Raw genomic sequence first — 40,584 nt, 5'->3', positions numbered from 1 at the left:
GGGTCGACGTCGTCGCCTTCGACGTCGACTTCACCGAGGTCGATGGCCCCCCAGGCGATCACCCCGCCGATGTCGATCTGCAGTTTGCGCAGGGCGTCGTCCATCGTCTCGACCAGCTCGGAGAGCGAGGGCCCGGCGGCCACCTCGCCGTCCTCGGTCAGCGTGGCGACGCGGCGGCGCCGGCCGGTCACGGCCAGCTCGACCCGGTAGCCGTCCTCGCCGGACGCGGCGCCGCGGGCGATGATCCGGCGCTCGGCGAAGAAGTCTTCGATCTGTTCGACGGAGGCGAGTGTGGGATCGAGCCGGGTGATCGATCCGCTTACCGGACGCCAGATGGCCATGGGAACTCCTAACTCCTGTCGTCTGCGGCCACGCGTGGCTCGACCGCAGGTGCCTGGCCGGCCGCGCGCGGTTCGGCGGCCGCGCGCAGGCGGTCGATCTGGTAGAGGGCGATGCCGGTCGCGACGGCGGCGTTGAGCGACTCCAGGTCGGCGTCGATCGGGATGGAGGCGATCACGTCGCAGGTCTGGCGGGTCAGGCGCGCCAAGCCCTTGCCCTCCGAGCCGGTGACCAGGACGAGGGGCGCGTCGGCGAAGCCCAGGCCGTCGATGCGCGCCTGGCCGCCGGCGTCGAGGCCGACCGCGAAGTATCCGGCCTTCTTCAGTGCGCCGAGGGCGTTGACGAGATTGGGCACCCGCGCCACCGGGACGCGCGCGGCCGCGCCCGCCGAGACCTTCCACACCGCGGCGGTCACGCCCGCCGAGCGGCGTTCGGGGACGACCACTCCGTCCGCCCCGAAAGCGCTCGCCGAGCGCAGGACCGCGCCCAGGTTGTGCGGGTCGGTCACCGAGTCGAGGGCGACGATCAGCCCCGCGCGCCCGGCTCGAGGGCCCGCCCCCGCTCGTTCGACGAGGTCGTCGAGACCGGCGTACTCGTGAGGGGGCACGTCGATGGCCACCCCCTGATGGACCGCGCCGTCGGTCATGCGGTCGAGTTCGGCGCGCGAGACCTCCACGAGAGGGGCCCCCAGCGCGGTCGCGGTGCGAACGACCTCGCCCAGGCGCTCGTCGCCGGCGAGCGCCCCGGACATGAAGACCCGGGTGAGGGGGATGCCGCTGCGGACCGCCTCGACCACCGGGTTGCGCCCGACTATGAGCTCATGCCCCCGGTCGAGCTGGAGCGCGGCGCGCAGAGCCGTCCTGTGCCGCGCCTCCTCCGCCCGACGCCGTTCGGACTCGGCCTGCAGCTTGCGTTTGTGGGCGGGATGGTAGACGCGGTCCTCGGCTTTGGGGGTGGGCCCTTTGCCTTCGAGCCTGCGGCGCCCCATGCCGCCCGAGCCTCCGGCCGGGCCCTTCTTCCCCCGGGGGCGGCGGGTCATCCGGTTTCCCGACATCAGCGTCCTTCCACGTGCCAGCGAACGCCCTGGGGCGAGTCTTCGACGGCTATGCCCGCGCCGGCCAGGGCGTCGCGGACGGCGTCGGCGGTCGCCCAGTCCTTGGCCGCGCGCGCCTGGGAGCGCCGTTCGAGCATCCCCTCCACGAGGGAGGTCAAGGCCGCGTGCTCGGCGGTCGAACCGCCCGGAGCGCGCCACTGCTCGCAGAGCGGGTCCAGGCCCAGCACGTCGAGCATGGAGCGGACTTCCAGCTGGGAGCGGCGGGCGGCGTCGGCGTCGCGGGAGGCCAGGGCCGTGTTCCCGCGGGTCACGGCCTCGTGGACGACGGCCAGGGCCCCCGAGACGTTGACGTCGTCGTCCATGGCGGAGACGAATCCGGGCGGGAGCTCCTCGACGGGCAGGTGCGCGACGTCCTCGAGCGGGACCTCGCCGACCATGTCGGCGGAGCGGGTCGCGAAGCCGGAGAGCCGCTCCCAGACGGCCGCGGCTTCGGCGAGCGTCGCCGGGGAGTAGGCGACGGTCGAACGGTAGTGGACCGTGCCGAGGGCCAGGCGCAGGACGACGGGCGGGACCTCGCGCGCCACGGCCCGGACGGTGAGCGAGTTCCCGAGCGATTTGCTCATCTTCTCGCCTTCGATGGTCACCCAGGCGTTGTGCATCCAGTAGCGGGCGAAGCCGCGCCCGGCGGCGTGGGACTGGGCCTGTTCGTTCTCATGATGCGGGAAGCGCAGGTCGATGCCCCCGCCGTGGACGTCGAAGACGTCGCCGAGGTAGCGGCCGGCCATCGCCGAGCACTCCAGGTGCCAGCCGGGCCGCCCGCGGCCCCAGGGCGAGTCCCATGAGGCGGTGGCCGGTTCGCCCGGTTTCGGGGCCTTCCACAGGGCGAAGTCGTGGGGGCCGCGCTTGTCGGGCTCGGCCTCCGATTCGTCGACGGACATGTTGGCCAGCTCCTGACGGGTCAGCGAGCCGTAGTCCGGCAGGGAGGCGACGTCGAAGTACACGTTGCCCGGGTCGCCGGCGTAGGCGTGCCCGGCCTCGACGATCCGGGCGATGAGCTCGATCATGTCGGTGACGTGGCCGGTGGCGCGCGGCTCGTAGGTGGGGGGCAGGATGCCGAGCGTCCGGTAGGCCTCGGAGAACTCGTTCTCGTGCCGGTAGGCCCACGCCCACCACGGCCACCCCGCTCGCGCGGATTTGTCGAGGATTTTGTCGTCGATGTCGGTGACGTTGCGGACCGTGCGCACCTCGTAGCCCGAGCGTCGCAGCCAGCGGGCGAAGACGTCGAAGGCGAGGGCGGAGCGCATGTGCCCGATGTGGGGCGAGCCCTGGACCGTCGCGCCGCACAGGTATATCCCCACCTGGCCGGCGACGAGGGGTTGGAAGTCGCGCAGGGAGCGGGTCGCGGAATCGTAGATCTTCAAGCTCACGCCAGTAAGCCTATCGAATGCGGGCCGGCCCGAGTCCAGGGCGCTCCACAGGGCAGGACGCAACCTCATCGATACGGCTTCGCACCCCGGCTTCGCACCCCGGCGCCCTGCGAGGCGGATAGGGGCGCTGGTGCCGGGGACGGATCGGCCAAGGCCCGCGAGACGGAACGCTCCTGCCCTCCTTGCGCCCGGATCGGGAGGCGACTCGAACCGGAGGAGGCCGCCCTCCGCGGCGTTCTCGCGATGCGGAGGGTTTCGCCCGGGCAGCTACGGAGCCGTAAGGTATGTGGCATGTCTACCCAGAATGCTTCGGACGCCGCGGTCGCCGGCGACCGCCACGGCGACCCGCGCCCTGACGAGGCGTCGCCCTCCCGCGCCGGGTCGACGCCCGCCGGCCGGCAGGGCTTCCTCACGAAGAGGGTGATGGCCTGGGCTGCGTGGGACGTGGGCTCGTCCAGCTTCGACGCGGTCGTCGTGACCTTCGTCTTCTCGGTGTACCTGACCAAGCCGGAGATCTTCGGGCCGTCGGCCAACGCCGACCTCGGCTGGACGACGGCCGTGGCCGGCCTCCTCGTGGCGTTGGTCGCCCCGGCCGTCGGGCAGTGGACGGACCGCACCGGCAAATCCCGGACCGTGCTGGCCGTCTCGACCGTCGGCGTCATCGCCGCGATGGCCGCCCTGTTCTTCGTCGAACCGGGCGAGGGCTATCTGTGGCTCGGGCTCACCCTTCTGGCTCTGGGCAATTTCATCTTCGAGACGGGAACCGTCGTGTACAACTCGATGGTCAACGACATCGCCACGCCGTCGACCGTGGGCCGGGTCTCCGGCTTCGGCTGGGGCATGGGGTATCTCGGGAGCATCGTGCTGCTGGCCGTTCTCCTGGTGTGCTTCATCAATCCGGACCCCGGGCTGTTCGGGGTCACCCACGAGGACGCCCTGCACATCCGCGTGTCGATGGTGGTGTGCGCTGCGTGGATGCTCGTGTTCACGCTGCCGATCCTGGTGCTGTCGCGCAACCGCGCCCCGACGGGCGCCCCGTCCCGCGGCGTGTTCGGCGCCTACGCCGACCTCGTCCGCTCGGTCAGGCGGCTGTGGGCGACCGATCGCTCCGTCGTGTGGTTCCTGGTCTCCTCGGCGGTCTTCCGCGACGGACTGGCCGGGATCTTCGCCTTCGGCGGCGTGCTGGCCGGCGTCGCCTTCGGCTTCTCCGAGTCCATGGTCCTGGCCTTCGGAGTGGCGGCGAACCTCGTGGCGGGCCTGGCCACGGTGGCCTTCGGCCAGGTCGATGACAGGGTCGGCTCGCGCAAAGTGATCGTCGGCTCCCTTGTGGCCATGTGCTCGCTCGGGCTCGTCGTGTTCCTCGGCAAGCCCCTCGGGCCGGCGACGTTCTGGATCTTCGGCCTGGCGCTGTGCGTCTTCGTCGGTCCGGTGCAGGCGGCGTCGCGCAGCTATCTGGCCCGCATCACGCCGAGGGGATCCGAGGGGGAGATGTTCGGTCTGTACGCCACGACGGGCCGCGCCGTCTCCTTCCTGGCGCCCTTCATGTACTCCTCGGCGATCACACTCGCCCACGCGGTCAGCGGCAAGCCGAAGGACGACGTGGCGATCTTCGGCATCCTCGGCCTCGTCGCGGTCCTGCTGGCGGGCCTCTTCGCCTTCCTGCCCGTCAAGGCGCAGGCGGCCCAGGCGCGCGACGACGGCGATCGGGCCCGCTGACGGATCGAGCCCGCTGACGGGTGGCTCTCTCGATCCCAAGCGGATCGAGCCCGCTGACGGGGGCTCGCGAGCCTGACGGTCGGGGACCGTCGCGATGACGCTCAGCCGCGGCGGATCAGGGCCGTCGCGATGGCGGCGATCCCTTCGCCGCGGCCGGTGAACCCCAGGCGGTCGGTTGTCGTGGCGCTCACCGCCACGGGCGCTCCGACGGCGGCGCTCATCGCCGCTTCCGCCTCAATCCTGCGCGGGGCGAAGCGCGGGCGCTGGCCGATGATTTGAACGGACACGTTCGCAACGTCCCAGCCAGCGGCGCGCACGAGCCTGACGGACTCGGCGAGGAGCGCCGCGCCCGAGGCGCCGGCCCATTCGGGCCGCTCGGTGCCGAAGGCCGTGCCCAGGTCGCCGGCGCCCGCCGGGATGAGTATGGCGTCGCAGGCGGCGTGTGCGGCGACGTCGGCGTCCGAGTGTCCCTCCAGCCCTCGCTCCCTCGGCCATCGGAGGCAGGCCAGGTGGAGGGGGCGGCCGGCCTCGGTGCTGTAGGCGTGCACGTCCACGCCGGTTCCGACACGAAAGTCCATGATGCAAGCCTAGCTTCGGGTTCGGCCGCATTCGCCCGAACCCGACCGGCCGGCAGTCCGATCGCCTGCCAGCCCGGCGGATCCGGGTGGATCCGGCGGGCGGGGCCGCTTGCGCAGCACCGATGGGTGCGGGTAGATCGGAGAGCGTAGCCGGGGCGTACCGGGGAGCGTAGCAGCCACGGCGGGGTGTAGCCAGAGCGTGCGCATCGCGCCGACGCCTGCGGGGCGTAGCGGCGCCGCGCCTGGGTTCGGCCGCCGGGGTTGGGCGGTGGCGTTCCCGACGGGCTAACAGAGGGCCGGGTCGGCCAGCAGCAGCTCGGCGATGCGCAGGTCGAACGGCCGGGTTATCTTCATGGCGCGCTCGCTGCCGCGGACCAGGACGACCGGGATCCCCGCGGCTTCGGCGAGTGCGGCGTCGTCGGGGGCGGCGTTCAGCTCGCTTGCGGCGCGGTCGGCGAACGCCGAGTGGGCCCGTCTGATCGCCTCGAGGGCGAAGCCCTGCGGGGTCTGCATGGCGCGCAGGGCAGAGCGGTTCAGGGTGGTCTCGACGCGTTCGATCCGGAAGTCCGAGGGGCCGTCCGGGAGGCTTGCGGGTTCGCCGAGTCCCTCGGCCGCTTCGGCTGCCGCGACCGCGGCCTGCGCATCGGAGGCCGTGATCCGCTTGATCGTGTCCGTGACGGGAAGAGCGGGGACCACCGCGGGATGCCCTCGGCGCAGCGCGGAGACGACTCGGCGGACGATCTGGGAGGGCACGAGCGGGCGGGCGGCGTCGTGGATCAGCACGTGATCCGCCGTTCCAGCGGCGTTGAGCCCTGCCGCCACGGAGGCCTGCCGCGTGATCCCTCCGGCGACGACGGCCGCCTGGATTCCGGCCGCCGTCAGAATGCCGTCGAAAAGGCGGACGTGGGCGGACGGCGCCGTCACGACGATCGAATCGACCGCCCCCGAGCCGCGTATCGCCCGGGCGGCGTGCACGAGCAGCGGCTCACCGGCCAGGTCGACCAGGGCCTTCGGGCCGCCGGTGCCCAGCCGCGTGCCCTGGCCGGCCGCGGCGATGATCGCAACGACGCTCACGGATGCGTTAGGCCACCGACTCGGCAAGGATCTCGTCGAGGAGCTCCAAGGCGTCGTCCTCGGAGACCTGGCGCGCGAGCGCGACCTCCGAGCCGAGGACCTGGCGTGCCTGGGACAGCATGCGCTTCTCCCCGGCGGACAGATGGCGGTCGGCGTCGCGGCGGGTCAGGTCGCGAACGACCTCCGCCACCTTCACGACGTCGCCCGAGGCCAGCTTCTCGGAATTCGCCTTGTAGCGGCGCGACCAGTTCGCGGGTTCCTCGATCTGCTCGGCGCGCAGCACGGTGAAGACGTGTTCGAGCTGCTGATCGTCGGACACATCCCTGACGCCGACGTCCTCGAGCATGTCGGCGGGAACCTGGATCTCAAGATCGCCTTGCATGACGCGGAGCTTGAAGTAGGTTTTCTCCACTCCGCGGATTTTGCGTGTATAGATATCCTCAATGCGTGCGGCACCGTGGTGCGGATAGACGACAGTCTCCCCAATCGTGTAACTCATGCTGGCACAATCCCCTTCAATCCGGCTACGTCCACTGGACATTCTACCATGATCGGTATACGCTCGACTCTTTTGCTAGAGTAATCACACTCGACAATCGGGGCCTCGACGGGGCGGCCCGCGCAGTACGCGAATTTCCCAGTGAATCGCATGAAAAGGCTTGAGACATTCATGAAGGCTTCGAATTCGCCGGTTCGACCTCACAGTCCCCGACTCGACCTCGCAGACGATCGGAAATGCAGGAAAGCGGTGGGGCGTCGCATTCGCGCCCCACCGCACATTCATTTCCGACCTTCAGGAAGCTCGGAATACCATCGGAATGTCACTTGCCCTGATTGGCCACCGCGGCGATCTTCGCCTCGGCCTCGGGATCGAGGTAGGTGCCGCCCTTCTTGACGGGTTTGAGGGTCTTCTCGTCGAGCTCGTAGACGAGCGGGATCCCCGTGGGGATGTTGACGCCGGCGATGTCCGCGTCGGAGATGTCGTCCAGATGCTTGACGATGGCGCGCAGCGAATTCCCGTGGGCGGCGATCAGAACCGTCTTGCCGGTCTTGACCTCCGGGACGATCGTGGACTGCCAGTACGGCAGCAGGCGCTCTAGGACGTCCTTGAGGCATTCGGTCCTGGGGATCGGCTCGCCCGCGTAGCGCGGGTCGGAGTCCTGGGAGAATTCGGAGCCGAGTTCGATCTCCGGCGGCGGCACGTCGTAGGAGCGGCGCCAGAGCATGAACTGCTCCTCGCCGTACTCGTCGCGGATCTCCTTCTTGTTCTTGCCCTGGAGCGCCCCGTAGTGGCGTTCGTTGAGGCGCCAATGCCGTTCGACGGGGATCCAGTGGCGGTCTGCGGCGTCGAGCGCCAGATTGGCCGTCATAATGGCGCGTCGCAGCATCGACGTGAAGAGCTTTTCGGGAAGCACTCCCGCTTCCTTGAGGAGCTCGCCGCCGTGGGTTGCCTCTGCGCGACCCTTTTCCGACAGCGGCACGTCGACCCATCCGGTGAAGAGGTTCTTTGCATTCCATTCGCTCTCGCCATGGCGGAGCAGTACGAGGGTGTAAGGCATAGTGCGATTTTCCCACGCCACACCGAGAAACCGCCAGCCCGTTCGTCCCATGGGCGCCCGCCGGGAAGCTTCGAGCGGCAGAGCGGGCGGCGCCTGCGACCGGCCCCGTCGGACGGCTTCGGGCCCGAGTGCCGGTTCCCTCCCGGGTCCACCCGCGCCGCGCACCGCCCCGCGTAAGCCGCCCGCGCCGCCTAATCGTCCGGCATCATCCCGATCGACGCGTTGCGACCCGCGCCGCGCACCGCCCGCCGGGTTGCCGACGAACCGCCTGGCGCGGCTACCGTATATGGAACGTACCGAAAGCCGAGCTCCCAGGCAGGCGAGGCTCCGCATGCCCAGCTCCAGAGGCGCAGGGCGCCCGCCTGGCCGGCGGGGATGAGACAGGGCGGATGCCCACGACAGGAGGACCGATGGAGGAGATGAAGGACGCGCCTTCTCCGGCGTCGCCCGCGGCGACGCACGACAGGGGCGACGCCGGATACGACAAGGGGCTCAAGCCCCGCCACATCCAGATGATCGCCATCGGGGGATCCATCGGAACGGGGCTGTTCCTCGGCGCGGGCGGGCGGCTGGCCGAGGGCGGGCCCGGCCTGGTCATCGCCTACGGAATATGCGGAGTCTTCGCCTTCCTCATGGTCCGCGCGCTCGGAGAGCTGGCGATCCGCCGCCCCTCCTCGGGGGCCTTCGTCTCCTACGCCCGCGAGTTCACGGGCGAGAAGGGCGCCTACGTCGCGGGCTGGATGTTCTTCCTCGACTGGGCGGTGACCGTCATGGCGGACATCACGGCCGTCGCCGTGTACATGCATTATTGGACGGCGTTCCAAGGCATCCCCCAGTGGATCATCGCGCTCGTCGCCCTGGCCCTGGTCTTCATCCTCAACATGCTCAGCGTCAAGATGTTCGGCGAGGCGGAATTCTGGTTCGCCGCGATCAAGGTGGCCACGATCCTCGGATTCATGGCGATCGCCATCTGGGCGATCGCCGCGGGGCACACAGTCGCCGACCACGCGCCGGGATTCCACAACATCTCCGAGCACGGCGGCCTCTTCCCCGAGGGCCTCCTCCCGGCGCTGGCGCTGATCCTCGGCGTCGTCTTCGCCTTCGGCGGCACCGAGATGGTCGGAGTGGCCGCGGGCGAGGCGAAGGAGGCGGAGAGGGTCCTGCCGAAGGCCATCAACTCGATGATCGTCCGCATCTTCGTCTTCTACGTGGGCGCCGTGGCGCTCATGACGCTGGTCCTGCCCTACACCGCGTACTCGAAGAGCGAATCCCCCTTCGTCACCTTCTTCGAGGGCATCGGCGTCGCACATGCGGGCGACGTCATCCAAGTCGTGGTCCTCACCGCGGCGCTCTCCTCCCTCAACGCCGGGCTCTACGCAACGGGCCGCACCCTGCGATCCCTGGCCGTGGCCGGCTCCGGCCCGCGCTTCGCCGTCTGCATGAACCGGCACCACGTGCCCTACGGGGCGATCATCATCACCTCGGCCCTCGGCCTCATCGGCGTGCTCCTCAACGCCGTCCTGGGAAAGGAGGCCTTCGACGTCGTCATGAACCTCGCGGGCATCGGCATCGCGGGAACGTGGGCCTCGATTCTGGTGACCCATCTCGTCTTTCTCAAACGGGTGGACGAGGGGAAGGAGACCCGCCCCGCCTACCGGATGCCGGGCGCGCCGGTGACGAACTATCTGGCCCTGGCCTTCTTCGCCGTGGTGGTCGCCTCGAACCTCACGAGCGTCCAGGGCCGGTGGACCCTCGCCCTGTTCGTCCCCGTGGTGGCGATGATGGTGGGCGGCTGGTACTACGTCCGCGGACGGGTCGACGGCACCCTCATGGACGGCGTGCTCGACGAGGCCGGCGACGGCGCCCGCGGAACCGACCACGCGCCCGAACCCGAGAACGGGGCGACGGACTGACGGGAGCCGGCGCCGTCCCGCGGCAGAGCCGGGCGACGGCGGGCATCCCGGCGGCCCCGGGGAAGGACGACATGCGCATACACGTCACGTACACGGGCGGAACCATCGGCATGGTGGACTCCCCCAACGGGCTCGTGCCCGGCGCCGACCTCAAGGGGTGGCTCCGCGCCCTGGTCGCGGGGACCGAGCTCGACGGGAAGGTGAGCCTGACGGAGCTCGATCCGCTCATCGACTCCTCGAACGCCACGCCCGAATCGTGGCAGGCGATCGTCGACGACCTGCGCGCCCACGCCGAGCGGGCGGACGCCTTCGTCGTGCTCCACGGAACCGACACCATGAGCTACTCGAGCGCGGCGCTCTCCTACGCCATGGCCGGCTTCGGCAAGCCCGTGGTCTTCACGGGCTCGCAATACCCTCTGGGCGACGTCGGCTCCGACGCGACCGCGAACGTGACGGGCGCCCTGCGGGCTGCCGCCTCCGGGCGCGCTCAGGGCGTGAGCCTCTTCTTCGGCCACCACTTGCTGGCGGGCAACCGCGTGACGAAGACCAGCTCGTGGGCCTTCGAGGGCTTCGCCTCGCCGTCGGTCCCTCCGCTCGCGCGCACGGGCGCGCCCTGGCGGTGGTATGCGCCCGCCGACCGAGCCCAGCCGGCTCTCCGGGCAGAGGCCGCCGGAGGCTTTCCGCCGGCGGACGCCGCGACGGCCGAACCCGGACCGGCCGCGGCGGTCGGGCATGCGATCGACGGCGACGCCTCCTCGAGCTCCGCCGCCCCGGGATCCGATGCGCGCGCCCCGCGCGGGGCGGCGCTCCCGGGCGGCCGCAGCAGCCAAGGCCCCCGCGTTCCCGCGCCGTATGCGCGGCACGACGTCGTCGTGCTGGACCTCGCCCCCGGCATCTCGGCCTCCCGTCTCCAGGCCCTTCTCACGCCTCGCCCGGAGGCGGTCCTGCTGCGCGCCTACGGCGTGGGCAACGTCCCGTCGGCCGAACCCGGGCTGGCCGCGGTGATCGAGCGTGCGATCGGCGACGGCGTCCCGGTGGTCGTCGCCTCCCAGTGCCACCAGGCGCAGGTCCTCCTGGGCCACTATGAGGCGGGCGACGCCGTCGCCCGGGCCGGGGCGGTCGGCGCCTGCGACATGACCCTCGAGGCCGTCTACGCCAAGATCGTCTTCCTCCTCTGCCAGGGCCTGCGCGGCGCCGACCTGGCCGCGTGGGTCGAGCGGCCGATAGCCGGCGAGCTCACGCCGCCGGCGCCGTGAAGGCCGCGGCGAGCGCCGGGCGGAGCCGAGGCTGATGCAGGCGGCGGCATGCGTCCCGGAGCCGAGCAGCGAGAGGCGGGCCTAGCGGGGTCGCCGCAGCGAGCAGCAGGAGGAGCCGAGGCTCCCGGCGAGTCGCCGGTCAGCTCGGCACGACCGCCACTTTCAGGCCCGCGCGCTGGCGCACGGCCGCGATCGCGGCGTCGATCTCGGCCAGCGGGAACCGGTGGGTCACCAGGCTCGCCACGTCGAGGGCCCCGCTGGAGAGCAGCTCCACCGCCCGGCGCACGTCGGCTCTGCGCGCGTTCGACCCGCCGGTCACCTGGAGCTCGCGGTAGTGGATGACGTTCGGCTCCATGAGGGCCGTCGATCCCTTGGGGAAACCCGCGAAGTAGTTGACCCTTCCGCCGATGGCCGCGATCTGGAGCGCCTGGTCGGCCAGGGCGGGGTCGCCCACGGCGACGACGGCCACGTCGGCCCCGCCTCCCGTCAGGCGGAGGACCTCGCGGGTCAGATCCTCGCCCTGCGCCGAAAGCGCGTGCGTCGCGCCGAGCTCGACGGCGGGGTCGAGGCGGCCCGGGCGTCCGACGGCTACGATCCGCGTGGCTCCCGCGAGCTTCGCGAGTGCGACGTGGAGCAGCCCGATCGGCCCCGTCCCCAGGACGGCGACGGAATCGCCCGGGCGCACGCGGAACTGCCGAGCTCCGTTGAGGCAGCAGCTGACGGGTTCGGCCAGCGCCAGCGTCGTGGGTTCGAGCTCGCGGGGCGCCAGCACGAGGTTTCCGCGTTCCATCGCCTCCCGCGGCACGAGGAGGTACTCGGCCATTCCGCCGTCGATCTCGTATCCGAAGAGCCGGAGGCTCTCGCACAGGTGCTCGCGGCCGGCCAGGCATCGGGCGCAGCGGCCGCAGGAGAGGACGATCGAGCACGTCGCCTGCACGCCGACGTCCACTCCCTCGACGCCATCGCCGACGGCGGCGACCCTTCCGGCGAATTCGTGGCCCATGATCACGCCGGGGCGGACCCCCGCGGTTTTGGCGCCCGAGATGATCCGCAGGTCGGTGCCGCAGATCGTGTTCGCCTCGACTTTGAGGAGGACCTCGCCCGGCCCGGGCTCAGGGCGCGGCACACGCCGCAGCGAGAGGTCGCCGACTCCGCGGAGGACGGCCGCTGTCATATCCATGGGCCAAGCCTACGGCAGCGCGAGCCCTGCAGCGCAACCGGATTGTCCCGCAGGGACGGCAACCTCCGACCTCAGGGCCGCCGAGGGCGCGGGGATCGAGGGCGCGGGCACCGAATCTGCGTCCGGGCGGGGCGGCGGAGCATGAACCCTCCGGAGATTCCGGAGGGTTCATCGGACCTGCGCCCGCGCGGGGCGGCGCCTCACGGACGATCCGAGCGTGATCGGCCGGGCATAGCCGACGTCCGGGTGGAGTTCGACTTCTCCGATCCGCGGGAGGTCGGCCGGCGCCGCGGTATCGCCCGGTCTTCGCCTCGCCGTCGTCTCCGCCACGGCGAGGGCCCGCTTGTTGTGCCGATCCCGTTTCCCTGCCTAGGATCGTAGGACCGCGGCGGTCCACCGTCACGCCTGGGCCGCCTCCATTCTGTTCCGAAAGGTACGCAATGACGCGACTAGTCAACAATCCTGCCGATTTCCCCGCAGAGTCCCTGCGAGGATTCGTCTTAGCCAACAAAAGGTACGTCAAACCCGTCTACGGAGGCGTCGTGCGCTCCACCGCCACGCCGGACGGCAAGGTCGCCGTGGTCTACGGCGGCGGGTCCGGCCACTATCCGGCCTTCGCGGGCTGGGTCGGCGTGGGCGTCGCCGACGGAGCCGTGTGCGGCAACATCTTCTCCTCCCCCTCCGGGGCGCAGGCCTACTCCGTGATGAAGGCGGCCGAGCGCGGCGCGGGGGTCCTCATGGGCTTCGGCAACTACGCCGGCGACGTCCTGCACTTCGGGCAGGCCATCGAGCGCCTGCGCTCCGAGGGGATCCAGGCGGACACCCTGGTGGTCACCGACGACATCGCCTCGGGGGCCAAGGACGAACTCGACAAGCGCCGCGGGATCGCGGGGGACTTCCCCATCTTCAAGATCGCGGGCGCCGCCGCCGAGGCGGGCAAGGACTTCGAGGAGGTCAAGCGCGTCTTCGCCAAGGCCAACGCCGCCACGAGGTCCTTCGGCGTAGCCTTCTCCGGCTGCACGCTCCCCGGCGCCGACGGCCCGCTCTTCACCGTGCCCGAAGGCAAGATGGGCATCGGCTTGGGCATCCACGGCGAGCCGGGAGTCGACGAAGCCCGCCTGGGCACCGCCGACGAGGTCGCCCGGACCCTCGTCGAGGGCCTGCTCGAGGACCGTCCCGCCGATGCGGGCGGTCGCGTGATCGCGATCGTCAACGGCCTGGGGGCCACGAAGTACGAGGAGCTCTTCGTCGTGGTCGGCAGCGTCGTCGACCGACTGGAGGCCGCGGGGGTCGAATGCGTCGACGTCGAATCCGGCGAGTTCGTCACGAGCCTGGACATGGCGGGGATCTCCCTGACGCTCGTGTGGGTGGACGACGAGCTCCTCTCCTACTGGGACGCCCCCTGCGACACCCCGGCCTACCGCAAGGGCTCGGTCGGCGACGTCCAGCGCGACGAGACCGCGTTGAACACCGAGGCGACGGCCGTGACCGTCGCGGCCAAGGGCTCGGCCGCCTCCCAGGCGGCGGCCGGAACGATCGCCGGTCTCCTCGAGGCCGTCGCCGACATGCTCGAAGCCGAGAAGGACGAGCTCGGCAAGCTCGACTCCGTCGCGGGCGACGGCGACCACGGCATCGGCATGGCCAACGGCTCGCGGGCCGCGGCCGCCGCGGCGAAGAGGCTGGTGGGCGAGGGCGCCGGAGCGAGCACGACTCTCGCCGCCGCAGGCGACGCGTGGTCGGATCGCGCCGGGGGCACGTCGGGGGCCCTGTGGGGCTCGCTGCTCACGGCGATCGGCTCGCGGCTCGGCGATCAAGACGCACCGGACGAAAAGGCCGTCGGCGAGGCCCTGGCGGCCGCGCGTGACGCCGTGCAGCGGCTCGGCGGCGCCCAGGTCGGCGACAAGACCCTCGTCGACGCCCTCGTGCCGCTCGTCGACGCCTTCCTCGCCGCCGACGGCGATCTCAAGGCCAAGGGCGAGGCCGCCGTCGCGGCCGGCGACGCCGGAGCCCGGTCCACTCGGGATCTCGTGGCCAAGCTCGGCCGGGCGCGTCCGCTCGGCCAGAAGTCCGTGGGGACTCCCGATCCCGGGGCCGTCTCCCTGGTCAAGGTCGCCGCGGTGGTCGTCGAGAGGATCTGAGGGTCCGCGTGAGAGGGTGCCCGCGGCGGACTGTCGCCGCCGTCCGCCGCGGGCCGCTCTCCCATCCCCCTCGTCGCTCCGCTCCCAGCAGCAGCCAGGCCAGGTAGACCCCTCCCAGCACCCCGGTCACCAAGCCCACCGGAATCTGGAAGGGGCTCAGCAGCCGCTGGGCCAGGAAGTCGCTGCACATGAGCAGCACGGCGCCGGTCGCCATGGCGGGCAGGATCGCGATTCCCGGCGAGCGCGCCAGGCGCCGCGAGAGTTGCGGGGCGACGAGGGCCACGAAGCCGATCGGGCCGGCTGTCGCCACGGCTACGGCGGCCAGGAAGACGCCCATGCACATGGCGAGGGTGCGCGCACGGCCGATCGAGACGCCCACTCCGGCGGCGGCTTCCTCGCCCAACTCTAGGAAGCGCAGGTCCCGCGAGCAGGCCAGCGCGGCCGGGACGAGCACCGCGGCGGCGACGGCCAGTGGAACGACGGCCTGCCAGGAGACGGCGTTGAGGCTGCCGTGCTGCCATGCCTTCACCTTTTCCGCGGCCTCGATCTCGGCCCGGCTGATGAGGTAGTCGTTCGTCGAGGAGAGCATGGCGGCCACGGCGATTCCGCCGACGATGAGCCGCTGACCCGTCCCCGCGCCCGCGCGTCCGATGAGCATGACGGCCGTGGCCGCCGCGAATCCGCCGAAGAACGTGCCCGCGACGAGTGCGGACTGCGACCCTTCGCCGGCCAGGAGGATGATGAGGATCCCGCCGGTGGCCGCGCCGGTCGTGAAGCCGATGAGGTCGGGGCTGCCCAGCGGGTTGCGCGACGTGGTCTGGAAGATCGCGCCCGAGGCCGCCAAGCAGGCTCCCACGGCCGCCGCGGCGACGACCCGGGGAAGGCGCTGCTCGAGCAGGAGGTAGGCCTCGGTGCCGGTGCGGTCTCCGGCGAGGATGCGGGCGATGCGGCCCGGGGAGATCTTATATGGGCCCGTCGTCAAAGTGGCGATGGCGACGAGGAAGGCGACCCCCAGCAGCCCGACGGCCACCGCGAGGGAGCCGCGGTGCACGAGCAGCGAGCGTCCGCCGGGCAGCGCGATCCTGCCGTATCCGGCGGGCCGGGCGCGCACGGGCGTCTGTCCCGGCCATTCCGGCTCAGTGCATTCCGACTCCGCGCGCTCCGGCTCCGCAGGCTCGTCTCCGGTTGACGCAGGCGACCCGTCCGGCGCATCCTCGTGACAGCGGGGAGTTCCCTCGCCTCCGGCTGGCAGGGGCAGCCCGGGCCGGGCGCTCATGCCGCCGCCCCGCACAGGGTTCCCGTTCCATCCCCACGCGGGGTTCGCATGGCAGTCCCGAGCGGGGGTTCCGTCGCCGCCTCGCACGGTGCCGTCATGTCGCGGCCTTTCTCACGAGAATGGCGATGAGGACGGGGGCTCCGAGGAAGGCCGTGACGATCCCGACCTCCAGCTCCCCGGATACGGCGACCCGGCCGATGACGTCAGCGGCCAGCATGAAGCAGGGCCCCGCGATGAGGGCCAACCCGAGGATCGTCCGCTGGTCGACGCCGACGAGGAGCCGGAGGATGTGCGGGATCGCCAGGCCCACGAAGCCGATGGGGCCCGACGCGGCGGTCGCCGCCCCGCACAGCAGGGTGACGGCCAGCAGGACGACGGCCCGGACTAGCCCCAGCCGTACGCCGAGCGCCTGGGCCTGTTCCTCGCCGAGCATCATCGCGTTGAGCGACGGTCCGGCGAGCAGGGCGAGCAGGCAGCCGGCGGCGAAGAAGGGCAGGAGCGGGGCGAGGATGCCGTAGCCGCGGTCCGCCAGGGAGCCGATGACCCAGAAGCGGTAGGAGTCGAAGGCCTCTTTGTCGAACATCGTGATGATCCCGGTGCACGAGCCCAGAGCCGCGCTGACGGCGGCCCCGACGAGGACGAGGTGGGCATCGCCGCTCGTCCGGCCCCGCCGCGCGCTCACGACGTAGATGAAACTCGCTGCCAGGGCCGAGCCCGCGAAGGCGAACCACACATAGTCGTCGACGTTCGTCGCCCCGAAGGCCGAGATGGCGAGGGCGACGGCGAAGGCCGCTCCCGAGTTCACCCCCAGCAGCCCGGGCTCGGCCAGCGGGTTGCGCGTCAGCGCCTGCATGGCGACTCCCGCGAGGGCGAGGCTCGCCCCGACGACGACGGTCAGCGCCGTGCGCGGCATGCGCGTCTGCCAGACGATGACGGCCTCGGGGATCTCCTGCCTGTCCCGGCCGGTGGCGGTCAGTCCGCTCCACACTTCGCCGATCGTGAGCGGTTTGGCCCCGATGGCGATGCCGACCACGGCCAGCCCGGCGAGCACGGCCAGGCCTGCGACCCCGGTGGCGATGGCGCACCTGCGCCGACGGGCGCGGTCGCGTCCCAGGGAGGCCTCGTCCACCGGCGCTTCGTCCGGCCGGGCCGACGCGTGCGCCGACCCGCCGGGCGGGAGCGGGGATACACCCTTCCCCTCGCCGGGCGGCCCGCCCCCATCGGGAGATCCCTCTTCGCCGTCGCGGGACGGTCCGTTTTCGCCGGGTGATCCGCCCCTGCCGGAAGGCGCGCCGTCGCGAGGCGGCCCGCCGACGGCGGAAGCGCGGCGGCGCACGCCGCTCGGGTGAGAAAAGGCATATCGCACCCGTACACCCTATCGGCCTCCGTTTTGATTTGGGTAGCCTTCCCTTATGAGAATACGCCTCGCACACACATTCCTCCTCGCCGGCGGCCTCGCCCTCGCCCTGTCGGGCGTGACGGCCTGCGGAAAGGACGATTCGTCGTCCTCGCCCTCCTCGACGGCCTCCACCTCGGCCAAGGGGGACGCAGTGCGCGCCGCGCCCCGGACGATCGCCGCCGGTAAGGGAAGCGGCAAGGCGGACGGCCAGTTCCCCCGGACCGTCAAGCACTTCAAGGGCGAGACGACCGTCAGCGCCCAGCCGCAGCGAGTCGTGGCCGTCTCCACGGGCCAGTCCGACGCCCTTCTGACGCTCGGGATCGCTCCGGTAGGGGTCGGTTCGCCGGACGGGACCGAGACGGTCCCCCAGTACCTCAAGGACGCCTTCCCCGACCAGGCCTCCGAGCTCCAGAAGACCGTCAGCATCGGGAGCCGCACCGAGCCGTCCGTCGAGGAGATCGCCAAGCTCAAGCCCGACCTCATCCTCGTCAACAAGGCGGGCAAGGGGGACTCCGCCGCCCTCTACAAGTCCCTGTCGGCCATCGCGCCCACCGTCGTCACCGAGGGGACCGGCGTCAACTGGAAGTCCGACTTCCTCCTTCTGGCCGATGCACTCGGCAAGCGCGACGCCGCCCAGCAGAGGCTCGACGCCTTCCACGCCTCGGCCAAGGCCTTGGCCGGGAAGGTCACGCCCAAGCAGACCGTCTCCTTCCTCAATCAGAGCGGCCAGCGCACGCGCGTCTACGGGGTGTCCTCGTTCGCCGGATCGATCGCCGAGGACGCGGGAGTCGCCCGGCCCGCGGCGCAGAGCTTCAAGGGCAAGACCTCGCGCGACATCAGCTCCGAGGAACTGGACAAGGCCGACGCCGCCTGGATCTTCTACGGCGTCAAAGGCGGGAAGAACTCCAAGCTCGAATCCCTGCCTCTGTGGAAGACGCTCACGGCTGTGAAGAACGAGCACGCCGTCGCCGTCGACAACGATCCGTTCTACCTCAACGCGGGGCCGACGGCCGCGAACCACGTCCTTTCCACGTTGAGCAAGCGCCTTGTCGGCTGACATCGCGGGCCCGGCCGTCGCGTCTGCGCCTGCGTCCGGCCCGCTCCAGGCGCAGGACGTGCGCCTGGCCTATCCGCGCTCGCAGACCGAGGTGCTGCACGGCGTCTCCGTCTCCATCGAACCGGAGGCGATGACGGCGATCATCGGCCCCAACGCGTGCGGGAAGTCCACGCTGCTCAAAACGTTCGGCAGGATCCTCCAGGCGCACGAGGGGCACACGACGCTCGGCGGCAGGCCGGTGCGCGAATACGGCGCCAAGGAATTCGCGCGGCTGGTGGGGATGCTCCCCCAGTCGGCGACGGCTCCCGCCGGCATCACCGTCGCGGATCTCGTCTCCCGCGGCCGCTACCCGCATCAAGGGCTCATGCGGCAGTGGAGCGGGCGGGACGAAGCCGCGGTGGCCGAGGCGATGGAGCGCACCGGCACGCGGGAGATCGCCGGCCGCCCGGTCGCGTCGCTGTCCGGCGGGCAGCGCCAGCGCGTCTGGATCGCGATGGTCCTCGCCCAGCAGACCGAAATCCTCCTGCTCGACGAGCCGACGACCTTCCTCGATCTGACCCATCAGATCGACGTCCTCGAACTCTGCCGGGAACTCGTCGACGGCTACGGGACGACGATCGTCGCCGTGCTGCACGACCTCAACCAGGCCGGCCGCTACGCCGATCGCATCGTCGCCATGCGCGACGGTCAGCTGGTGGCCTCGGGCACGCCCGCGGAGGTCATCACGGCGGAGACCGTGAAGGCCGTGTTCGACCTCGACTGCCGGATCATCCCCGACCCCGAGGCCGGGACTCCGCTGGTCGTCCCCAAGGCCGGAGCGCACTCGGGGCCGGTCGATCGCACGGCGGCGCCCTGAGCCCAGCCGGCCTATCCGTTCGCCGATCCTCGCCTAGCCGGCGGCTGCCCCGCCTCGCCCTCCCCGCGCCGACGGGTCACTGGGCGAAGAAGTTCTGCAAGCCGTTGTACAGGTAGACGTAGGTGTTGGAGACGGAGTGCCGGTTTCCGTCCACCACATAGTAGGTCAGGTTGCCCTCGGCGAAGCTCTTCTCCGTATAGCTGAAGGCCGAGGTCTGCCTGCGCATCTGTTGGATCTGCGAGGTCAGGCCCGCGTACAGGTCGTCCTTGGTGCCGGTGGCGGCGAAGATGAAGTAGTCGCGTTGGCTCAGCCCCGAGTCTTTGGCGATCTTGGCGAGGGTCTGGGCCCTTTCCTCGGCCGACGGCCTCCTGGCGCGCCTGCCGTCCCAGAACTCGCCGCTCATGGGGAGGAAGAACTCGAAGGAGGCGAGGTCGTGCTGGAAGACCGACCATGTCGCTCCCCCGCCGAGGGAGAAGCCGCCGAAGGCTCTGTGGCTGCGTGACGCCGCGAAGCCCTGGGGGGTCGTGTTCTCGGCATACGTGCGGTACTTCCCCTCGACCAGGGGCATGATGGCCTTCTCCAGTTCGGTGTGGAAGGCCGGGAAGGTCGAAGTGAAGCGGTCCTTTCCGCGGTCGATCTTCGGCATGACGACGATCGTCGGCTCGATGCGCCCGTCCTGGATCATGTGGTCGACCATGTGCTTGAACCCGGTGGGTTTGGACTGCGTGCCCATCCAGGTCCGCTCCGATCCGGCAGCCCCGTGCATGAGGTAGAAGACGTTGTAGCGCTGGGATGGGTTCGCGCCGTACCCGTGGGGGAGGTAGACGACGGCGCGCTTGGTGACCGTGGACCCTTCGTTCTCCGGGTCGTCCGTCCGGTACTCGACTTCTTCGAGCCGTCCCTGCCGGCTCGCCTTCTTGTAGTAGGCCTCCGGTACCTTCGTGAAAGCGAAGGCTTTGAACGACCCCTTGCCCGACAACGGAGGGGACTCCGATCCCGCGGGAAGAGACGTCGCGGCCCCCGGGCCGCCAGTGGATCCCGATCCGCTGCTCGACGCGACCCCCGAGCATCCGGCCATGGCCAGACTCACGAGCCCAGCCACCATCGCAGTGCCGATGCGTCTCATCGTGCGCTCCTCTCGCTCGTCCAGCGCGTAACCCCCGTCGCGCCGCGGCTTTCGCCCGCTCCGCGAGAGCGGACCCTCTACCCGGCGGGCGGCTCTTTCGGCGAAAGCACGCGGCGCGAAGCGCATGCTGTGGAATTTCCGGCTCATCTTGTCACGGCTCGCCGTCGCCCGTTGCGCGTTTTCGCGGAAGGGGGAAGTCGCCGCGTCGATCCACGGCCTTGACAACCGCGCTCGAGCGTGGAACCATTGTGGGCGGTTAATTGTGCCCGCCAAGGCCCCGGCAGGGGATGTCTTGGCGGGCACAGTGCTGTCCGGGCGCTGTCGCGCGATCGGCCTCACCCCGCCGCGGACCTCCCCGCCAGAGCACACCGCGCCTCCCGCACGCTCCTCTTGCCGCCAAGCTCCACCGCCGGCTCCGGCCACCCGGTTCCACCGCCGAAATCCCATCCTTCGGGCGCGCCGCGCCTCTTGCGCGCCGGCTTGCCGTCGCCTTTCGACCGAGCGCGACTGCGGCAACACCACGCCCACCGCCGGGCTAACCGTGCGACGGCCCGCCGTCATCCCGTTGCGCGTCCGACCTCCCCGGCCACCGGCGAGAGGGCGGACGAGCGTCGGAAACGCCGTCGACCGAATCCTCGCCGATCTCACCGCCAACCCGCCACCTCGAAAATCCACAGAGCGAATACGGCGCACGGGGATCCCCCGCATATTCATGCGAGGGATCCCCGTGCGCTCGGCATGGCGTCGAACACCCCGCCTCCATGCCGAAGAATGCGACATTCACGTCGCAGGCCGGCCACGCACCCAGACGTGGCCGGCCTTTCCTCACCTCTCTGGGCATTTCGACAGACGAAAGGGAACACCATGAGATTCGGAAACGACGCCATCGCGTGGGCGAGAAACCGTCTCGGCTCGCACGCCTATGACGGACTGTGCGAACGATTCGTGCGCTCAGCCTACGGCTTCGGCCCCGACTACGGAAGCGCGAAGCAGGCGTGGAACGCCGCCGGCGCCAAGCACGCCGGTGAGACGAGTCCTCCGCCGGCCGTGCCCGTGTTCTGGAATCTGACCGGACCGAACTCCGCCTACGGGCACGTGGCTCTCTCGATCGGCGGCGGGCGCGCCATCTCCACGTCGAACGAGCGCGGGTACCCGGGCGTGTGCATCATTTCGATCGCGGGGTTCACGGATCGCAGCGCGCCCTTCTTGGGCTGGGCCGAGATATACCACGGCACGCGCGTCTACACCGCATCCAAGACGACCGCCGCCTGGTACGACCGCGCCATCGACGGAGAATTCGGGGCGGCGTCGGTCACGGGACTGCAGAGGTTCCTGGCGCACCACGGCTTCTACCGGGGAGCCGTCGACGGGACCTGGGGGCCCATGACATGGGCCGCGCTTCAGCGTTGGCTGGCATCGGGCCGTTATTACACACGCGCGATCGACGGTGCAGGCGGCCCCTATACGATCCGTGCGCTACAGAATTTCCTCAAACAGACCCGGGACTATCCGGCCGACCGCCTAGTCGACGGGGTCTTCGGCGTCGAGACCAAGAAGGCCCTTCAGCGGTACCTCGCCAAAGGCGAGTGATCGCTGGGTCCGCTGGCCGGGCGCGCTAGCGGACGCCTCGCCCGCGTGGGCCGTCGGCCGGATCGCCGACGGGCGGAGAGGGACCGGCGCGCATACCCCATCCGCGTTCGGTCCCTCTGCGCCACGCTTCGACCATCCGCTGCGTCACTCCCAGTTCCGCGGCCAATGCCGCGGGGCGAGAGCCGTAGACCCGTTCCGCCAATGCGTACTCGATCGGTGAAATCAGGAGTTTCGCGGCCAGTTCGTCCACCAGATCCTCGACGTGGGACGGTTGGGGGCCGCTGTCGCCCCTGCGGGCGTGGATCGTCTCGTGAGCCAGGGCGGCCAGCTGCCCGGCCCTGGTCTGGCGGGAGTCGATCACGATGAGGCCCTCGTCGTGCCAGTAGGCCCCGGCGAGCCGATAGGGCAGGTAGACGACGTGGACGCCCATGCCGGCGAGTTCTTGGATGAGATCGTTCTCGGTCACACGACAAGGCTAGGTGTGGGCTCCGACACGGTTCAGTCGGCAGGCTCGTACGGGTCGCCGTCGCGTGGGCTCGCCGCCGGAGCGTAGTCCCGAGCCGTGACCTCGTCCAATTTGGCGAATGCCGCCTCCGCGTAGGCGGCGGGTGAGGCGGGCGTCTCCGCCCCGCCGGCGGGCTCCGCCCCTCGTGCGCTCGGCGCCTCCGCCCGCCGCACCACACGCCAAGCCGTCAACTCCAGTGCGCCGCAGAATGCGGTCAATTCGTCCACATTCAAGGGGCGCTCGCCCACCAGGGTGCCGTGCGTGCGCGTGCGCGGAATGCCCGACCGCTCCGCGAGCTGCCGGACCGACCACCCTCGCGCGCCGAGCTCCTCGCGGAGGATCGCCACGAGAGCGGCGTTCAATCGGCCGGGCTCGATCCTTCTCATCCCCATACCCGAATAGTCGCATTTCCGGACACACGACCGCAAGCGCCTTGACTTCGTCCCGAAATGCGAACACAATGGAGCTCCTCGCACGTTCGTAATTTCGGACAGCATGGCTGAAGGGGGATCGATGAGCGTCACCATGGCATCCGAGCCGAAGTAGGGCGCCCGCCCGCCGAGACGGCGGCCGCATGGCTCACCCGGCGCCGCCCGCTCCTCACTTCGTCGCGACGGATCCACCGCCGGTCGTCGATGCGGCGGAAAACCCGGGACCGGAAACCAGGCGGTGCGCATCGCGCCGTCATCCCGCCTATGAAGCACTCACCCCCATTCGCAAAGGAATCACATTGGCTGTCTCCCCAATCGTCGTGCGTTCCGCCCTCGACGAGGTCATCCGCCTCACCGCGACGCTGCCCGACCCGCACGAGTCCCTCCTCTACGTCAAAGCCGTCCCCGTCGACGCGATGCAGCGGGCCGGAGGGTCGCGGCCGCTCGACGGGCTGCCCTTCCGCCTGGAGGCCGTCCTCGACGACTGGGACGGCGGCACACCGCGGACGAGGGCCTCCATCGCCTCGTGGGCCGCGACGTGGGCCGCCTCCTGGTGCCGCTGGCGCCACGAGGACCCAGGCGTCCGCCCCGACGGCGACGCTTTAGCGTGGCTGGCCGACAACCTCGAGTGGGCCCAGGAGAACTGGCCCGCCATGGACGAGTTCGCCGAGGAACTCGGCGAAGTCCGCAGACGGCTGCGCGAAGCGCACGGGCTGGATCCCATCTCCTCCGGGCGTCCCTGCCCCGTCTGCGACGGCACACTCGTCCACGAAGTCACCGACGACGGCGTCCGCCCCGATTACGTCTGCCCTCGTTGCGGCGGCGTGCACACGGAACAAGGCCTCGCCAAGCTCGCCAGGCTCCGGCTCTGCTCGGCCGACGCGAATCTCACGCGGCGCGACGTCGCCCGCATCCTCAACGTCAGCGCCGCACGAATTCGCAAGTGGATCCATCGCGGGCAGATCGTGGAGGCCGACGGCAGGATCAGCCTGGCCGAAGCCAGGAGGCTCCGCGACGCATCCTCCTCGGCCCACCGGCCTTGACGCATCCCATGACCCACCCGGCGGCCTTGACGCGTCCGGTGCCCGGCCGGGGCGAGGCGACGTCGCGATATCCGCGGGAAGCCCGCCGGATTCGACGGAAGTGCGCGCAGCCTGTGCGCGGCGAACGGGCTACGCGACCCTGAGCCTCATCAGCAGATCGGTTTGGTCGTCGTCGCCGACTGTGAACACGTGCGATCCGAATACCGCGAAGCCCATGTGCTCGTAGAATGCCAGCGCCTGTCGGTTGTGCTCCCAGACGCCGAGCCAGACGGTGCCCAGTCCGCGGGTTCTCGCCTCGTCGATGGCTTTCTCGATCATCGCCCGCCCTATGCCCAAGCTTTTGAACTTACGCAGGATGTAAACGCGCTCGACCTCCAGCGCATCCGGGCCCATGGCCTCGTTCTGCGCCTCCTCCGTGTTCACCTTGAGGTATCCGGCCGTTTCGTCGCCGACGCGGGCGAAGAAAAAATGTGATTTCGGATTGGCCAGTTCTCCCGCGAGCACGTCCGGGGTGAATGCCCGCCGTATGTAGGAGTCGAGGTTCTCCGCACTGTTGTACTCAGCATGGGTCTCCGTGAAAGTCGCGGCGCCTATGGCGTTCAGCTCTTCGACGTCGTCGATCGTGCAGGGAATCAGGTCAACGGCCACCGCGGCGTCCTCCGGCTGCGGTGCCGGCACTCGCGCGGCGTCGTTCGAACGCATGGCGTCACCGTATCAGAAGCGCTCAGCCCGGACTCGTCTCGGTTCGATGTCCGGTCGAAGGCGAATGGGAATTGTGGCGTAGACTATACCCATGAAAACAGAATCCTCACCTCGCCCTGTTTACCGCCGCTGGTGGTTCATTCTCATTGTCGCCATTATCGCCATCGTCGTCGTCAATAAAATAATGGATGACAATAAAAACAAGGTTTCAACTCCCGCTTCGGGAAAGGAGACGTCTGAGGCGAATCCAGCACCTTCCGTCGATGTCGACGCAGCGACGCTGATTAAAGCCTACAAAGAGAATGAACTAGGGGCCGATAAACAGTACAAAGGAAAATCACTCAAAATATCCGGAACATTCGATCACACATCTGATGTTCTCAACCACAAAGTGGTGTGGATAAGCGACGGATCAGAGTTTCCCGTCACGCAAATAGCCTGTACTATTAGCGATTCCCAGGTAGACAAAGCTGCAGCCCTCAAAAAGGGCCAGCCGATCACCGTAACCGGAAAGGGCGGAGGCTTCGACGGGTTGTCCGTTGACGTCAAAAACTGCGCGCTCAACTGAGCGCAACGCTGACCGACTCTGATATCGCATCGTTCAGCCCCGGGTTTCCTCCCGGGGTTGAACGCTTCACAGCGGCACGGTCAACGCCTAGCCATCGGCCGGACAGATCGGCACAAGCGGATGACCAAGATCAGCGACTACGAGGATCACCTTATTGCCTCACTACTGCCCGAACAAGAGGCGATCGCCGCCTAAACTGGTGGCCGAAGTCAAAACTGGAGATCGTCCTGGGCACTGCCTCAACGGCGATCCGGGTGATGAGTTCGGATCATGAACACGAATTTCAGCGCGGCGGGCGTTGACCGATCCACCATGATCTGTGACCTGCGTCATGTGGCGCACGAATGCGTCACTGCGTTAAGCTGACACTACGACGAGCCACCGTTGTGGGGCGTTGTCTGCCGGGGCCCTGAGGGGCCCCGAGCTTCTTCAGGGAATCCATTTTCTCTCATGGTAAAGCGGGCCGAAGTCGCGGAGGATGGCCGACGCTGCTCGGGCAGCCCGTGGTGAGTTGCCAGGCTGTGGTTCTTTGACTCGGCGGTATATGTAAGCAAGAAGGTCTGCGGCTTGAATCCCGCGATTGTCCTGCGAATCATTCCAGGCAATCGGTTGGCTTATCCGCTCCAAACGACTCGATCGGTAACCCGGGGTTCCTACTCGCGTATACCCCCCGATCGCCTCCTGAAAATCACGATGTCGGTCAATCAAATCGGCGGTGATGCTACATGACTCTCTCCTTGACTGACACGTTAGATTGTCGATTCTTTCCAGAAGATGTCTCAATGTGATCTCGTAAGGCGAATCAGGATATTTGTACCGTCGATTCAGCCGAACCACGTCCAAGCCTTCCACCAGAAGATAGGCACCGCACTTTCTGATCGCACGAGCCGCGGCACGATACAAAGCAACCGCTTCGTGGACCTGCCCGCGGAAGCACTCCCATGGGGCAAGCCCGTGCATCATCCTATGAGCATGCAATTCCGTTGTGATGGGAATATTGAACTTTTCATGTGCATGTGCAACAACGGATTCTAAATTTCTCACCAAAATATTGTATCGTTGATCGTCAAGAACTATAGCAGCCATATAGTAATCGTTTTTCCCATAACTTTCATCGAGGAATGCGTGAAAACGATTTTTTATCATGGATCTATGGTACCACGCAGAGAAAGTTCTCTATGTGCGCAAAAAATCTTCTCGAGGAATAAATATTTTTAACGAACCACGCTATCGGCTTGACAGTTGCCCAGTATCTTTCCGTCACGGGTGAGACTCGGGCGGAGCTCGGCGAGCTTTTGGGTATTGCCGGGGCGAATGTTTCCAGTCGTCTTCATGGGAAGGCGAGGTGGACGGCGGAGGATTTGTTCCGGATTGCCGATCATTTCGGCGTGTGCGTCGATGATGTGAGGCCGGCCGCGAATGGTGATGGGACGTGGGTGCCGGCGCCGTTCCGGCTGGGGGTAGGTCGGTCTGGTGCGGCGGGTGTGGGGGTGTCGAGCCACCTGAGAGAATCGAACTCTCGACCTATTCATTACGAGTGAATCGCTCTGCCGACTGAGCTAAGGTGGCGCGTCGCTCTCGCGACCTCGGATATCCTATCGAGGCAGCCGCTCGCCCGCAAACCTGGAGCAGCGGGGCTGAAGCCGGGCATCGCGGCAGCCGGCGGACTAGGCTGGGCAGGTCAGGCCGTCTTTGGGGGCTCTGCCCGTCAGCAGATACCGGTCGAGCGGTTTTTGAATGCACGCTCCGGCCCGCGAATAGGCGGTGTGCCCTTCGCCCTCCCACGTCACGAGGACCGAGTTCTCCAGGTCTCTGTGAAGGGCATTGGCCCAGGCGTACGGCGTGGCCGGGTCGTTGCGGGTTCCCACCACGACGATCGACGCCGAGCCCTTCGCCTTGTACGGCCCGACGGCCTTCTTCGGGCGATAGGGCCACAGGGAGCACAGGTCCGTCCCCTCGGTGAGCGACGAACCGAACACGGGGGCATTCGCCTTCGCCTGCTCGGACAGCTTCTTGTACTCGTCCGGCGAGCTGGCGGGATAGTCGGCGCAGTTGATGGCCCGGTTCGCCTCGGAGGAGTTGTCGGAGAAGGAGCCGTCCGGTTCGCGGCTGTTGTACAGGTCCGCAACCCGCTGGAACACTGCGCCGTTGTCCCTCTGTATCACCTGTTCGAAGGCCTGGGTCAGAGTCGGCCACGTGGCGTTGCTGTAGAGCATGCCGATGATCCCCGTGAAGAGCATCGAGTCGTTGAGGGGGCGTGCGGGATCCGTCGTCTTGAACGGGGTTTTCTTGGCGGTCTCCAAAAGCGAGCGGACTTTCTGGCGGGCCTGGTCGACGGTCGAGCCGAGCACGCATCTGCCCGAATCGACGCAGGATTTGGCGTAGCGCTTGAGGACGGTCTCGAAGCCGAGGGTCTGGTCATAGGCGTGCTGCGCTCCGGAGCGTGTGACGTCGACCGCGCCGTCGAGGATCATACGGCCGACATTCTTGGGGAAGAGCTCGGCGTACTGGCCGCCGAGGGAGGTGCCGTAGGAGAAGCCCACGTAGTTGAATTTGGGATCGCCGACGAGCTGGCGCATGACGTCCATGTCGCGCGCCGCCGACTCCGTGCCGACGAAGGGCAGGAGTTCGCCGGATTTCTCCTCGCAGGCCTTGGCGAACGCCTTGAGCGCGACCTGTTCCTTCTTGGCCTGCTCGGGGTCGGACAGGTCGAAGGAGGAGTCGAGGAACTTGCCGAGGTCGTCGTCGTCATAGCACTGTACCGCGGTGGACTCGCCGACCCCTCGGGGGTCGAACCCCACGATGTCGTACTTCTCCCGGATGCCATCGCTGAAATAGGTGTTGGCCCGGCCGGCCATGTCTATTCCGGAGGCGCCGGGCCCTCCGGGGTTGACGAAGAGCGTCCCCATCGGCTTCTTGCCCGTGGCGGGCATCTTCGCCATCGCGATGGTGATCGTCTTGCCCTTCGGCTTCGTGTAGTCGAGGGGGACCTTGACCTGTGCGCATCGCAAGTCGCCGTTCTTGCCCTTCTTGCACGATTTCCAGGTCACCTTCTGCTTGTAGAAGGCATCGAGGCCCTTCGGGATCGCCGGCCCTCCGGAGGCCCAGTCCTCATTCGACGAGGACGACGACAGCGAGCAGCCCGACACGACGAGAGCCGTCACAGCCACAAGGGCTGTGCATGGTTTGAAGAATCTCACCCTCTAAAACTAGCCGAAGCGTCTGCTCCGCGCACGACGAGGCGGCGTCCGGCGTCGCTACGTCGACATCGACCGGAGGCGGTCCGCTCCGGGCACAACGCGGCGGCGTGTTCTCGAACCGATGGCTGCCATAGCGTGCCGGACCGGCCTGCTCCGCGGGGCGGCCGGCGCGGGCCCCGGGGCGAGGGATTCCTCACGTCGCCGCGGTCGAGGGGAGGGGCGAACGCCCCTATGGCGATGGCCCGACTGGCCTGACTCGCGCGCTCCCCGCAACGAACGCCCCCTATCCCTGGGGGCGAAGGGCGACCATCATCGCCTCGAGCACGAGCAGGGGGGCGACGTTTCCGCCCAGGCGCGTGCGCGCCTGGGCTATGGCGTCCATCCGCCGCACGGACTGCCCCGGGTCCGATTCGGCGGCGACGGCGCGGATCCCCTCGTCGAAATCCTGGTTGACGAGGTCGACGCCCGCGCCGAGCTGGACCGTGAGGACGTCGCGGTAGAGGGAGAGGAGATCGATCATCGCCCGGTCGAGTTCGTCTCGCTGGGCGCGAGTGGTGCGCCTTTTCTGGTTCTCCGCCAGCTCTCGCAGCTGAGCGCGGGCGGCGGGCGGGATCCTCGCGCCCTCGCCGATGCCGAGGGTCCGTTTGAGCTCGGCCTCCTCGCGTTCGAAGCGATCCCCCGTCGCCTTCTTCGCCGCTGCGACGGCTTGGGCGTGCACGCGGTGAGCGGCGAGGACGGCGTCCGCGGTCCCCCGGATCGCGAGCGCCTCGCCGATGAGCAGATCCCGTTCCCGGCGCACGGCCGAGTCGGTGGCCAACGCGCGGGCCCGGCCGACGTGGGACTGAGCGGCTCGGGCGGCGCGCAGGGCCTCCTCGGGTGCGACGCCGTCGCGGCGGACCAGCAGCGCGGCGACGTCGGAGGCGGGCGGCACGGCCAGCGCGACGCCCCTGCACCGGGAGCGGATCGTCGTCATGACGTCTTCGGGAGAGGGCGTGCACAGCATCCACACGGTGAACGGCGGCGGCTCTTCGATGGCTTTCAGGAGGACGTTGGTCGTGCGTTCGGCCATGCGATCGGCGTCCTCGACGATGACGACCCGCCAAGCGCCCGATCCGGGCGAGACGAACGACCGGCCGACGAGGTCGCGGGTCTGGTCGACCGTGATGACGACGCCCTCGGTGGCCACGTGTTCGACGTCGGGGTGCTTGCCTTCCATCACGGTGCGGCAGGCTCGGCACCGCCCGCACCCGGGTGCGGGACCGGTGCACTGGAGCGCGGCGGCGAAGGCCCGAGCTACCAGCGAACGCCCCGAGCCCGGGGGGCCGGTGATGAGCCAGGCCTGGCTCATGGCCGAGTCGCGGTCCGCTTCGCCGTCCGTCGTTCGTTCGGCGAGGTCGCGCGCCGCGATAGCCGCGCGTTCGAGCTGTGCGCGGACGGCCGCCTGGCCGACGAGATCGTCGAAGACGCTCATCACGGCGCCCTCCGCCCTCCGGCCGCTTCGCCGCCGAGCAGCCGGGCGGCCACGCGCTCGCGGACGATCCCGGCGATCTCGTCGATGCCCTTCCGAGCGTCGACGACGAGCCACCGTTCGGGTTCGGCCTCGGCGAAGGCTCGGTATTCGCGGCGGACGGCCTCGTGGAACTCCGGCCCGGCGGCCTCGATCCGGTCGGCGGTGCCCCCCAGGCGCCCGGCGATGTCCCCGGTGGGCAGGTCGAGGAAGACGGTCAGGTCCGGGATCAGGGATTCGGTCGCCCACATCGACAGTTCGCGCACTTCGTCCTTCCCGAGCGAGCGAGCGGCCCCCTGGTAGGCGACCGAGGAGTCGACGTACCTGTCCGCGACTACGACGTCGCCGCGGTCGAGGGCCGGGCGGATGACCGTGGCCACGTCGTGGGCGCGGTCGGCGGCGTACAGGAGCGCTTCGGCTCTGGGTGACACTTCGCCTCCGTGCAGCAGCAGGCGGCGGATGTGGCGTCCGAGCTCGGTGCCGCCGGGCTCGCGCGTCTCCACGACGCCGTGGCCTCGCTCGCGCAGCCACTCGGCGAGGAGCCGCACCTGGGTCGTCTTGCCGGCGCCGTCGCCGCCCTCGAAGGTCACGAAGAGGCCCATGTCAGGCATCCGCATCCGAGCCGGGCCCGGCCTCAGGCGCCGCCGGAGAAGAGGAGCCCGAAGAAGACGGGCTCGAAGGGGTCGAGGCCTTCTTCGCCTGGGACGACGCCGCCGATGGCTTCTTTTTGGCGGACTTCTTCTTGGCGGGCTGCTTCTCGGCCGCTTCCCCCGCAGTCGCAGAGGCGGCTTTAGAGGAGGCGGCCTTGGATGCCTCGGAACCTGTCTTCGCCGAGGAGGCGGAACCGCCGGATTTCCCCTCCCCCGCCTTCTTCGCGGACGCCTTCTTCGCGGAGGCTTTCTTCGTGGAGGCTTTCTTGGCTGCGGTCTTCCTCTTCTTCGCCGGCCCCTTGGCGCGACGATCGGCCAGGAGCTCGAAGGCGCGCTCGGGGGTGATCGTGAGCGGGTCGTCGTCCCGGCGCAACGAGGCGTTGGTCGTCCCGTCGGTCACATACGGGCCGAAGCGGCCGTCTTTGAGCAGGACGGTGACCCCTGTGACCGGATCGGCGCCCAGCTCGCGCAGGGGCTCCTTCTGGGCGGCGCCGCGCCGCCGCTTCGGCTGGGCGAACAGCTCTTGCGCCTCCTGGAGGGTGACGGTGAAGATCTGCGCCTCGCTCTCCAGCGACCGCGAATCCTTGCCGCGCTTGAGGTAGGGACCGTAGCGGCCGTTGTTCGCCAGGACCGGCTCATCGCCGTCGTAGCCGACCGTGCGCGGCAGGGACAGGAGCTTGAGCGCGTCGTCGAGCGTCACGGTCTCAAGGCTCATGGACGACAGCAGTGAGGCGGTCCGCGGTTTGGGCGGCCTCTTCGACGGGCGGCCCGTCGGGGTCAACGCCACCTCGCCCTCCCGGACGACGTCGGTGACGTAGGGCCCGAAACGGCCGGCCTTCGCCAGAACCCTGCGCCCGGTCTCGGGGTCGACGCCGAGCTCGCGGCCGTCGAAGCTGCTGGCTGCCAGAAGCTCCCTCGCCCTGTCGGGCGTCAGCTCGTCGGGGGCCAGGGAGTCGGGAACCGAGGCGTTGCGCGGTTCGCCGTCGCCGGACGCCTGGAGGTACGGTCCGTAGCGGCCGACCCGCAGGACGATCCCCTCCCCCAGGTCGATCGAGTTGACGGCTTTGGCGTCGATGTCCTCCAGGCTGCCGACCTGGCCCTCCAGCCCCATCCGCTGCCCGTCTCCCCGCCAGAATCGGGACAGGTAGTCGACCCTGTCCTCCCGGCCGGAGGCGATGCGGTCCAGTTCGGTCTCCATGGCGGCGGTGAAGTCGAAGTCGACGAGCTCGGGCAGATTCTCCTCCAGCAGGCGCACCACGGAGAACGCCGTCCACGTCGGCACGAGCGCCTGGCCGCGATGGTCGACGTAGCCGCGGTCGCCGATCGTGGCGATCGTCGTGGCGTAGGTCGAGGGGCGGCCGATGCCCAGGTCCTCCATCTTCTTCACGAGCGAGGCCTCCGTGTACCGCGGCGGGGGCTGGGTCTCGTGGCCGTCGGCGTCCGCCTGGGAGACTCCGAGGCCTTCGTCGCGCTCGAGGTCGGGGAGGCGGGCGTCCTGGGAGCCGTCCTCGTAGCGCTTGGCGTCGCGGGATTCCTGGTAGGCGGCCATGAAGCCGGGGAAGGTGATGATCGTCCCGGAGGCGGCGAACTGGACGGCCGCCGCCCCGGCCGCCCCGCCGACGGGGACGTCCACCCGCACGGAGGCCGTCCGGCCGCGGGCGTCGGCCATCTGCGAGGCGACGGTCCGCTTCCAGATGAGCTCGTACAGGGCGAATTGGCGGTCGTTGAGCGAGGACTTGACAGTGGCGGGCGTGCGGAAGTGATCGCCCGCGGGCCGGATCGCCTCGTGGGCCTCCTGCGCGCCCTTCGAGGTGGTCGAGTACAGCCGGGGCTTGGCCGGAAGGTAGTCTTCGCCGAATATCTCGCCGATCTGGGTGCGCGCCGCCTCGACCGCCTGGTCGGACAGGTTCGTCGAGTCCGTCCGCATGTACGTGATGTAGCCGTTCTCGTAGAGCGCCTGGGCCGTGCGCATCGCGTCGCGGGCGCCCATCCGCAGCTTGCGCGACGCCTCCTGCTGGAGGGTGGACGTCGTGAACGGCGGGGCCGGCCGGCGCGTGTACGGTTTGGACTCGACGGAGGCGACCGTGGCCGCGGCGTCCGCGACCGCGCCGGCGATCGCCTCGGCCTCGGCCTGGCCGAGGGCCCGCGCGTCCTTCTTGACCAGGGCGCCGCGGTCGTCGAAGTCCTTCCCCGTGGCGATGCGGGTCCCGTCCACGGACACGAGCTTGGCGTCGAAGCCCTCCGCGCCCTTGACGAACGTGGCCGTCACATCCCAGTAGGAAGCCGCCTGGAAGGCCATGCGCTCGCGCTCGCGCTGGACGACGAGGCGGGTGGCCACGGACTGGACTCGGCCCGCCGACAGGCCCGGTGCCACCTTGCGCCACAGGAGCGGGGAGACTTCATAGCCGACGAGACGGTCGAGGATGCGCCGCGACTCTTGCGCGTCGACCAGCTTCATGTCGATCTGGCGCGGATTGTCCAGGGCGCGGGCTATGGCTTCGGGAGTGATCTCATGGAAGGCCATTCGCTTGACCGGGACCTTGGGCTTGAGCACCTCGTACAGGTGCCAGGCGATCGCCTCCCCCTCGCGGTCCTCGTCGGTGGCCAGGAGGAGCTCGTCGGAGGACTTCAGGAGTCTGCGCAGCTCGGCGACGATCTTCTTCTTGTCCGAATCGACGACGTAGTAGGGCTCGAAGCCGTTGTCCACGTCCACCGAGAACTTGCCGAACGGGCCCTTCTTCATGTCGGCGGGCAGCTCGGAGGGCTGCGGCAGATCCCGGATATGACCGATCGAGGCCTCGACGGCATAGCCCGCCCCGAGATAGCCGCCGATCGTGCGCGCCTTGGCAGGGGATTCGACAATCACGAGTTTGGTCACGCTGGGTCCTTAACTACTGTGAGGGTTCGGGGTCACCATACGCCGTGGAAAGGTTCCGTGCCATTTTCGTGCTCACAGTGTCCACGGCGATGCCCGGCCCGCGAACCCGCCTCCGGCTCCTGCCGGGCTGCGCCACCGGCGACACGGCGGCGGCGGGCTGGTGCGCCCGCCCGTTTGTGAGGTTGGGCCGAGCGTGCATTAAGGTTGGGTGCGGCATAGCGACATCGTCATATCCGCAGGGGAGCAATGACCGATTTATCAGGGCAAACGGACGCGACACGCGAAGGCGTAGTCCTCGTGGCACTCGGCAGTCCGGTTGCCCCGACCGAGGAGGCCATCGGCGACTTCCTCTCGGAGTTCCTCTCCGACCCACGCGTCGTGGACCTTCCGCGGGCGTTGTGGCTGCCCATCCTGAACGGCCCGGTCCTCAGGAGACGCCCCGCCAGGGTCCTCGGGCAGTACGAGGGAATCTGGACGGAGGAGGGCTCTCCGCTGCGCGTCCACACGCGGGCCCAGGGCGAGGCTCTGGCCCGCCTGCTGCCCGGACGCGACGTGCGCGTCGCCTACCAGTACGGGTCGCCGAACGTGGCCGACGTCTTCCTGGACCTCGCGCGCAGCTGCGACGTCGTCACCGTCCTGCCCGCCTACCCGCATTTCGCTCCGGCGACGGTGGGGTCCATCGCCGACCGCGTCCGCGAGTGCGCCGGCCTGGCCGCCGCCGAGGGGCACAGGCCGCGCATCAGGGCCGCCCGCTCCTGGCCGAGTCTGGCCGGCTACGTCGACTGGCACGCCGGGCGGATCCTCGAGGAGGTCTCCCGGGAGGGCGTCGACCTCGTCGTCTTCTCATGGCACGGCGTCCCCCTGCGCAAGGCCCACGGGGCCGCTCGGTACCGAGCGGAGTGCCACGCCACGGCCTCGGCAGTCATGGAACGGGTCGAGGCGCAGGGGTGCACGGTGGCCTGGGAGGAGACCTTCCAGTCGAAGTTCGGCCCCGGACGCTGGCTGGCCCCCGCGACGATCGACACGATGGCTGCGCTCCCAGGGCGGGGCGTGCGCAGCGTCCTCGTGACCAATCCGGGATTCCTGGCCGACTGCCTGGAGACGGTCTACGAGATGGACGTCTTGAACGCCGGCGTCTTCCGACAGGCCGGCGGAGTGTCCTTCCGCCGCATCGCGCCGCCCGACGCCGAGTCCGCAGCCCGCTTCCTCGCCCAGGTGCGCGGCGCTCTCACGCCCGCCTCAGGACGCCCAGCCCGATGAGCTCCCGGAGGGCCGGGAAGACCTCGTCGCGCACCGACGAGGGATCCTGCTCGAGGAGGTCGGCGACCGTGTCGATGAGGATGCCGACGCTCAGCTCCCCGTCGCACGCCCCCACGACGGCGGCGACCGCGCTGGTGACCTGGAGCTCGGAGGCGAAACCGCCCGTCTGGGCGAGCTTGAGCATGAACGGGCTGTCCTTGCCCGGCGTGTGGAGGCGGTGCTCGATCCCCCTGGCCACGAGGTGCTTGCGCGCGAGCTCGGCGTCAGAGCACATCATCAGCTCGCGATTGGCCCACACCAGTTCGGCGAACGCGTTGAGGTTGGCGGGGGCCGGTCCGGTGACTTCCTCGAAGCGCCGCCACGGACCCCGCGGCAGGCCGTCGTCGTTGCCGACGCACATGTAGCCGAGCCCGACGCCGGTCACCCCGCGCCTGGCGAAGTCGGCCAGCCAGGCCTCGTAGACGGGCTCGTAGACGACGTCGCGGGCCAGGATGCCGCCGTCGCGCAGCCACATCTCGATGTACTCGGGCGGGTCGAGCCGTTCGCGCTGGATCACCCACGCGTCGAGCTTCCCCTGATCCAGCCAGGCTGCCGGGCTCTCGGACCATTCCCCGCGGATCTCCCAGTTGCCCAGGATCCAGGCGCGCCCGCCGAGGGCGAGGACCCGGTCGAGGCCGCCGACGAGCTCGGCGAGCATCGCGTCCCCCACGCGGCCGTTGTCGCGGTAGTCGTAGCGTTCCAGGCGCACGTTCTGCGGAGTGATGACGAACGGAGGATTGGACACGACGACGTCGTAGCGCCCGTCGGCCGGCTCGAGCAGGGAGCCTTCGCGCAGGTCGAGGGAGACGCCGGCCAGGGCCGCATTGAACTCGGCGTAGGAGAGGGCCTTCTTCGACACGTCCGTGGCGGTGACGCGCGCGCCCGACAGGGCCGCGAAGATGGCGTGGACGCCGCAGCCGGTGCCCACGTCCAGCACCCGCGACCCCGGCCAGTAGGTGGCCAGGGAGGCGAGGGTCCGCGTCGCCCCGCCCACGTGCATGACGTGATCGGGCCTGGGCGTCACGCCCGCGAGCTCGCCCCAGTCGGAGGCGATGAGCACGTCCTGTCGGCCGGCGTCCTTGCCGACGAGCGCGGGGATCGGCAGGTGCGACGGGATCGCCGTGGGCACGACCTGGAAACGCGCCCGGCCGCCTTTGAGCAGTTCGTCACGCAGGGCGGCGCTGGCGGACACGGACGGCAGAGCCTCGTCGATGAGCTCGGCCTCGACCTCGTCTCCCAGGAGGAACAGCCGGACGTGGACGGCCAGGCGGGCCTTCCTCCCTCCCGAGCGCGAGACCTCGCGAGCCTTGACGAGGCCCGGCACCCGCCGCTCCCGGCGCACGGCCCCCATCGCGGCGGGACCCAACAGCTCCTCCACCGCCGCGAGGGTGTACTCCGCGAGGTCCGCGCGGAGAGCGGGCGCGAGCTCTGCCGTCAGGAGAAAGGCCATGCATCAAGGTTACGTGAAAGCCGCGACGCCGCGCCCGGCGGATTCGGCCGAACCGGCATACACTTGCAGACGTGCCCCATGCCCCTCGCGATACCCGCTCCCGCATCCTGGCGGTCCTGCTCTCAGCCCTGTTCATGTCCCTCCTGTCGGTCAGCATCGTCAACGTGGCCCTCCCGTCGATCCAGACGAGCCTGAACGCCTCGAACTCGGCGATCCAATGGGCGCTCTCGGGGTACTCGCTCGCCCTGGGCGTCATCATGGTGGCGGCCGGCCGGGCCGGCGACATCCTCGGCCGCGGCCGGATCTTCCTGGCCGGGGTGGTCGTCTTCGGCCTCGCCTCGGCCGTCTCCGCGCTCGCGCCGGACGCGACGGTCCTCGACGTCGGCCGTTTCTTCATGGGCTTCGGAGCAGGCCTGTTCACACCGCAGGTCGGCGGCCTCATCCAAGAGCACTTCCGGGGATTCGAACGGGCGCGCGCCTTCGGCGCCTTCGGAGCCGTCGTCGGGGTCGCCGTGGGGATCGGCCCCACGTTCGGAGGGTTCCTCATCGGCGCCCTCCCCGGCGAGCTCGGGTGGCGGATGACCGTGGGAGTCAACGTGCCCGTGGCGGTCGCGGTCGTCGTCCTCGGCTGTATGTGGATCCCCCGCGACGACGGCGATCGCAACCGAGAGCATCTCCTGCGCAGGCTCGACCCGGTGGGGGCCGCGCTCCTGGGCGTCGCGATCGTCGGCGTCATGCTGCCGTTCATGCTCGCCTCGCAGAAGCCGTGGGCCTGGTGGTTCCTGCCGGGAGGCCTGGCGACGCTGGCCGTGTGGTGGGGCTGGGAGCTCGCACTGTCGCATCGCGGGCGGGGCGAGGCTATGGTCGATCCGAGCCTGTTCCGCATCCCGAGCTTCACCCTGGGGTCGGCGATGATCACCGTGTTCTTCGCGGGGATGACATCGGTCATGGTGATCGAGGCGCTCTTCATCCAGCGAGGCCTCGGCCGGTCCGCGCTCGTCTCCGGGCTCGTGGTCCTGCCGGCCGCCCTGGCGCAGGTCTACTCCGCGCCGCTCGCGGGCAGGCTCGTGCGGACGTGGGGCCGGAAGGTCGTCGTGTGGGGCCTGTGGATCAACGTCCTCGGCCTGGCGTTGATCGGGGCGGTGGCGCTGCTCCTGACGGACGGGGGAAGCGTGTGGTGGCTGGTCCCGGCCTCGTTGCCCCTGGGCTTCGGGAACGGATGGGTGGCCTCGCCGAATCAGGCGCTGACGCTGCGCGAGGTGCCGGTGTCCACGGGAGGGACCGCCTCGGGCATCATGCAGACGGGGCAGCGCATCGCGACCGCGGTGGGGAGCGCGGCGGTGACCGGCATCTTCTTCCACAACGTCTCCGACGGGTATCCTCGCGCCTTAGTCTTGAGCTTCACGGTCATCTGCGGATTCATGGTCGCGGCGCTCGCGCTCTCCTATGTGGACGAGCGGCTCGCTCGAGGCACCTCCCTCTTCGACGACGTCGGCGACGGCGGTTTGGACGGCAAGGACTAGGCAGGGGCCTTGCGCCTGGATCCGTCGATTCCGGACGTCCCCATTTTCCGCAGGGTTGCGGGCCCGGCTGGGAAGAGGGTTTCGCCCGGGACCTCAGCGCAGTCCGTACAGCCAGGCCGCGACGATCAGGCGCTGGGCGCAGTCGGGATCGCCTCCGTACGCGTCCTCGAGCGCCGCAGCGTAGGCCTCCTGTTGGAAGGTGCCGTACGCGCCGGGGCCGGCCGCTGTCAGGGCGGCGGGAACGTGGGCCCTGAGCCTCGCCGCGGCGGCATCCACGTCGAACCCTCGGTGCGTGGCGATCTCAGCGCGTTGAAGATGCCGGGTCAGGCATTCCAGCGAGTGGGATCGGCAGGCTACGGCGTCCTCCGCCGCCGCGACGAGTTTGCCGACGGGCTGAGCGAGCATGACCCGCTCGGGGAAGGAGACAGCGTCCGGGTACGGCAGGCCGGCCAGCAGGGCGTGATAGCGGGCTTCGTCATGCATCGAGATCACCCACGATCGAGGCGACGACGCGGTCCACGGCCACACGCTGGCCTTCGATCGCCCGCGCGATGGGGCCGACGACGCGTTTGCACAGCGGTCCGACGGTGTAGACGCGCCGTCCCAGTTCGCAGTTCCGGCGCGGTCCGGCCCCCACCGTCACGCCGAGGCCGACGACGTCGGCCTCGGGGACGAGCCCGAAGCAGGGAACGATCATGTCGTGGTCGATCCCCTCGCGCCGGCCGTCCCTGTCGAGGCAGGCGACGCCGCCGGCGTCGACCAGGCGGGCCCGGTTGAGGATGTCCAGCCGTCCCCGGGCCTCGTAGGCCTCCAGCTTGTGGCGGAATTCGTGGATCACACTCGGCGCGAAGTCGAAGCGCGGATCCTCCGGGTGGTCGGCGTAGGCCAGTCGCCCCGACGGTTCGAAGAGGTCGGCGGTGAAATCGAGGCATTGGAAGTGCAGCTCGTCCGCCGGATACGCCAGGGTCACCCGCTTGCCCCGACGGAGCAGGGCGAGGGCCAGGGTCGCTGCGGACTGGCCGCCGCCGACCACGAGAACCCGCTCGGCTTCGGAGGAGAGCGCCGCATCGCCGTCCCATCGGACGACACGGGGGTCTCCGGTCTGCACGGCCGACGTCCCCTCGCCGGTGGCGAGGACCACCGCCCGGGCCCGGACGTTCCGGCCGGAGGAGAGCGCCGCGGCGAATCCGCCGCCGCTCTCGTCCACGGATTCCACGCGGTCGACGACGTGGCGTCCGTCCAGGCCGTGCGCGGCCACGGTGTGCCGGAGGTGTCCCTCGAAGACGTCCATGGGGACGATGGCGCGCAGGCCCGCCGTCGCCAAGCGGACCTGATCGCGCTCGTAGTCCTCGAGGACGTGCCAGTGGAGTTTGGCGAAGTCGAGCATGTCGAGGTCCGAGCTGGACTGGCACCCGACGTAGTGGGCGTAGGGCGAGCGCAGGGTCGTCTGACCGATCGCCCCGGTACGTTGGAGGAATCGCCGGCCGAGGTGCCGGGCAGGGTCGACGAGGAGGAAATCGATCCCGAGGTGGAAGAGGTGGGAGCCGAGGCTGACCCCCGCCAGGCCCCCGCCGACGATGAGCACGTCGGTGTCGCGGGGCGTGGCTTTGCCTTCCAGTTCCGGCCACGAGGCCACCGAGAGCCGGCGTCCCCGGGGGCTGTCGAGCAGATAGGAGGGCGGGACGAAGCGGTCGGAGAGCGCCGAGCCGCATCTAAAGTCGCGTTTCGACGGAGATGTAGACATCGTGAGCTGGGTCGAGGGCATAACCGTTCTCTATTTCGTCGAGGAAGTCGGATTCCGTGGGCAGCGAGATCGCCGATCGAGGGCGTCCGTGGCTGATGCGCAGCTGACGGCCCGAGATGCGGACGGCGTACTGCGCGAGGAAGGATTCGCCGGGGAACACTCGGCCTTCACGGAAGCCGAGGCGACAACGGTCAGAGCTCACGGCGCTTGCGGAGAATTGCGCGGAAACGCACGGACATTCGACGTCGTCTGCGAAACTGCCCTCCTTGTCTATGCTCATCGTCCACATCCCCCACACGATGCCGGAGAGATTGGTCTTCGTCTCAACGATTCTCCACGTGCCTCCGGCCGGGAGGACGAGCGTGGCCGTTACGGCCGCACTCGCGTCCATAGCGCCGGAGACGAACACGGTCCGCGTCTGCGGGAAAGCGGCCGCCGTCATCGGGACGTCCCGCGCGAGGACGCGTTCCGGGACTCCGAACGGGGAGGTGAGAATCGCCGCGTTTTGTTCCGTTTGTTCCGTCATTGCCGTGCCTTTCTCGATGCCTTCGAAGGCGCTTCCACCATATACACGCCGCACGGACCGCTCCGGGAGGACATCCGAACAGTGAGACGAAGGAGTGAGAACGTCTCAAATAGTGAGGCCCATCGTGTAGATGCCCTGGTGTATCTGAGACGGACTTCTGTGAAATCCGGGACTACCGGCATCCAACCCCGTGATGTCGCCGTTTCAACGGCGTGACCCGCCCCCGCGCGGCCCGCGCTTCTTGGCGGGCCGGTAGGCGGAGACGGTCGGGTCGTCGGCGATCCAGAACCGCCATGGGAAAGCCCGTCCATCGCCCCCGGGGCCGGCGACGCCGACCCTCGGACCGCAGCGCACACGGTCGGGACCGGGAACGTCGCCGCTCGAGCAGACGGCCAAGTGCAGCCGATCGCCCGGGCCGCCCAGACGGGAGCCGTCGTCTTCGCGGTCCAGGCCGAGGGCGGCTGCCAGGCGCGCAGGGCCGCGGGCCAGATCCCGGTCTTTGCGCGCCGCAGGCCGGCGACCGCGAGCCAAGTCCAGGCCTTCGACGACTTCCCCGGCCCGCAGGAGGACCGCGCGCGAGACGCCCGGACGCCCGCACACGATGTTGACGCAGTAGTGCATCCCGTAGGTGAAGTAGACGTAGACCGTCCCCGCCGCCTCGAACATCGACGCGTTGCGGGCCGTACGCCCGCGGAAGGCGTGCGATCCGGGGTCTGCCTCTCCGCAGTAGGCCTCGACTTCGCTCAGTCGCACGCCGACGGCCCCCTCGGGGGACGTGACGGTGAGCGTCGCGCCCAGCAGGCCGGGGGCGACCACGCGCGGGTCGTCTTCCAGAAGCCGGAGAAGGTCGGACGGGGACATCGCCGTCATTCTACGACGGACGATCCGCCTCCCGGCGCATCCCCTATCCCCATCGGTGAGCGGGCTCCACCCCGCGGGCGAGTCGTTGCCGACACCTACCCAGAAGCGCCGCCGGAGTCGTGGACCGGCAGTGGCGAATCCGAGCGCCAACCGCCGGTG

At 69.5% G+C, this 40,584-nt stretch carries 35 protein-coding genes and 1 tRNA gene; 11 read left to right on the top strand and 25 right to left on the bottom strand.

Features of this window, described 5'->3' with window-relative positions; translation table 11 throughout:
• The 3 genes from HMPREF0043_RS11365 to cysS all read right to left on the bottom strand — a co-directional run.
• Nucleotides 1–341: hypothetical protein (locus HMPREF0043_RS11365; RefSeq protein WP_021601123.1), on the bottom strand; the 341-nt coding region annotated here is incomplete at its 3' end.
• 8 nt (nucleotides 342–349) lie between these two features.
• Nucleotides 350–1,393 carry a 23S rRNA (guanosine(2251)-2'-O)-methyltransferase RlmB gene (gene rlmB, locus HMPREF0043_RS01930; protein WP_040317626.1) on the bottom strand — a complete coding sequence of 348 codons (1,044 nt, stop codon included), beginning with the start codon at nucleotides 1,391–1,393 and terminating at the stop codon, nucleotides 350–352.
• Nucleotides 1,393–2,820, bottom strand: coding sequence for a cysteine--tRNA ligase (gene cysS, locus HMPREF0043_RS01925; protein WP_040317625.1), 1,428 nt, complete (start codon nucleotides 2,818–2,820; stop codon nucleotides 1,393–1,395). Before cysS ends, rlmB begins: the two co-directional genes overlap by 1 nt.
• A gap of 291 nt (nucleotides 2,821–3,111) precedes the next feature.
• Between cysS and HMPREF0043_RS01920 the strand changes: the two genes are divergently transcribed.
• Nucleotides 3,112–4,536 carry an MFS transporter gene (locus HMPREF0043_RS01920; protein ID WP_021601120.1) on the top strand — a complete coding sequence of 475 codons (1,425 nt, stop codon included), beginning with the start codon at nucleotides 3,112–3,114 and terminating at the stop codon, nucleotides 4,534–4,536.
• A gap of 101 nt (nucleotides 4,537–4,637) precedes the next feature.
• Here HMPREF0043_RS01920 and ispF read toward each other — a convergent pair whose 3' ends face one another.
• The 4 genes from ispF to HMPREF0043_RS01900 form a co-directional block, all read right to left on the bottom strand.
• Complete coding sequence (ispF, locus tag HMPREF0043_RS01915) at nucleotides 4,638–5,114, bottom strand: 2-C-methyl-D-erythritol 2,4-cyclodiphosphate synthase (RefSeq protein WP_021601119.1); 477 nt, start codon at nucleotides 5,112–5,114, stop codon at nucleotides 4,638–4,640.
• Nucleotides 5,115–5,399: 285 nt separating this feature from the next.
• Nucleotides 5,400–6,188 (bottom strand): IspD/TarI family cytidylyltransferase, encoded by a 789-nt coding sequence (locus tag HMPREF0043_RS01910; RefSeq protein WP_021601118.1) that lies wholly within the window; start codon nucleotides 6,186–6,188, stop codon nucleotides 5,400–5,402.
• Nucleotides 6,189–6,195: 7 nt separating this feature from the next.
• Nucleotides 6,196–6,687 (bottom strand): CarD family transcriptional regulator, encoded by a 492-nt coding sequence (locus tag HMPREF0043_RS01905; RefSeq protein WP_021601117.1) that lies wholly within the window; start codon nucleotides 6,685–6,687, stop codon nucleotides 6,196–6,198.
• Between the two features lie 322 nt (nucleotides 6,688–7,009).
• On the bottom strand, nucleotides 7,010–7,747 hold the full coding sequence (locus tag HMPREF0043_RS01900; RefSeq protein ID WP_021601115.1) for a phosphoglyceromutase: 738 nt from the start codon (nucleotides 7,745–7,747) through the stop codon (nucleotides 7,010–7,012).
• 419 nt (nucleotides 7,748–8,166) lie between these two features.
• Between HMPREF0043_RS01900 and HMPREF0043_RS01895 the strand changes: the two genes are divergently transcribed.
• Together HMPREF0043_RS01895 and HMPREF0043_RS01890 are read left to right on the top strand one after the other, a co-directional pair.
• Nucleotides 8,167–9,660 carry an amino acid permease gene (locus HMPREF0043_RS01895; protein ID WP_051317393.1) on the top strand — a complete coding sequence of 498 codons (1,494 nt, stop codon included), beginning with the start codon at nucleotides 8,167–8,169 and terminating at the stop codon, nucleotides 9,658–9,660.
• Between the two features lie 71 nt (nucleotides 9,661–9,731).
• Nucleotides 9,732–10,916, top strand: coding sequence for an asparaginase (locus HMPREF0043_RS01890; RefSeq protein WP_021601112.1), 1,185 nt, complete (start codon nucleotides 9,732–9,734; stop codon nucleotides 10,914–10,916).
• 139 nt (nucleotides 10,917–11,055) lie between these two features.
• Here HMPREF0043_RS01890 and HMPREF0043_RS01885 read toward each other — a convergent pair whose 3' ends face one another.
• Nucleotides 11,056–12,096 carry an alcohol dehydrogenase catalytic domain-containing protein gene (locus HMPREF0043_RS01885; protein WP_021601111.1) on the bottom strand — a complete coding sequence of 347 codons (1,041 nt, stop codon included), beginning with the start codon at nucleotides 12,094–12,096 and terminating at the stop codon, nucleotides 11,056–11,058.
• Between the two features lie 440 nt (nucleotides 12,097–12,536).
• Between HMPREF0043_RS01885 and HMPREF0043_RS01880 the strand changes: the two genes are divergently transcribed.
• Complete coding sequence (locus HMPREF0043_RS01880) at nucleotides 12,537–14,234, top strand: dihydroxyacetone kinase family protein (protein ID WP_021601109.1); 1,698 nt, start codon at nucleotides 12,537–12,539, stop codon at nucleotides 14,232–14,234.
• Here HMPREF0043_RS01880 and HMPREF0043_RS01875 read toward each other — a convergent pair.
• On the bottom strand, nucleotides 14,200–15,345 hold the full coding sequence (locus HMPREF0043_RS01875; RefSeq protein ID WP_021601108.1) for a FecCD family ABC transporter permease: 1,146 nt from the start codon (nucleotides 15,343–15,345) through the stop codon (nucleotides 14,200–14,202). The genes HMPREF0043_RS01880 and HMPREF0043_RS01875 overlap by 35 nt on opposite strands.
• A 259-nt stretch (nucleotides 15,346–15,604) precedes the next feature.
• Nucleotides 15,605–16,639 (bottom strand): FecCD family ABC transporter permease, encoded by a 1,035-nt coding sequence (locus tag HMPREF0043_RS01870; protein ID WP_021601107.1) that lies wholly within the window; start codon nucleotides 16,637–16,639, stop codon nucleotides 15,605–15,607.
• 283 nt (nucleotides 16,640–16,922) lie between these two features.
• Here HMPREF0043_RS01870 and HMPREF0043_RS01865 point away from each other — a divergent pair, with 283 nt between their 5' ends.
• A complete protein-coding gene (locus HMPREF0043_RS01865; RefSeq protein ID WP_021601106.1) occupies nucleotides 16,923–17,966 on the top strand; it encodes an ABC transporter substrate-binding protein in 1,044 nt (347 codons plus the stop codon).
• Entirely contained in the window at nucleotides 17,956–18,822 is an 867-nt protein-coding gene (locus HMPREF0043_RS01860; RefSeq protein ID WP_021601105.1) for an ABC transporter ATP-binding protein, read from the top strand. The genes HMPREF0043_RS01865 and HMPREF0043_RS01860 overlap by 11 nt, the downstream gene beginning before the upstream one ends.
• Before the next feature lie 76 nt (nucleotides 18,823–18,898).
• Here the strand turns inward: HMPREF0043_RS01860 and HMPREF0043_RS11360 are convergent, their stop codons facing one another.
• Nucleotides 18,899–19,948 (bottom strand): alpha/beta hydrolase, encoded by a 1,050-nt coding sequence (locus HMPREF0043_RS11360; RefSeq protein WP_198010262.1) that lies wholly within the window; start codon nucleotides 19,946–19,948, stop codon nucleotides 18,899–18,901.
• A gap of 864 nt (nucleotides 19,949–20,812) precedes the next feature.
• On the opposite strand from HMPREF0043_RS11360, the gene HMPREF0043_RS10065 reads away from it, so the two are divergent.
• Complete coding sequence (locus HMPREF0043_RS10065; RefSeq protein ID WP_021601103.1) at nucleotides 20,813–21,538, top strand: peptidoglycan-binding domain-containing protein; 726 nt, start codon at nucleotides 20,813–20,815, stop codon at nucleotides 21,536–21,538.
• 25 nt (nucleotides 21,539–21,563) lie between these two features.
• On the opposite strand, the gene HMPREF0043_RS10060 is transcribed toward HMPREF0043_RS10065, so the two are convergent.
• Nucleotides 21,564–22,004, bottom strand: coding sequence for a hypothetical protein (locus HMPREF0043_RS10060; RefSeq protein ID WP_021601102.1), 441 nt, complete (start codon nucleotides 22,002–22,004; stop codon nucleotides 21,564–21,566).
• A 32-nt stretch (nucleotides 22,005–22,036) separates the two neighbouring features.
• Nucleotides 22,037–22,435 carry a transcriptional regulator gene (locus HMPREF0043_RS01830; protein WP_021601101.1) on the bottom strand — a complete coding sequence of 133 codons (399 nt, stop codon included), beginning with the start codon at nucleotides 22,433–22,435 and terminating at the stop codon, nucleotides 22,037–22,039.
• Between the two features lie 338 nt (nucleotides 22,436–22,773).
• Here HMPREF0043_RS01830 and HMPREF0043_RS01825 point away from each other — a divergent pair, with 338 nt between their 5' ends.
• Nucleotides 22,774–23,517: a hypothetical protein gene (locus tag HMPREF0043_RS01825; RefSeq protein ID WP_021601100.1), complete on the top strand. Its 744-nt coding sequence runs from the start codon at nucleotides 22,774–22,776 to the stop codon at nucleotides 23,515–23,517.
• Nucleotides 23,518–23,646: 129 nt separating this feature from the next.
• Here the strand turns inward: HMPREF0043_RS01825 and HMPREF0043_RS01820 are convergent, their stop codons facing one another.
• On the bottom strand, nucleotides 23,647–24,165 hold the full coding sequence (locus HMPREF0043_RS01820; protein WP_040317633.1) for a GNAT family N-acetyltransferase: 519 nt from the start codon (nucleotides 24,163–24,165) through the stop codon (nucleotides 23,647–23,649).
• Between the two features lie 145 nt (nucleotides 24,166–24,310).
• On the opposite strand from HMPREF0043_RS01820, the gene HMPREF0043_RS10550 reads away from it, so the two are divergent.
• The gene (locus HMPREF0043_RS10550; protein WP_021601098.1) at nucleotides 24,311–24,787 is read left to right on the top strand and encodes an OB-fold protein; all 477 of its coding nucleotides are present in this window, start codon (nucleotides 24,311–24,313) and stop codon (nucleotides 24,785–24,787) included.
• Between the two features lie 429 nt (nucleotides 24,788–25,216).
• On the opposite strand, the gene HMPREF0043_RS10545 is transcribed toward HMPREF0043_RS10550, so the two are convergent.
• The 6 genes from HMPREF0043_RS10545 to topA form a co-directional block, all read right to left on the bottom strand.
• Nucleotides 25,217–25,933 carry a DUF3800 domain-containing protein gene (locus tag HMPREF0043_RS10545; RefSeq protein WP_084432022.1) on the bottom strand — a complete coding sequence of 239 codons (717 nt, stop codon included), beginning with the start codon at nucleotides 25,931–25,933 and terminating at the stop codon, nucleotides 25,217–25,219.
• 350 nt (nucleotides 25,934–26,283) lie between these two features.
• Nucleotides 26,284–26,356 (bottom strand) — tRNA-Thr (locus HMPREF0043_RS01815).
• A 98-nt stretch (nucleotides 26,357–26,454) separates the two neighbouring features.
• Entirely contained in the window at nucleotides 26,455–27,951 is a 1,497-nt protein-coding gene (locus HMPREF0043_RS01810) for an alpha/beta hydrolase (RefSeq protein ID WP_051317386.1), read from the bottom strand.
• Between the two features lie 319 nt (nucleotides 27,952–28,270).
• On the bottom strand, nucleotides 28,271–29,458 hold the full coding sequence (locus tag HMPREF0043_RS01805; protein ID WP_021601092.1) for a DNA polymerase III subunit delta': 1,188 nt from the start codon (nucleotides 29,456–29,458) through the stop codon (nucleotides 28,271–28,273).
• Nucleotides 29,458–30,105, bottom strand: coding sequence for a dTMP kinase (gene tmk, locus HMPREF0043_RS01800; protein ID WP_040317621.1), 648 nt, complete (start codon nucleotides 30,103–30,105; stop codon nucleotides 29,458–29,460). The genes HMPREF0043_RS01805 and tmk overlap by 1 nt, the downstream gene beginning before the upstream one ends.
• Nucleotides 30,098–33,022, bottom strand: a complete 2,925-nt coding sequence (gene topA, locus HMPREF0043_RS01795) for a type I DNA topoisomerase (RefSeq protein WP_021601090.1) — start codon at nucleotides 33,020–33,022, stop codon at nucleotides 30,098–30,100. The genes tmk and topA overlap by 8 nt, the downstream gene beginning before the upstream one ends.
• A gap of 246 nt (nucleotides 33,023–33,268) precedes the next feature.
• Here topA and hemH point away from each other — a divergent pair, with 246 nt between their 5' ends.
• On the top strand, nucleotides 33,269–34,282 hold the full coding sequence (gene hemH, locus HMPREF0043_RS01790) for a ferrochelatase (protein WP_021601088.1): 1,014 nt from the start codon (nucleotides 33,269–33,271) through the stop codon (nucleotides 34,280–34,282).
• Here the strand turns inward: hemH and HMPREF0043_RS01785 are convergent.
• Entirely contained in the window at nucleotides 34,251–35,771 is a 1,521-nt protein-coding gene (locus HMPREF0043_RS01785; RefSeq protein WP_021601087.1) for a DUF7059 domain-containing protein, read from the bottom strand. The genes hemH and HMPREF0043_RS01785 overlap by 32 nt on opposite strands.
• Nucleotides 35,772–35,842: 71 nt before the next feature.
• On the opposite strand from HMPREF0043_RS01785, the gene HMPREF0043_RS01780 reads away from it, so the two are divergent.
• The gene (locus HMPREF0043_RS01780) at nucleotides 35,843–37,294 is read left to right on the top strand and encodes an MFS transporter (RefSeq protein ID WP_021601086.1); all 1,452 of its coding nucleotides are present in this window, start codon (nucleotides 35,843–35,845) and stop codon (nucleotides 37,292–37,294) included.
• A gap of 93 nt (nucleotides 37,295–37,387) precedes the next feature.
• On the opposite strand, the gene HMPREF0043_RS01775 is transcribed toward HMPREF0043_RS01780, so the two are convergent.
• The 4 genes from HMPREF0043_RS01775 to HMPREF0043_RS01760 all read right to left on the bottom strand — a co-directional run bounded on the left by HMPREF0043_RS01775 (nucleotide 37,388) and on the right by HMPREF0043_RS01760 (nucleotide 40,425).
• Nucleotides 37,388–37,777 (bottom strand): hypothetical protein, encoded by a 390-nt coding sequence (locus tag HMPREF0043_RS01775; RefSeq protein WP_021601085.1) that lies wholly within the window; start codon nucleotides 37,775–37,777, stop codon nucleotides 37,388–37,390.
• Complete coding sequence (locus HMPREF0043_RS01770; RefSeq protein ID WP_198010261.1) at nucleotides 37,770–39,038, bottom strand: FAD-dependent oxidoreductase; 1,269 nt, start codon at nucleotides 39,036–39,038, stop codon at nucleotides 37,770–37,772. Before HMPREF0043_RS01770 ends, HMPREF0043_RS01775 begins: the two co-directional genes overlap by 8 nt.
• A complete protein-coding gene (locus HMPREF0043_RS01765; RefSeq protein ID WP_021601083.1) occupies nucleotides 39,007–39,564 on the bottom strand; it encodes a DUF6423 family protein in 558 nt (185 codons plus the stop codon). The genes HMPREF0043_RS01770 and HMPREF0043_RS01765 overlap by 32 nt, the downstream gene beginning before the upstream one ends.
• A gap of 204 nt (nucleotides 39,565–39,768) precedes the next feature.
• Nucleotides 39,769–40,425, bottom strand: a complete 657-nt coding sequence (locus HMPREF0043_RS01760; protein ID WP_232205986.1) for a DNA-3-methyladenine glycosylase — start codon at nucleotides 40,423–40,425, stop codon at nucleotides 39,769–39,771.
• Between the last annotated feature and the right edge of the window lie 159 nt (nucleotides 40,426–40,584).

It is taken from the genome of Actinobaculum sp. oral taxon 183 str. F0552 (assembly GCF_000466165.1).
GTDB lineage: Bacteria > Actinomycetota > Actinomycetes > Actinomycetales > Actinomycetaceae > Peptidiphaga.
Note: the sequence above shows the minus strand (reverse complement) of the source record. Positions and strands in the feature narration are given on the sequence as shown.

What these genes read in the sequence shown, in the direction of transcription:
- rlmB (WP_040317626.1), bottom strand. Translation starts at nt 1,393, where the DNA reads ATGTCGGGAAACCGGATGACCCGCCGCCCCCGGGGGAAGAAGGGCCCG.
- HMPREF0043_RS01920 (WP_021601120.1), top strand. Translation starts at nt 3,112, where the DNA reads ATGTCTACCCAGAATGCTTCGGACGCCGCGGTCGCCGGCGACCGCCAC.
- ispF (WP_021601119.1), bottom strand. Translation starts at nt 5,114, where the DNA reads ATGGACTTTCGTGTCGGAACCGGCGTGGACGTGCACGCCTACAGCACC.
- HMPREF0043_RS01905 (WP_021601117.1), bottom strand. Translation starts at nt 6,687, where the DNA reads ATGAGTTACACGATTGGGGAGACTGTCGTCTATCCGCACCACGGTGCC.
- HMPREF0043_RS01900 (WP_021601115.1), bottom strand. Translation starts at nt 7,747, where the DNA reads ATGCCTTACACCCTCGTACTGCTCCGCCATGGCGAGAGCGAATGGAAT.
- HMPREF0043_RS01895 (WP_051317393.1), top strand. Translation starts at nt 8,167, where the DNA reads ATGAAGGACGCGCCTTCTCCGGCGTCGCCCGCGGCGACGCACGACAGG.
- HMPREF0043_RS01890 (WP_021601112.1), top strand. Translation starts at nt 9,732, where the DNA reads ATGCGCATACACGTCACGTACACGGGCGGAACCATCGGCATGGTGGAC.
- HMPREF0043_RS01885 (WP_021601111.1), bottom strand. Translation starts at nt 12,096, where the DNA reads ATGGATATGACAGCGGCCGTCCTCCGCGGAGTCGGCGACCTCTCGCTG.
- HMPREF0043_RS01880 (WP_021601109.1), top strand. Translation starts at nt 12,537, where the DNA reads ATGACGCGACTAGTCAACAATCCTGCCGATTTCCCCGCAGAGTCCCTG.
- HMPREF0043_RS01865 (WP_021601106.1), top strand. Translation starts at nt 16,923, where the DNA reads ATGAGAATACGCCTCGCACACACATTCCTCCTCGCCGGCGGCCTCGCC.
- HMPREF0043_RS11360 (WP_198010262.1), bottom strand. Translation starts at nt 19,948, where the DNA reads ATGAGACGCATCGGCACTGCGATGGTGGCTGGGCTCGTGAGTCTGGCC.
- HMPREF0043_RS10065 (WP_021601103.1), top strand. Translation starts at nt 20,813, where the DNA reads ATGAGATTCGGAAACGACGCCATCGCGTGGGCGAGAAACCGTCTCGGC.
- HMPREF0043_RS01830 (WP_021601101.1), bottom strand. Translation starts at nt 22,435, where the DNA reads ATGGGGATGAGAAGGATCGAGCCCGGCCGATTGAACGCCGCTCTCGTG.
- HMPREF0043_RS10550 (WP_021601098.1), top strand. Translation starts at nt 24,311, where the DNA reads ATGAAAACAGAATCCTCACCTCGCCCTGTTTACCGCCGCTGGTGGTTC.
- HMPREF0043_RS10545 (WP_084432022.1), bottom strand. Translation starts at nt 25,933, where the DNA reads ATGATAAAAAATCGTTTTCACGCATTCCTCGATGAAAGTTATGGGAAA.
- HMPREF0043_RS01805 (WP_021601092.1), bottom strand. Translation starts at nt 29,458, where the DNA reads ATGAGCGTCTTCGACGATCTCGTCGGCCAGGCGGCCGTCCGCGCACAG.
- tmk (WP_040317621.1), bottom strand. Translation starts at nt 30,105, where the DNA reads ATGCCTGACATGGGCCTCTTCGTGACCTTCGAGGGCGGCGACGGCGCC.
- hemH (WP_021601088.1), top strand. Translation starts at nt 33,269, where the DNA reads ATGACCGATTTATCAGGGCAAACGGACGCGACACGCGAAGGCGTAGTC.
- HMPREF0043_RS01785 (WP_021601087.1), bottom strand. Translation starts at nt 35,771, where the DNA reads ATGGCCTTTCTCCTGACGGCAGAGCTCGCGCCCGCTCTCCGCGCGGAC.
- HMPREF0043_RS01775 (WP_021601085.1), bottom strand. Translation starts at nt 37,777, where the DNA reads ATGCATGACGAAGCCCGCTATCACGCCCTGCTGGCCGGCCTGCCGTAC.
- HMPREF0043_RS01770 (WP_198010261.1), bottom strand. Translation starts at nt 39,038, where the DNA reads ATGTCTACATCTCCGTCGAAACGCGACTTTAGATGCGGCTCGGCGCTC.
- HMPREF0043_RS01765 (WP_021601083.1), bottom strand. Translation starts at nt 39,564, where the DNA reads ATGACGGAACAAACGGAACAAAACGCGGCGATTCTCACCTCCCCGTTC.
- HMPREF0043_RS01760 (WP_232205986.1), bottom strand. Translation starts at nt 40,425, where the DNA reads ATGTCCCCGTCCGACCTTCTCCGGCTTCTGGAAGACGACCCGCGCGTG.